This is a genomic window from Stenotrophomonas sp. 22692, assembly GCF_052045015.1.
In the GTDB taxonomy this organism is placed as follows: domain Bacteria; phylum Pseudomonadota; class Gammaproteobacteria; order Xanthomonadales; family Xanthomonadaceae; genus Stenotrophomonas; species Stenotrophomonas geniculata.
On record NZ_JBQEMR010000031.1, the window covers coordinates 1 to 45,987 of the forward strand.

Here is a 45,987-nt window from a genome sequence, read left to right on the forward strand (position 1 = left end):
GGCGCCATGGATGGCGCCATCGAGCCCCCAGGGACGGGTTTACGGCGTGTCCTGCGAACCCACAGCGCCCCGCCAAACCCACAGAAAGCCAGAGCCGACGCTCCAGCAGTTGCAGTTGCAGTTGCTCCGGCCTCTGCGGGCGCCGGGCTGCAAGCCCGGCACCCAACCCTCAACAGCAGCGGCCGCCATTTCGTCCGCCGTAACGCGCTTCCTGGCGTTCGCGGAAGAACGTCTTGTAGTCCATCGGCTCCTGGTCCGGATGCTTTTCCAGCATGTGCCGGACGTAGTTGTCGTAATCAGGAATGCCACAGCACAGCCGTGCGGTCTGCACCAGGCGCCGCCAGATGCGGCGGTGGGCCTGGTACTGGCCGGCGGGAACCAGTTGCGTGCTCATCACAGATCCACCATTTCATGCGGCTTCAGCGCCACGTACGGGGTCTCGCGGTCGCTGCGCTGCGGATTGCGGCGGGCCGCCAGGATGGTCTTGATCGAATACACCAGCACCGCGCCCACCACCAGCAGGAACAGCGCGGTCAGGCCGGTGTTGACGTAGGCGTTGACCACGATCTGCTTCATCTGCGCCACTGACTTGGCCGGTGCGGTGATGGTGTCGCTGGCGAGCGCGGCCTGGAACTTGTGTGCCTGTGCCAGGAAGCCCTGTGCCGGGTTGCTGTCGAAGATCTTGATGAAGCCGGCGTAGGTGGTGCAGATCAGCAGCCACACTGCCGGTACTGCGGTAACCCACGCATAGCGGTCACGCTTCATCTTGAACAGCACCACCGTGCCCAGCATCAGCGCGATACCGGCCAGCATCTGGTTGGAGATGCCGAACAGCGGCCACAGTGTCTGGATGCCACCGAACGGATCGACCACGCCGGTGTAGAGCAGGTAGCCCCACAGCGCCACGCAGCCTGCGGTACCGATGATGTTGGCGGTCCACGACTCGGTCTTCTTCAGGGCCGGCACGAAGTTGCCCAGCAGGTCCTGCAGCATGAAGCGTCCGGCGCGGGTACCGGCGTCCACCGCGGTCAGGATGAACAACGCCTCGAACAGGATCGCGAAGTGGTACCAGAACGCCATCATCGCGTCGCTGCCACTGGGAATTGCTTCGTGCAGGATCTGCGCGATGCCCACCGCCAGTGTCGGCGCACCACCGGCACGATGCAGGATGGTCGGTTCGCCGATCGCCGCCGCGGTCGCAGTCAGCTGTTCGGGCGTGATGGTGAAGCCCCAGGTGTTGGTGATGTAGTGCGCCGCCGAGGCCGCGTCTGCACCGATCACCGCGGCCGGGCTGTTCATCGCGAAGTAGATGCCCGGGTCGATGATCGATGCGGCCACCAGTGCCATCACCGCTACGAACGATTCCATCAGCATGCCGCCGTAGCCGATGTAGCGCATGTGCGCTTCATTGGCCAGCAGCTTCGGCGTGGTGCCCGAGGAAATCAGGGCATGGAAACCGGAGACCGCACCGCAGGCGATGGTGATGAACAGGAACGGGAACATGCCGCCCTTCCACACCGGGCCATCACCGCTGGCGGCGAACTGGGTCAGCGCCGGCATCTTCAGTTCCGGCATCACCACCAGGATGCCGATGGCCAGCGCGATGATGGTGCCGATCTTGAGGAAGGTCGACAGGTAATCACGCGGGGCCAGCAGCAGCCACACCGGCAGCACCGAGGCGACGAAGCCGTAACCGATCAGCATCCAGGTGATCTGGGTACCGGTGAAGGTGAACGCCGGGCCCCAGACCGGATCGGCGGCGACCTTGCCGCCGTACCAGATCGCAGCCAGCAGCAGGATCAGGCCAACCACCGAGATCTCGCCGATCTTGCCGGGGCGGATGTAGCGCATGTACACGCCCATTAGGATCGCGATGGGCATCGTCGCGATCACCGTGAACATGCCCCACGGGCTTTCGGCCAGCGCCTTGACCACCACCATCGCCAGCACCGCCAGGATGATGATCATGATCAGGAACGCGCCGAACAGCGCGATGGTACCGGGCACCTGGCCCATCTCTTCTCTTACCAGGTCGCCCAGCGAACGGCCGTTGCGGCGGCTGGACAGGAACAGGACCATGAAGTCCTGCACCGCGCCGGCCAGCACCACGCCCACCACCAGCCACAACAGGCCGGGCAGGTAGCCCATCTGCGCAGCCAATACCGGGCCGACCAGCGGGCCGGCACCGGCGATGGCGGCAAAGTGATGGCCGAACAGCACGTGCTTGTTGGTCGGCACGTAGTCCAGGCCATCGTTGTTGATCACCGCCGGGGTGGCCCGGGTCGGATCCAGCTGCATCACCTTGTTGGCGATGAACAGGCTGTAGAAGCGGTAGGCGACCAGGTACAGCGAAACCGCTGCCACCACGATCCACAGTGCGTTGATGTGTTCGCCGCGGCGCAGGGCCACGGTGCCCAGACAGAATGCGCCGAGCAGGGCGAGTACCGCCCAGCCCAGTTTGGAAAACCCTTTCATGAGGTGCTCTCTCCCGGAAAGACAGACAAAGAGTCCCGCGTGCCCTCGACAGGGTCAATTGGCACAGGACGAATCGGCGGTAGTACTTTGGTCGTACGTTTGTTGTGCTGACGTGCAGCGAACATCAGGGATGGAACAATCGGTTGCGGCGCCGTCCATTGGCGTGCGGCCGTGTGGCGTCCATCTTCAGTGGCATCCATCCAACAGGAGTCGCCATGAGCTTTCCCGAACCGGTCCGCGTGCTGCGGACCATCCGTGGCATGCCCACCTCCGACGGTGCCGGCGTGCGCCTGACCCGCGTCATCGGTGGCCCCACGCTGCCCGACCTGGATCCGTTCCTGCTGCTCGATGAGTTCGGTACCGATCGTGCCGAGGACTACATCGCCGGGTTTCCGGAGCATCCGCACCGCGGCTTCGAAACCGTCACCTACATGCTCGACGGGCGCATGCGGCATCGCGACAACCACGGCAACGAAGGCCTGCTGACCCCGGGCAGCGTGCAGTGGATGACCGCTGGCCGTGGCCTGGTGCATTCGGAGATGCCCGAGCAGGAGAGCGGGCAGATGCGCGGGTTCCAGCTGTGGGTGAACCTGCCAGCGAAGGAGAAGATGACGGATCCGAAGTACCAGGAATTCGCGCCCGAGCGCATTCCCGTGGTGCACCCGCAGCCGGGCGTGGACGTGAAGGTGATTGCCGGCAGCGTGGATGGCACGCAGGGCCCGATCGTGCAGCCGGCCACCGATCCGCTGTACCTGGACATCACGCTGGCCCCGGATCGCGCCTGGACCTATGCGTTGCCGGAAGGGCACAACGCCTTTGCATACGTGTTCGAAGGTGGCGTGACCGTGGGGGAGCAGGACGCCGCGCGTGGCGTGGCACGCCAGGAGCTGGCGGTGCTGGGCGGCGGTGAGCAGCTGCACCTTTCGGCCGGCAGCGAAGGCGCGCGGCTGATCCTGGTGGCCGGCCGTCCGCTGCGCGAACCGGTGATGCGCCACGGGCCGTTCGTGATGAACACACGGCAGGAACTGATGCAGGCCTTCGTCGATTTCCAGGAAGGCAAGTTCTGAGGGAGTGCCGGCCGCTGGTCGGCAACCTCTTCTGATCGGGAACGAAGCGTTTGCCGGCCAGCGGCCGGCACTACCGTCGGATCGGGTCGCATTGCGGGGATGCTGCCAGGCAGTCATCCCCGTCACCTTCAGCGCCCCGCGGCCACGGCCGACGGGGTCAGGCTCATGCCCTGCGCCAGCTGCTGCAGCGAGCCCAGTTCCTGGGCGCTGTCCGGATACAGCGAAATCTGCGCGTAACGCCCTTTGTCGAGCTTGACCACACTGATGCGGCGCTCGGCATAGCCGGGCGGCTGCTGGCCTCCCAGATCGGGCTGGTACCAGTACAGCGACTCACCGCCGAAGCTGCCCTTTTCCTGGCGCAGCGAGCGGTTCAATGGAAGGTTGGGATCGCGCGCACTGAGCATCAGGCTCAGTACCTCGCGGCCGTCCCCGGTGCTGGCGCGGCAGACCAGGAAATCGGCCTGTGCCTGCTGTTGCCACTGCAGGCCACTGCTGGCCGGCAATGAAGGACATTCGGTGGGAGCCTGCGCAGCGGCCTGGGCCGCAGCGAACAGCAGGCTCGACAACACTACAGGCGCGAACTTCATGCATCCCCCAAGGTGGTGTGTCGTTGGCTCCGCCGGATGGACCGGCAGCCTTGGCATCCCATCCCCGGATGCCACCCCGGCCGGCATGTGCACGGACGGTCAACTCAACCTTAACGGAACGTGAGCAATCGCACAAATTGCGGTTACAAGCGTAACCATTGCGGCCGAAGGTCGGCCGCAATGGTTCGCAGGCCTCAGCGGTCGTTGCCGATCCACTTGTAAATGATGCCGCCGATCGCACCGCCCAGCAGCGGGGCGACCCAGAACAGCCACAGCTGGCTGACCGCGCCGCTGCCGGCGAAGAACGCGACGGCGGTGGAGCGGGCCGGGTTCACCGAGGTGTTGGTGACCGGGATGCTGATCAGGTGGATCAGGGTCAGCGACAGGCCGATCGCCAGCGGCGCGAAGCCGGCCGGCGCCTTGCCATGGGTGGCGCCCATGATCACGACCAGGAACACCGCCGTCAGTACCACCTCGCACAGGAAGGCGGCCGCAACGCTGTAGCCGCCGGGCGACAGCGCGCCATAGCCGTTGCTGGCGAACGCACCGGCCTGGCTGCCATCAATGGCGAAGCCACTGGCGCCGGAGGCGATCTGCAGCAGGATGAAGCCGGCCAGCAGGCCGCCGGCGACCTGGGCGATGATGTACGGCACCAGGTCCTTGGTCGGGAAGCGGCCGCCAGCCCACAGCCCGACGCTGACTGCCGGGTTGAAGTGCGCGCCGGAGATGTGGCCGAACGCATAGGCGCCGGTCACCACGGTCAGGCCGAAGGCGAGCGCCACGCCGAGGAAACCGATACCCAGCGGATTGCCGTCACCACCGAACTTGGCGGCCAGCACCGCGCTGCCACAGCCACCCAGAACCAGCCAGAACGTGCCGAGGAACTCGGCGGACAAGCGTTTACCCATGCTCATGTGTTGCACTCCTTTGACGGTTGAAAGTGTGATTTATGTCACATTTCAGTGATCAGCGGGTGACTGTAGTGTCAACGCCGGGTGCAGGGATACACCTTCGGATGTGTGCAACACGCGATGTTCAGTACTGCGGCAGCGGGATGAACTCCTTGTCGTCGCCCGGGATGGTGCCGAAGCGACCGGCCTCCCAGTCGTGCTTGGCCTGCTCGATGCGCTCCTTCGAGCTGGACACGAAGTTCCACCACAGGTGACGCGGGCCATCCAGCGGCTCGCCACCGAACAGCATCGCCTTCACCGGCGTCTTCGCGCGCAGGCGACCTATCGCACCGGCTTCGGGAATCACCAGGTGCTGGGCGGGGATGTCCACGCCGTCCAATTGCGCGTCGCCTTCGAGGATGTACAACGCGCGCTCGCGGTGGCCATTGTCGATATCGATCTCCGCATCCGGGTCGAGGTCGATCGCTACGTTGAGGGTGTCGGCGAACACCTTCACCGGCGATTCCTCGCCATAGGCGCGCCCGGCGATCACCCGCAGCCAGGCACCATTGCGGCGCTGCTCGGGGAGGGTGGCCGCGGCATGGTGGTAGAAGGCCGGTTCGATTTCCTCATGCGACTTCGGCAACGCCACCCAGGTCTGCATGCCGTGGATCGGGTTGTCATGGTCGCGGTCCGGTTGCGGCGTGCGCTCGGAATGGGCGATGCCGCGACCGGCGGTCATCCAGTTGACGTCACCGGGACGGATCACCTGGTCCGACCCCAGCGTGTCGCGGTGGCCGATCGCGCCCGACCACAGGTAGGTCACGGTGGCCAGGCCGATATGTGGATGCGGGCGCACGTCGATGGCGGTGCCGGGGTGCATGAGTGCCGGGCCCATCTGGTCGACGAACACGAACGAGCCGATGCTGCGCGCCTGCAGGGTGGGGACGGCGCGACGGACTTCGAGGCCGCCGATGTCGTGCACGCGCGGGGCGATGATGGTGGTCATGCGGGCGTTCTCGCTGGCAGGGATCAGGTGGTCAGCATGGCATGCAGCTGTGACGGGCACATGCCCCGTATGGGTAACAGGTTGTTCCAGCCAACGGCGCAGCCCCTCGTGGCTGTGGGGTTGGTCGCTGAAGGCAGAAGCAAAAGCAGAAGCCGCGCTTGGCCGGGTGGGTGGGTGGCGCAGGGGACGCTGCAAGTACGTCCATGTAGCTCGATCGCCGCGTCCATGCGGCTCACGCCCCTGCGCCACCCACCCGCCCGGCCTCTGACAGTTTCCGTGTGCTGTGCAGCCACGGAGAAGAAAAAGAAAATCAAAATCAAACGCCGGTCGCTTCGCTCTTGGTGTCGACCAAGGTCGACACCCACCAGTTCGTAATGATCCGTGCCGACCAACGTCGACACCTACCAGTCATCGCAGTTCACTCACCGTCACCGAAATCTGCCAGGGGTGGGGCGGTGTGGGCAGGCAGGACCGTTGGCGCCATGGATGGCGCCATCGAGCCCCCAGGGATGGGTTTACGGCGTGTCCTGCCTGCACACACCGCCCCGCCCAACAAACAGAAAAGCCAGAGCCGGCTGTTGCTCTGGCTCTGGCTCTGGCTCTGGCTTTTGCTTCGGCGGTTGCCTCGGCGGGTGCCGGGCCGCAGGCCCGGCCGATAAACTCAAACCACTGGTTCGCGCAGGGCGGGGTTGTCCCAGCCGGGGCGCGGGGCGAAACGGTCGCCGTGGCGCTGCTGCAGCGCCTTCAACCGCTCGACGATCGCATCGGCACCCACCGCACGGATGTGCTGGATCGGACCGCCACGGAACGGGGCGAAACCGGTACCGAAGATCACGCCCGCATCCAGCAGGTCCGCATCGGCCACCACGCCCTCGTGCAGGCACGCCACGGCCTCGTTCAACAGCGGCAGGATCAGGCGGTCCTCCAGATCGGCCGGGGCCTGGTAATCGCTGGCCACGTCCGGCTTCTTCGGCTTGCCGTTTTCCCAGGTGTAGATGCCCTGGCCGTCCTTCTTGCCACGCTTGTCCGGTTCCACCGTCTGCAGTGCGGCCGGAATCTGCAGGCCCAGGAACGGCGCCAGTTCGCGGCCGACGCCTGCGGCCACGTCCAGGCCCACGGTGTCGATCAGTTCGATCGGGCCCATCGGCATGCCGAATTTCACTGCGGCCTTGTCGATCACCGGGCCCGGAATGCCCTCGGCATACGCGGTGGCGGCTTCCAGCATGTACGGGAACAGCACGCGGTTGACCAGGAAGCCCGGGCTGCCGGCCACCGGCACGGGGAATTTGCCCAGCGCCTTGCAGAACGCGGCCAGGCGGCGCTCGGTCTCCGGCGCCATGCCGTCGTGATGGATGATCTCCACCAGCGGCATCTGCGCCACCGGGTTGAAGTAGTGCAGGCCGGCGAACTGTGCCGGGCGCTGGATGTGGTCGCGCAGTTCCACCAGCGGAATCGACGAGGTGTTGGTGGTCAGCAGCGCGTCCAGCTTCATCTTCGGTTCGAGCGTCTGGTACAGCGCACGCTTGGCTTCCGGGTTCTCGATGATCGCTTCGATCACCAGGTCGGCCTCGGCCACGCCGTTGCCTTCCAGATCGGCACGCAGGCGCGCGGCCACCGCCGGGCGCTTGCTCTCGTCGCGCACCTTCTTGGCGAACAGCGCCTGCGCCCGTTCCATGGCCGGGTCGATGAAGCGCTGCTCGCGGTCCTGCAGCGTCACCTCGAAGCCCTTGTAGGCCGCCCACGCGGCGATATCGCCGCCCATCACGCCGGCGCCGACCACGTGCACGTGGCGGATGCCGGAGTCACCGCCGCCCAGGCCCTTCAGGCGCTCGGTCAGGAAGAAGATGCGGATCAGGTTGCGCGCGGTCGGCGTGCTGGCCAGCTTCACCACGGCGCGGCGTTCGGCATCCAGACGCGCCTGGATCGGCTTGCCGCCGCTGCGCTGCCAGGTGCTGATCAGCGCGTAGGGCGCCGGGTACTGGTCCTTCTTGGCTTTGCGTGCGACCTGCTTGACCATCTGCGGTGCCAGCAAAGTGCGTGCCAGCCAGGTGTTGGTGGCCCAGGCCGTCGCGCGCTGCTTGAACGGGCGGGTGGTGCCGGACAGCGCCAGCGCCACGGCGGTGTCGAGCACCACCGCCGGCGCCACCACCTTGTCGACCAGGCCGATGCCACGCGCGGCCGAGGCCGACAAGGTGCGGCCGGTCAGCATCATGTCCATCGCTGCCGGCGCACCGACCAACTGCGGCAGGCGCGCGCTGCCGCCCCAGCCGGGGAAGATGCCCAGCTGGGTTTCCGGCAGGCCGATGCGGGTGCTGCTGTCATTGGAGGCCACGCGGTAGCGGCAGGCCAGTGCCAGTTCGGTGCCGCCGCCCAGGCAGTGGCCGTGGATGGCCGCCACGGTCGGGCAGGGCAGCTCGGCCAGCTTCTGGTAAGTGGCCTGGCCGCGGCGGATGGCGTCGTTGACGGTGCCGCGGCGGTCGAACTCCTGGAACTCCTTCAGGTCCGCACCGGCAATGAAGCCGGCCTTCTTCAGCGACTGGATCACCACGCCCTTGGGCGGGTCCAGCGCAATGCGCTCGAGCAGGTCGCCCAGTTCCAGCAGCACGTCCTGCGACATGGCGTTGACGCTGCTGTCCTGACGATCCAGGGAGAGAACCACCACGCCGTCGTCGCGGATCTCGGGGTGCCAGTGGCTGAAGCGGAGACCATCGAAGCCTGAGAGCATGGACGTTCCATCCGGTTGTGTATGGAGAAGCGGCTATGATCCAGAGGTTGTTTCCCCCGCGTCAAATCCCAATAGCAGGGGAGTGGCGACCCCGGATCCATGGCCGTGGACCGGAACGCTAACGGAACGGTGGTTAAAAGCTGGTGCGGCGCCAGGTGATCGGCGACTGAACTTTTCCCGGGATTGGCAGTCTCATTGCCCGACGTCGGTTGGGCTGACAGGAGTGCGGCCCCTCATGGCCGATGTTGATACACCTCAGGAGCTGGATCTGGAACTGGTCCGGCGCGTGCAGCACGGCGAGAGCGCCGCGTTCGATGTCCTGGTGCGCAAGTACCAGCATCGCGTGGTGGCCCTTGTCGGTCGCTACATCGCCGACTGGAGCGAATGTCAGGACGTCGCCCAGGACACTTTCATCCGTGCCTACCGCGCGATCGGAAGTTTCCGTGGCGATGCCCAGTTCTCAACCTGGTTGCATCGAATCGCCGTGAATACCGCCAAAAACTACCTGGCTTCACACAATCGCCGACCGCCGACCGATGACATCGACATCGGTGATGCCGAACAGTTCGACAGCGGGACGCGCCTGCGCGACACCGACACGCCCGAACGCGAGTTGATGCGCCAGGAACTGGAACAGACGGTAATGAAGGCCGTCAACGCGCTGCCGGAAGAGCTCCGGTTGGCGATCACCCTGCGCGAGGTGGAAGGCCTGAGTTACGAGGATATCGCGCAGAAAATGGGGTGCCCGATCGGCACCGTGCGCTCACGGATCTTCCGGGCGCGCGAGGCGATCGACACCGAACTCCGGCCGCTGTTGGACATCGGCAGCGCCACCCGTGAGAAGAGCCGCGTATGACCAGTAATCCGTTCAACGAATCGCAGAACCACCAATCGCCCGCCGGGCAGCGCCTGGACCAGCGCCATCGCGAGCAGCTGTCGGCCCTGGTCGATGGCGAGCTGGGCGCCGATGAAGCGCGCTTCCTGCTGCGCCGGATGGAGCACGACCCCGAGCTGGCCGGCTGCCAGGAACGCTGGCAGCTGCTGGGCGACGTGATGCGCGGACAGGCCTCGGCGCTGGCGCCGGCCGGCTTCAGCGCGGCCGTGGCCGCCGCCATCGCCGCCGAACCGGCGCCGCAGGCCGAGCCGCGTCGTCAGGTACGCCGTAGTGGTTGGCGGGCCTGGGGCGGTGGCGCCGCACTGGCCGCATCGGTGGCGGCGGTGGCCCTGTTCATGGGCGGTGAGAAGCTGAAGGAGGCCACCCCGGGCGAGCCGTCGGCACCGCAGGTGATCGCCAGCCAGGCCGAACTCGCGCCGGCACCGACGACGCCGGGTCCGGTGACCGAAGCTTCGGTGGATAGCGCCGCAATGGCCGTGGCCGGTGTACCGGCAGTGGCCATGGCTGCGTCCAGCCGTCGCCAGGACACCCGTCGCGCCAGCGTTACCCGCAGCCAGCAGGCCGCGCGTGCCGCCCAGCGTGAGGACATGCCGCAACGCGCTGTGGCCGCCGCACAGGCACCGTTGACCCCGACCGTGCCGGCCAATGCCAGCCGCAACATGCCGTTCGGTGAGGTCGGTGGCCTGCAGGCGCGACCGTGGCCGCGCTCCAGCCTGGCGCCCGCTGCCGGCGGCGCGCTCAATGCGAGCTTCCCGGCCCATGCCGGGGGCGCGGCGTTCTACCCGTTCGAGCCGCGCCTGCAGGACGACCTGCCGGTGCCGCCGCGCCCGCGCGACTGAGCCGGGCGCTTTCATGCCCCGCCGTCGGCGGGGCCCGTATTCCTCTTTCCATCCGATCCGGAGGTTGCCGTCCGATGACTCCCCGACTCCGCACGCAGGCCATGGGCCTGCTGGCCCTGACCCTGCCGTTGATGGCCTGCGCGCAGGCCCCGGCTCCGGCCGCCCAGACCCAGGCCGCGCCGGCCGCCGCGCCGCGGGCGCAGGCCCAGCCGCTGGTCACGGGCCTGCCTGACTTCACCAATCTGGTCGAACAGGTCGGGCCTGGCGTGGTCAACGTCGACACCACCATCGTCCGCAACAACCGCCAGGCCTCACGGGGCCCGATGGGCGGCGGCGATGACATGCCGGAGTTCTTCCGCCGCTTCTTCGGTCCGGATTTCCCGATGCCGGGGCAGGGCCCGGGCGGCCCGGACGGTGGCCCCAGCATCAAGGGCCGCGGCATGGGCTCGGGCTTCATCATCTCGCCCGATGGTTATGTGCTGACCAACTACCACGTGGTGGCCGATGCCAGCGAGGTGAAGGTCAAGCTGGGTGACCGCCGTGAGTTCACCGCGAAAGTGGTGGGCAGCGACCAGCAGTACGATGTCGCACTGCTGAAGATCGACGGCAAGAACCTGCCGACCGTGCGCGTTGGCGACTCCAACTCCCTCAAGCCGGGTCAGTGGGTGGTCGCGATCGGCTCGCCGTTCGGCCTCGATCACTCGGTCACTGCCGGCGTGGTCAGCGCCCTCGGCCGCAGCACCGGCGGTCCGGACCAGCGTTACGTGCCCTTCATCCAGACCGACGTGGCGATCAACCAGGGCAACTCCGGTGGCCCGCTGCTGAACACCCGTGGCGAAGTGGTCGGCATCAATTCGCAGATATTCTCCGCGTCGGGCGGCTACATGGGCATCAGCTTCGCGATCCCGATCGACCTGGCGATGAGTGCGGTCGAGCAGATCAAGAAGACCGGCAAGGTCACCCGCGGCCAGCTCGGCGCGGTGGTGCAGGAAATCGACGGCCTGAAGGCGCAGGCGATGGGCCTGCCGGACAGCCGCGGCGCCCTGGTCAACCAGATCGTGCCGGATTCGGCTGCAGCCCGGGCCGGGGTGAAGATCGGCGATGTGATCCGCTCGGTGAACGGCGCGCCGGTCAACAGCTGGTCCGACCTGCCGCCGCTGATCGGCGCGATGGCACCGGGCAGCCGGGTCACCCTGGGCGTGATCCGCGATGGCAAGCCGCGTGACCTCAGCGCCACCCTGACCGCCCTGACCGAAGACGGGCAGGCCAGTTCGCGTGGCCCGGCCACCGGCGACAGCGATGCGGCGCCGCAGGCCGGCGCCAATGCCCTGCTGGGGCTGGACGTCAGTGACCTGACCGCGCCGCAGCGCAAGCAGCTGGGCCTGGAATCGGGCGAAGGCGTGCGCATCACCGGGGTCAAGGGCCAGGGCGCGCGTGATGCGGGCCTGTCTCCGGGCATGGTGATCCTGCAGGTGGCCAGCACCCAGGTCGGCAGCGTGGACGCGCTGAACCGTGCGCTGTCCAGCTACAAGAAGGGCGACGTGGTGATGCTGCTGGTACGCACCGGCAGCGGCAACAGCGCGTTCGTAGCGGTCAAGGCCGGCCAGTAAGGCCTGCCGGGGCCGCTTCGGCGGCCCCTGCTTCTCCTCCGAAGCCCCGCCCCGGCGGGGCTTCGGCCGTTCCGGACCCGGTCCGATGAGGCCGTTTTCGCGGGCGGGCGCCGGGCATGCGATAATCGACCGTTACCCTGACGACGCCGCGCGCCGCCGCCACCTATGTCTTCTGATTCGATGCGGAACATCCGCAACTTCTCCATCATCGCCCATGTCGACCACGGCAAGTCCACGCTGGCCGACCGCATCATCCAGCTCTGTGGTGGCCTGCAGGCCCGCGAGATGGAAGCGCAGGTGCTCGACTCCAACCCGATCGAGCGCGAGCGTGGCATCACGATCAAGGCGCAGTCGGTGTCGCTGCCGTACCTGGCCAAGGACGGGCAGACCTACCATCTGAACTTCATCGACACCCCCGGCCACGTCGACTTCTCCTATGAAGTCAGCCGCTCGCTGGCCGCCTGCGAAGGCGCGCTGCTGGTGGTCGATGCGGCCCAGGGCGTGGAAGCGCAGTCGGTGGCCAACTGCTACACCGCCGTGGAGCAGGGCCTGGAAGTGGTGCCGGTGATCAACAAGATCGACCTGCCCACCGCCGACATCGAGCGCGCCAAGGCCGAGATCGAGGCCGTGATCGGCATTGACGCCTCCGACGCCGTGCCGGTCAGTGCCAAGACCGGCCTGAACGTGCAGGACGTGCTGGAAGCGATCGTGCACCGCATTCCGCCGCCGAAGCCGCGCGACACCGAGAAGCTGCAGGCGCTGATCATCGACTCCTGGTTCGACAACTACCTGGGCGTGGTCTCGCTTGTGCGCGTGATGCAGGGCGAGATCAAGGCCGGTGACAAGCTGCAGGTGATGTCCACCGGCCGCAACCACCAGGTCGACAACGTCGGCGTGTTCACCCCGAAGCGCAAGGTGCTGCCGGCGCTGCGTGCAGGTGAAGTGGGCTGGGTCACCGCCAGCATCAAGGACGTGCACGGTGCGCCGGTCGGCGACACCCTGACCCTGGCCGGCGACCCGGCACCGAAGCCGCTGCCGGGCTTCCAGGAAATGCAGCCGCGCGTGTTCGCCGGCCTGTTCCCGGTCGATGCCGAGGACTATCCGGACCTGCGCGAAGCGCTGGACAAGCTGCGCCTGAACGATGCCGCGCTGCGCTTCGAGCCGGAAAGCTCCGAGGCGATGGGCTTCGGCTTCCGCTGCGGTTTCCTCGGCATGCTGCACATGGAAATCGTGCAGGAGCGCCTGGAGCGCGAATACAACCTGGACCTGATCAGCACCGCGCCGACGGTGGTGTATGAAGTCCTGAAGACCGATGGCTCGATCATCAACATGGATAACCCGGCCAAGCTGCCGCCGGTGAACCAGGTCGAGGAGATCCGCGAGCCGATCATCCGTGCCAACGTGCTCACCCCCGAGGAGTACATCGGCAACATCATCAAGCTGTGCGAAGAAAAGCGCGGCAGCCAGATCGGCATCAACTACCTGGGCAGCCAGGTGCAGATCAGCTACGAGCTGCCGATGGCCGAAGTGGTGCTGGACTTCTTCGACAAGCTGAAGTCGGTCAGCCGTGGCTATGCCTCGCTGGACTACCACTTCGTGCGCTTCGACGCCGGCCCGTTCGTGCGCGTGGATGTGCTGATCAACGGTGACAAGGTCGATGCGCTGTCGCTGATCGTGCACCGCAGCCATGCCGACCGCCGCGGCCGCGAGCTGTGCGAGAAGATGAAGGACCTGATCCCGCGCCAGATGTTCGACGTGGCCATCCAGGCCGCCGTCGGCTCGCAGATCATCGCCCGTACCACGGTCAAGGCCATGCGCAAGAACGTGCTGGCCAAGTGCTATGGTGGCGACGTTTCGCGCAAGAAGAAGCTTCTGGAAAAGCAGAAGGAAGGCAAGAAGCGCATGAAGCAGGTCGGCCGCGTGGAGATCCCGCAGGAAGCGTTCCTGGCCGTGCTGCAGATGGACAACAAGTAAGCCCGCACCGGCCCTGCGGGGCCGGTCGTCCGGTGACGTTGCAAAGGACCCTGAATGAAACTGTTTGAGATCCTCCTGGTCGTGCTGACCCTGGCCTCGGGCCTGATCCTGCTCGCGGACAAGCTGTACCTTGCCAAGCGGCGTGCCCAGCGCGCCGGCCTGCTCGATTCCGAGCCGGTGCTGGTGGACTACTCGCGTGCGTTCTTCCCGGTGCTGGCGATCGTGCTGATCGTGCGCAGTTTCATCGCCGAGCCGTACAAGATCCCGTCCAGCTCGATGATGCCGAACCTGTTGATCGGTGATTTCATCCTGGTCAACAAGTTCTCCTACGGCCTGCGCCTGCCGATCAGCAACACCAAGATCGTGCCATTTGGCGAGCCGTCGCGTGGCGATGTGGTGGTGTTCCACTTCCCCGGCCACAGCGACAACGACCCGGCAAAGGGCGAGAACTTCATCAAGCGCGTGATCGGCGTGCCGGGTGACACCGTGGTCTTCGAAGGCGACGGCATGATCCTCAATGGCGAACCGCTGAAGTACGACAACAAGGGCATCTACGCCGGCCACAAGGGTCAGGGCGAGGGCGCCAACCTGCTGGTCGAGCACCTGCCGGGCCGCACCCACACCGTGCTGGAGACCGACTACCCGCGTGGCCAGGGCCAGTGGACCGTGCCGGCCGGCAAGTACCTGGTGATGGGCGACAACCGTGACAACAGTGACGATGGCCGTTTCTGGGGCCTGCTGCCGGAAGAGAACCTGCGCGGCAAGGCCTTCCTGATCTGGCTGAACTGCCAGGGCTGGTTCTGCAAGGATGGCTTCGAGCCGTCGCGGATCGGCTCGAGCATCAACTGACCGGGCATCAACCGGGTATTTTCACATCCAACGCGTATCTGGGGAGAACGCAATGAAGACGATGAACACGCAGCGTGGCATGACCCTGACCTCGTTCGTGACGGTCCTGATCGTGGTTGGCTTCTTCCTCTACATCGGCATGAAGCTGTTCCCGATGTACCAGGAGTACTACGCGGTGCGCTCGGCGATGAAAAGCCTGGCCAACGAGCCGGGCGTGGGCAGCATGGAGCCGGCGCGCATCCAGGACCTGTTCTTCAAGCGCCTGTACATCAACTACTCGGACAATGTGAAGCCGGCCAACGTGAAGTTCGACCGTCGCGACAATGGCTGGACCCTCAAGGTCAACTACGAAGTGCGCCGTCAGCTGATCGGCAACCTCGATGTGGTTGGCAAATTCGATTCTTCCCAGGACCTGACACGAAGCGGTGCCCAGTAAATTCATCCAACGTGGCGACCTGATTGGTCATGCCTTCAGCGACCTGGCCCTGCTCAAGCAGGCGCTGACGCATCGCAGTGCCGGTGCGCCGCACAACGAGCGCCTGGAGTTCCTCGGCGACAGCATCGTCAACATGATGGCGGCCGAGGCGTTGTACCGACGCTGGCCCAAGGCTGACGAAGGGGCGATGACCCGTGCCCGTGCCGAGCTGGTGCGTGAAGGCGCGCTGGCGGTGATCGGGCGCACCCTGGAACTGGGCGAGCGGCTGACCCTGGGTCCGGGCGAAATGAAGTCCGGCGGTCATCGCCGCGACTCGATCCTGGCCGACGCGGTGGAAGCCGTGGTGGCCGCGATCTACCTGGATGCCGGCTTCGAGGCCTGCCGGGCGGTGGTACTGCCCTGGTTCAGTGCTTCGATCGAGGCACTGCCGGCCTCCGGCCGGCCCGAGAAGGATCCCAAGACCCGCCTGCAGGAATGGCTGCAGGCCCGACAGAAGGCGTTGCCGCAGTATGAACTGGTGTCAGAATCCGGTGACGACCACGCCAAGCACTTCCGGGTACGCTGCAACGTAGCCGACCCGGCCGCCAGCATCGAGGGCGAAGGCGCCTCGCGGCGGCTTGCCGAACAACAGGCGGCTGCAGCCGTCCTAGAACAACTGGATTCCAAGTGAGCGAACAAACTTCCCATCATTGCGGCAGCGTGGCCGTCATCGGCCGCCCGAACGTGGGCAAATCGACCCTGACCAATGCCCTGGTCGGCGCCAAGGTCAGCATCGTTTCCAACCGCCCGCAGACCACGCGCCATCGCCTGCTGGGCATCGCCACCTATCCGGAAGGCCAGTTGGTGCTGGTCGACACCCCCGGCCTGCACAAGGTGCAGAAGCGGGCGATGAACCGGGTGATGAACCGCGCCGCGCGCGGCTCGCTGGAAGGCGTCGATGCCGGCCTGCTGGTGATCGAAGCCGGTCGCTGGGACGAAGAAGACAGCCTGGCCTTCAATGTTCTGCGCGACGCCGGTATCCCGGTGGTGCTGGTGGTCAACAAGATCGACCGTCTGAAGGACAAGGGCGCGCTGCTGCCGTTCCTGCAGGAAGTCACGGCCGGCCGCGACTTCTCGTCCGTGCACCCGATCTCGGCGCAGAAGCGCAACGGTCTGGAAGCACTGGTACGTGACGTACTGGCGCTGTTGCCGGAAGCGCCGCCGATGTTCGGCGAAGACGAGATCACCGACCGCAGCCAGCGTTTCCTGGCCGGCGAGCTGGTGCGTGAGCAGCTGATGCGCCAGCTCGGCGAGGAACTGCCGTACGCGACCACCGTGGAAATCGAGCGCTTCACCGAAGATGGCAACCTGCTGCGCATCGGCGCGGTGATCTGGGTCGAGCGCGAGGGCCAGAAGGCGATCGTGATCGGCAAGGGTGGCACCCGGCTGAAGGAGATTGGTGCCAAGTCCCGCCTGCAGATGGAACGTCTGTTCGGAGCCAAGGTGTTCCTGGAGACCTGGGTGCGCGTGCGTGAAGGCTGGTCCGACGACGAGGCCGCACTGAAGGCCTTCGGTTACGAGTAAGCCGTTGCGGTCGCTTCGATGATGATCGAGGACGACACTGGCTTCGTGCTGCACGCACGGGCCTACCGCGAGACCAGTCTGCTGGTGGAAGTGTTGAGTGCGCAGCATGGCCGGATCGGCCTGCTCGCGCGTGGCGTATCCACCGCCAAGGGACAGGTGCTGCGCGCTGCTCTGCAGCCGCTGCAGTGGATCCGCTTCAGTGCCCAGCAGCGGGGCGAACTGGCCCAGTTGCGGGGTGCCGAGGCGCTTGATGCCGCGCCACGCCTGGTCGGCCAGGCGATGCTGGCCGGCTTCTACCTGAGTGAACTGACCCTGCGCCTGGCCCCGCGCCAGGACCCGCTGCCTGAGTTGTACCTGGCCTACGGCGAGGCGCGTGCGCGGCTGGCCGTGGGCGCCGGCCTGGCCTGGACCCTGCGTCGCTTCGAACGCGAGCTGCTGTCCGCGCTGGGCCTGGGTTTCGATCTGGACAGCGCGAGCGACGGCCAGCCGATCGACCCGGCCGCGCGCTACGAACTGGACCCGCAGGAAGGCGCGCAGCGCCTGCTGAGCGAGCGCGGTGGGGAACGCCGGGCGGCGGCGACTGGCTCGGCGCTGCTGGCGTTGGCGGCCGACGAAGAGCCCCATGCCGCCGACCTGGCCAGCCTGCGTCTGCCGATGCGGCGGGTGCTGGCCCATCACCTGGGCGCCCGCGGCCTGAAGTCCTGGGAAATGCTCGAGCAGCTCGTGCCCCGCAGGTAGGGGATGTTCGGCAGGGCTTGCAGCCCTGCACCTGCCGAATCAACGGCAACGGCAACGTCAAAAGCAAAAGCTGGTTATCCGTGGGTAGGCGCGGTGGGTCCGGTTGCGGGAGACGCCGTAAACCCGTCCTTGGGGGCTTGGCCGCGGCATCCATGCCGCGGACACTCCCTCAACCGGACCCACCCCGCCTTCGACAGATTCTTGCGAGCTGTTGGACATGCCGACGGGGTCAGATCCGTTTTCCGAAGGAAAACGGATCTGACCCCAGTTTGAATTTCGATATCTGACAGAGATTCATCCACGCATGGCGTGGATCTACTGGCCACCGGTCAACTGTCGAAGGCGGGGCACTGTGGGTTTGCGGGGTGTGAGCGCCATGGATGGCGCGACCAAGGCTACATGGACGTACTTGCGCCGTCCCCGCATACCCACAGTGCCCCGCCATTCCACGGGATGCCCGCTGTTGCCGTTGCTTCGGCTGTTGCTCTGGCTTGAAGCAGGTGCAGGGCTGCAAGCCCTGCCGAACACCCTCAATGCAGCAGGGCCGCCACCGCCGCGCGGAACCCGTCCTGGGCCTGCCCGGACTCCGGCGCATGATGCAGCTGCCGCACCGCGCGTCCCAGCCGTGCCGCCCCGACAAAACCACAACTGGCCTGCAACCGGTGCAGCTGGCTGCGCAGCTGGCGCTCGTCGTGCTGGTCCACGGCCTGCTCGACCGCGTCGCGTACCCCCGGCAACTCGGCCAGGAACAGCTCGCGCAGGGCGATCAGGTGGTTGCGCTGGCCATTGAGCGCGGCCAGTGCCGCGGTCTCGTCCCAGTCCTGCACCTGCAGCTCGACCGCTGCCGGGGCCGGGGCAACGAAGATCCCCGCTGGGCTGTTCACCAGCGCGCGGCGCACGGCTTTCAGCAACTGGTCGCGGCCCAGCGGCTTGACCAGCGTGTCGCTGAAGCCAGCTTCACGCAGGCGGGCATGGATGGAGGTGTCGCCATCGGCGGTATGCGCCAACGCGGGGGTATCGGGGTGTGAACGGCGCAGTTCGCGCAGCAGCTGCGCGCCGTTGCCGTCCGGCAGGTTGACGTCGATCAGCCACAGGTCATGCGCGCCGGGTTCGGCGCTCGCCAGCGCACTGGCCAGTGAATCTGCGGTGTCCACGTCCGCCGGTAACGTTTCCAACGCCGCCTTGAAAAAACCGCGGCTGATGATGTCGTCCTCGACAAGCAGGAAGCGGGGCCGGCTGGCCCGCGGGGTCATCTGCATCAGGGCTGCCTCCATGTCAGCTGTTGCAATCATCAAGCACGGCGGCGGCGGGCGCAAGCGGGTCCGGGCCCTGCCGGTCAGGATCTGCGACAATACGCCCCCATTTTTGCCCGCAGCCTGTTGCCACGTGGCCCGATCCCGCTCCCGCATCGACCGTACCCCGTTCCAGACCGAGATCCTCGACCTCAGCCATGATGGTCGCGGCGTCGCCCGCCGTGAGGGTGAGGGCGGCAAGGTCACCTTCGTCAGCGGCGCACTGCCGGGTGAGGTGGTCATGGCCGAACAGACCGCCCGCAGCCGCCATTTCGACGAAGCGCGCACGGTGGAAGTGCTGAAGGCCTCGCCGCAGCGCGTCACCCCGAAGTGCCCGCACTTCGGCACCTGTGCCGGCTGCGTGCTGCAGCACCTGGACGAAGACCAGCAGATCGTGGCCAAGCAGCGCGTGCTGATGGACAACCTGGAGCGCATCGGCCACGTGAAGCCGGGAACCGTGCTGGCGCCACTGGTCGGCGAGAGCTGGGGCTACCGGCGCAAGGGCCGCTTCTCGGTGCGCCGGGTCGAGAAGAAGGACAAGACCCTGGTCGGCTTCCGTGAACAGGACCCGCGTTTCGTCGCCGACCTCAGCCAGTGCCTGACCGTGATCCCGGAAATCGGCACCAAGGTCGAGGCGCTGTCCACTTTCATCGAATCGCTCGACGGCAAGCGCGATATTCCGCAGATCGAGTTCATCGCCGGTGACCAGGCCGTGGTCCTGACCGTGCGCCACCTGCAGCCGCTCAGCGATGCCGATCGTGCGGCCTGGGCCGCCTTCGGCCAGCAGCATGGCTTCGTGATCTACCTGCAGTCCGGCGGCGTGGACACGGTGCAGCCGCTGGACGGGCAGGGCGTGCCGCTGTCGTTCCGGCTGGCGCCGTGGGACGTGGAACTGGCGTTCCGCCCGCTGGACTTCATCCAGGTCAATGCCAAGCTCAACGAGAAGATGATCGCCCACGCCCTGGACCTGCTGGAACCGGGTGAGGACGAGCGCGTGCTGGACCTGTTCTGCGGCCTGGGCAATTTCACCCTGCCGCTGGCGCGCCGCGTGCGCGAAGTGGTCGGCGTGGAAGGCGATGCCGGCCTGGTCGCGCGTGCGCGTGAGAACGCCGAGCGCAATGGCCTGGCCAACGCCCAGTTCTTCAGTGCCGACCTGACCCAGGACCAGCGCAGCACCCCGTGGATGCGCCAGGGCTTCGACAAGCTGCTGCTGGACCCGCCGCGCTCGGGCGCGATCGAAGTGCTGCAGCAGCTGCCGCTGAAGCAGTTCAAGCGCATCGTCTACGTCAGCTGCCACCCGGGCTCGCTGGCCCGCGATGCCGGCTATCTGGTCAACGAACAGGGCTTCACCCTGGTCAGCGCCGGTGCCATGGACATGTTCCCGCACACCGCGCACGTGGAAAGCATCGCGGTGTTCGAGAAGCGCTGATCGGCTGTCATGCCCATCGCGCATAATGGTGCGATGGGCATCGAAATCGAACGCAAATTCCTCGTCAGCAGCGATGGCTGGCGCGCCGCCGCGCACCGGGTGATCCCGATGGCGCAGGGCTACATCAACGACATGGGGGCGCTTGACCGCGGCACCCAGAACGCCTCGGTGCGGGTGCGCATCGAAGGCGACCACGCCGCGTTGAACCTGAAGTCGCGCACCATCGGCCATACCCGCCAGGAGTTCGATTACCCGATCCCGGTGGACGATGCACGCGCACTGCTGGCGCTGTGCGTGGGTGGCCTGATCGACAAGCACCGTCATCTGGTCGAGCACGCCGGCCTGACCTGGGAGGTGGACGAGTTCCTCGGCGACAACGCCGGCCTGGTGGTGGCCGAGGTCGAGCTGGACAGCGCCGACCAGGCGATCGACCTGCCGGATTGGGTGGGTGCCGAAGTCACCGACGATGCGCGCTACTACAACGTCGCGCTGGCCAGTCACCCCTATTCACAGTGGTGAACCCCAAAAAGGGGACGGAGGGGATTAAGTCATCTTTACCCCACCTGTGCGGGAACCGACTTAGTCCCCTCCGTCCCCTTTTAACGAGGGAGGCGGGCCCCATGTCGTGGGGATGAGAATCGATATCTACTCCGACGTGGTCTGCCCCTGGTGCTGGATCGGCAAGCATCGTTTCCAGCAGGGCGTGCAGTTGCTGGGCGCGAACGCGCCTGAACTCGATATCCACTGGCAGCCGTTCCAGCTGGATCCGGATGCGGACGCCACCCCGGTGCCGCTGCGCGAGGCCTACGTGCGCAAGTTCGGGGGCGTCGAGCGTACCGAGCAGATCCTCGGCCAGACCCAGACCACCGCGCGTGCCGAGGGCCTGCCGATGGACTTCAGCCAGGGCCAGGTGCGGGTGACCACGCTGCCGGCGCACCGGGTGCTGTGGCTGGCCGGCGAGCACGGCGTGCAGGATGCGGTCGGCGAGGCTCTGTTCCGCGCCCACTTCGAGCATGGCCAGAACCTGGCCGACCCCTCGGTGCTGATCAAGGCCGGCGTGGCGGGCGGCCTCGACGCCGGCGAAATCGCGCAGATGCTGGCCTCCGACCGCGGCTTGGCCGAGGTCGAAGCCAAGCTGGCGCAGGCCCACGCATTGGGCGTTTCTTCGGTGCCGACCTTCGTCATCGATGGGAAGTGGGCCATTTCCGGGGCACAGCCGCCGGAGGCCTTCGCCAACGCCCTGCGCCAGATCGCGGCCGAACAGGGCGCTCCGGCAGCGTCGGCTGACGGCGACGAGGCCTGCGGCCCGGACGGCTGCAAGGTCTGACCTGCCCCCCAAAAGGGGACGGAGGGGATCAAGAGGTATCCAGTCCACCTGGGTCGATTGCGCCTTGATCCCCTCCGTCCCCTTTTTCTGACCACTGCGCCTGTCGGCCGGTTCTGCGACAATGCGGCACTGCGCCATGCGGGCGCGCGTTGTGGAGATCGACCATGCTGCTGATCGGCGTTGCCGGTACCGAACTGACCGCCCAGGAACGTGACTGGCTGCAGCACGATGCCGTGGCCGGGGTGGTGCTGTTCAAGCGCAACTTCGCCTCGCGCCAGCAGGTGACCGATCTGAGCGCGGCCATCCGCGCCGCTGCCCCACGCCCGCAGCTGATCTGCGTGGACCAGGAAGGCGGCCGCGTGCAGCGTTTCCGCGAGGGTTACAGCGATCTGCCGCCACTGCAGGACATTGGTGCGCTGTATGCCACCGACCCGCAGCAGGCCTTGGCATTGGCCGAACGGCACGCCTGGCTGATGGCCAGCGAGGTACGGGCCAGCGGTGTGGACCTGAGCTTCGCGCCGGTGGTCGACCTTGGCCGTGGCAACCGTGCCATCGGCAACCGCGCCTTCAGTGAAGACCCGCAGGTGGTGGCCGCGTTCACCGCCGCCTACGTGCGCGGCATGCATTCGGTCGGCATGGCCGCCACGCTCAAGCATTTCCCCGGCCACGGCACCGTGCTGGAAGACACCCACGTGGATACCGCGATCGACCCGCGCGCGCTGGACGAGCTGCGCGCGCAGGACCTGGTGCCGTTCCAGGCCGGCATCGCCGCCGGTGCCGACGCGGTGATGATGGCGCACGTGATCTACCCGCAGATTGCGCCGGAACCGGCCGGCTACTCGCCGCGCTGGATCCAGGACATCCTGCGCGGCGAGCTCGGCTTCCGCGGCGTGGTGTTCTCCGATGACATCGGCATGGCCGCCTCGCACAGCGCCGGGGGTGTGCCCGCGCGCGTGCACGCGCATCTGGATGCCGGCTGCGACGTGGTGCTGGTCTGCCACCCGGAACTGGTCGATGAAGCCCTGCACGCGGTGCAGGGACGCTCCCTCAACACTGCTGCGCTGCTGGGCCTGATCGGCCGTGGCGCGCTTGGCTGGGATGGCCTGCTGGCCGATGCCCGCCATGGCGACACCCAATCCCGTCTGCTTGAAACCCTTGGAAGAACCGTCTGATGCCCAACCTCACCATTTCCCAGGCCCTGGCCCAGGCTGACCTGCTGGTCGACCGCCCCACCATCGACAAGGCCATCGCTGGTATCGCCGACGCCATCGCGCGCGATTACAAGGGCGAGGTGCCGCTGTTCCTGTCCATCATGCACGGTGCGCTGCCGTTCGCCGGCCAGCTGGCACTGGAACTGGGCGCGCGCGGCCAGGACGTGCAGTTCGATTACCTGCACGCTACCCGTTACCGCGGTGAAACCACCGGCGGCGACCTGGTCTGGAAGCACAAGCCGGCCACTTCGCTGTTCGGCCGCCGCGTGCTGCTGGTTGACGATATCCTGGACGAGGGCTACACCCTGCAGGGCGTGCGCACCTGGTGCCTGGAACAGGGCGCGACCGACGTGCGCATCGCCGCGATGACGGTGAAGAAGCACGACCGCGCGCTGCCGGACGTGACCGCCGACTACGCCGGCATCGAACTGCCGGACCGCTACGTGTTCGGCTTCGGCATGGACGTCAATGAAACCCTGCGCTGCGTGCCGGCCATCTACGCGATGAAGGAATAACGGCGCAGCCGCCCGCGGCGCGTCTTCTTCTGCCGCCGGCATCCTCGGGTGCCGGCGTTCGTCTTTTCATGGAGTGCTTCGAATGCAACAGATCGCCCTGGCCGTGATCGGCGGTACCGGTGTCTACAATCTGGCCAAGCTTGACGATGTGCAGACCCACGAGGTCGACACCCGCTTCGGCCGCCCATCGGGCCCGGTGCGCGTCGGTACGCTGCTCGGCCATCGCGTGGCGTTCCTGGCGCGGCATGGCGAAGGCCATTCGCTGCCGCCGCACAAGATCAACTATCGCGCCAACCTGGCCGCGCTGCAGCAACTGGGCGCGCAGCGCGTGCTGGCGTTGAACACGGTGGGGGGCATCACCGAACACTTTGGTCCGCGCGTGCTGGCTTGCCCGGACCAGATCATCGACTACACCTGGGGCCGCATCAGCACGATCTGTGAAGAAGAAGGCACCGACGTGGTCCACGTCGATTTCGGCCACCCGTACACGCCGATGCTGCGCAGCAAGATCCTGGCCGCGGCCAAAGTGACCGGTGTCACGGTCCATGACGGTGGCTGCTACGGCGCAACGCAGGGCCCGCGCCTGGAAACCATCGCTGAAATCGCCCGTATGCGCCGCGACGGCTGCGACCTGGTGGGCATGACCGGCATGCCGGAAGCCGCGCTGGCACGCGAGCTGGGGCTGGATTACGCCTGCCTGGCGATCATCGCCAACTGGGCTGCCGGGTGTGGTGATGGCGAGGAGATTACGATGGCCGAAGTGCTGGCCAACGTGCAGGCGGCCGGCAACGGACTTCCGGAACTGGTGGGCGAATTGGCACGGGGGTGATTGTCTTCCCCGAGCAAGCTTTGCATACTCAGCTTGTGCGCGGGTTCAGCGTACACCACCCATTCATTGCATAAGGTCTCGCATCACCATGCCGAACGGTACCGTCAAGTGGTTCAACGACGCCAAGGGATTTGGCTTCATCTCGCCGGAGGATGGCAGCGCCGACGTGTTCGCGCACTTCTCCGCCATCAACTCCAAGGGCTTCCGCAGCCTGCAGGAAGGCCAGCGTGTCACCTATGACGTGACCCAGGGCCCGAAGGGTGCCCAGGCTTCGAACATCACGCCGGCCGAGTGATCCACTCGACAGTGCGTTGAAAACCCCGCTCCGGCGGGGTTTTTTTTTGCGCGGCATGCCTGCGGCCCGTTCGCGATCCACCCACCTCGGGCACAATGCGCCCATGAAGGAACGACTGCGCATCGCCGTGATCGGCTACGGCACCGCTGGACAGGCAGTGTCCATCCTGCTCACCCGTGACGGCCACGAGGTGGAGATCTTCGAACGCGTGCCCACGCCGGGACCGGTTGGCGCCGGCTTCCTGCTGCAGCCCAGCGGCCTGCAGGTACTGTGGCAGATGGGCCTGCTTGATTCCGTGCGCGCACATGCCGCGCCGGTGCACCGCCTGTATGGCGACACGCCGTGCGAGCGCGCGGTGATGGACATGCGTTACGACGGACTGGATGCGCGCCTGCACGGCCTGGGCATGCAGCGCGGGGCCTTGTTCTCGCTGCTGGATGAAGCGCGCGCGGGTGCAGGCCAGTTGCATGCGGGCGTCAGCATCGCGGCGGTGGATGCCGAGCAGGGCCGCCTGCGCGACAGAGACGGTCGCATGCACGGTCCGTTCGATCTGGTGGTGGCCGCCGATGGCGCCGCCTCGACGCTGCGCGGCACGATCGCCGGCGGTGCCGGGCTGGACCGCGTGTATCCGTGGGGGGCGCTGTGGTGCCTGCTGCCGGCCGAAGACTGGCCGCACGTGCGGGAGCTGCGCCAGCGCTACGTGGCCGCGCGCAAGATGATCGGGCTGCTGCCGGTCGGTACGCGCCCCGGTGATGACACGCCGCGCCTGAGCTTCTTCTGGAGCCTGCCACGCGCCGACTTCGAGCGCTGGCAGGCCGACGGCATGGCCCCCTGGCTGGATGAACTGCATGCACTGTGGCCGCAGGCCAGTGCGCGCTTCGCCCATCTGCGCGATGCCGGCCAGATGGCGCGCGCGGTCTACCGTGATGCGGTGATGACGCGCTGGCACCAGGGCCGCATGGTGCTGGCCGGTGATGCCGCGCACGCGATGAGCCCGCAGCTGGGGCAGGGGGTGAACATGGCGCTGCTCGATGCGTTGGCATTGCGCGATGCCGTTCGCACGCATGGCGGTGGTGCCGAAGCGTTGCAGGCGTACCAGGCGCAACGCAGGGCGCACGTTGCGGTGTACCAGCGCTGGAGTCGTTGGCTGACGCCGCTGTTCCAGTCCGACCGCGACGCCTGGGCCAAGGCGCGTGATGTGCTGCTGGGCCCGATGGGTCGCCTGCCCGGTGGCCGTGGCCACATGCTGCGCGTGCTCAGTGGCACCCAGCACGGCTGGTTCGGTGCGCTCGCACTGGATCGGGCTTTCGTCGACGCATTGGCCACCGCAGCGGAGACACCTCGCATCAACGCGATCACGGCCAATGCGTGAAGCGCGTCGTCACGTGAATTAACGGTTGCCTCACCGCGGATATGCGAGAAGTAGGTTGCACGCGATTGCGCGTCGCCCGTTTTCCTTTCCGTGATCAACATCGCGCGTGGCCCGGGGCGGCGCTGCCGTTGCGGCCTGTTGCGGCCCGGACGTGCCGCCTGTTGTTGAAGAGGAGGACGCCATGTTGTTCGCGGTCGAGGAGCTGGAATCGGAAATCTGCAAGCTGCGCGGATTGCTGCAGATGCTGCACGAGGACCAGCCCGACGTACTGGAGGACGTGTTCGAGTTCCATGTCGGCAGCCTGATCAGTCATGCATCAGCGGAGCACCACGCACGCATCCGCACCTGCGCGCAGGAGATGCTGGCGGCGATCCAGGCGTTGCCGCGACGACGTGAAGATGACACGCCTGATTTCCGGTTGATGCCGCAGCTGGGCATTCGTCCGGCCTGATTCAAGCTTCCGGCAGTTCCACCAGGCCGCCCTGCACGCAGACGATCATCTGCTCGCCAGGGACGGGGGCAGGGACGATTCCGGCGGTAAACGCGGAGAAGGCGGGCAGGATTGTCGTCCGGTCGCGCAGCCAGAACGCGGCGAAGCGCCGCCGCAGGGGCGGCAAGGCAACCTGCGGATGCAGATGCCCGGCGATCACATGCAGCTCTGCATCGGGCATCGGCTCATGCCGAAGCAGGAACGGCCCCAGCCGTACTTCATCGTGGATCTGGACCTGCAACTGCGCATGCGGCAGCTGGCGGTCGTGATTGCCGCGCAGAACATGCACGTCCAGTGCGGCATTGCGTTCACGCCATCCCAGCCATTGCTGGTACCAGGCAGCGCGATGCGCCGGCCCATGCAGGATGTCGCCCAGGATCCACAGCTCGCGGCAGGCATGCCTGTCCAGCAGCCCCTGCAGGCGTTGCAGGTCTTCGCCGGTGCCGCCGCTGGGCAACGCGATGCCGGCACGACGGAATACATCGGCTTTGCCCAGGTGCAGGTCGGCGATCAACAGCGCCTGCCGCGCAGGCCAGTACAGTGCACGCGCGCCAAGCAGAATCAGCGATTCGCCGGCGCGCAGCAGCGGCAGTTCATCGGCCATGGCGGCGCTCCAGCTGCTGGGCCGCGCGTTGCACACGGGTGCGCCAGTCTTCGTTGCTGAACTGCCCGCGCAGGCGTTCGGCCCACAGTGGAAAGCCCAGCGGTGTGAGTGATGCCGGGTGCTGCACCGAGAAGACCTGCATGCCGATCCTTGCCAGTACCTGCTGCAGCCCTGGGAGGTCCAGGCTGTCGTGCAGCACTTCGCGTTCGGCCAATGCCAACAGCAGGTGGCCGGGGTCATGCTCGCGCAGTACGTCGTAGAGCAGGCCCGCCGAGGCCTGCAGCTGGCGCAGCGACCGCGGCATGCCGCCGGGCAGGCTGGGCACCAGCAGGCCGGCTACGCGTGCGATGCCACGGAACTGGCGCCGCGCCAGCTCGCCCAGGTTCACTGCCGCGCGCAGATCGTCCAGCAGCTGATCGGGGGTGAACAATGCGCGCCATTGCGCCGCATCCAGATCGATCGCCTGCGCCGGTGCCAGCACCAGGCCATGATCGTTCACCGCATAGCCGATGCTGTTGCGCTGCCAGCGGGTACAGCGCAGTGCCAGCAGGGCGGCCAGCGCCTCGTGCACGTGGCGGCCGGCAAAGGGGTAGACGAACAGGAACTGGCCTTCGCGGCGCCGCACCTCTTCCACCAGCAGATGTTCCGGGCCGGGAAGCGCCGACAACTGCTGCTGCAGTGCCAGCAACGGTGACAACCAGCGTGATTCGGCACTGTCGTCGGCGCCGGACAGTACCCACTCCAGCTCACGGCCGAGCGGCATCGACAGCGGCAACTGGCCTCCCTGCCAGCGTGGCACCACACCATCACCGCGCCCTCGTGCCAGCCGCACGAAGGCGGTCATGTCGCGCAGCTGCACCAGTTCCAGCAGGCGCCCGGCGAACTGGAAGCGATCACCACGGCGCAGGCGGCTGGCGAACTGTTCCTCCACCGCGCCCAGGCCACCCCCACGCAGAAACTGCACGCGCACGCTGCCATCGCTGCTGATGGTGCCGATCGACAGCCGATGACGCAGTGCTTGGCGGCGATCGTGCATGCGGTAGCAGCCGTCGTCATCGCGCACGACCTTGTGGAAATCAGGGTACTGGGCCAGCGCCTGGCCGCCCTGCACGATGAAGGTCAGTACCGCCTGCCATTGGCCGTCGCCGAGCGATGCGAAGGCGTGGGTGCGCCGCACCTGCGCCAGTAGCGCATCGCTGTCGAAGCCACCGGCCAGCGCGCGGCTGACCGCATGCTGGGCCAGCACATCCAGCGACAGCGTCGGCGGCCTGCGTGCTTCGACCACGCCGGCGGCCAATGCACGGCGCACGGCGGCGTACTCGGCCAGTTCCAGCGCATGGCTGGGCACGCACAGGATGGAGCCGCTGGCACCCGGGCGGTGGCGCGCACGTCCGGCGCGTTGGCGCAGGCGGGCCACACCCTTCGGGCTGCCCAGCTGCAGTACCTGCTCAACCTCGGGGAAGTCCACGCCGAGGTCGAGGCTGGAGGTGGCCACCACGCAGCGCAGCACGCCCGCGCGCAGGCCGTCCTCCACCTGCTGGCGCAGCGCCGGATCCAGTGAGCCGTGGTGCAGCGCAAGCGTGCCCTGGTCTTCGGGCCAGACCGCGGCCAGCGCCTGATGCCATAGTTCCGCCTGCGCACGCGTATTGGTGAACAGCAGGCTGCTGCGTGCCTGCATCAACGCGTCCAGCACGCGTGGCAGTTGCGCCAAGCCAAGATGCCCGGCCCAGGGGAAACGTTCGCCGGGGTCGGGCAGCAGGCTGCGCACGCCGACTGCGCGCGGGCGCACGCCCTGCACGATGGGCGCGTCGGGCTGCCCGGGCAGCAGCACGTCGCGTGCCTCCTGCAGATTGCCCAGCGTGGCCGAGAGTCCCCACAGCTGCAACGCGGGGGCGATGTCGCGCAGCAGCGCCAGGTTCAGTTGCAGCAGCACTCCCCGCTTGTTGCCCAGCAGTTCATGCCACTCGTCCACCACCACGCAGCGCAGCTGGCGCATGCGTGCCACGGTATCGGGATAGCTCAGCAGCAGCGCTAGCGATTCGGGCGTGGTCACCAGCACGTCGATGCGGCCTTCGCGGGCCTGGCGCCGCTCGCGGTTGCTGGCGTCACCGCTGCGCAGGCCGACACGCCATCCCAGTCCCAGGCCGTCGACGACGGCCTGAAGGGCGCGGGCGGTATCACTGGCCAACGCGCGCAAAGGCGTCACCCACAGCACCTGCAGTGGGCGCACCGCGCTGGCCCTGCGGGGCGGTGGCGGTGGATCGATCAGCGCCTGCAGCAACGGCCCACCGAACATCGCCAGCGTCTTGCCGCTGCCCGTGGGCGTATGCAGCAACCCGGATTCGCCGGCCAGGTAGTGGCGCCACATTGCGCGCTGGAATGGCAGTGAGCGCCAGCCGCGTGCCGCGAACCAGTCTTCCAGCCTGCGCAGCGCCTGGCTGCGGTTCATCGCGCCAGCGCCTGCAGCGTAGCCAGCTGATCGGCCTCGCTGGCAGGCTTGTCGTGGCGCCAGCGCAGGATGCGCGGAAAGCGCACGGCGATACCGGATTTGTGCCGGCTGCTGCGGTTGACCGTTTCGAAACCCAGTTCGAACACCTGTTCGGCGCGCACGCTGCGCACTGGACCGAAGCGCTCGCGGGTGTTGGCGCGGATCCAGCGGTCGAGCGCGAGGATCTCCTTGTCGTCCAGGCCCGAATACGCCTTGGCCACCGGCACCAGCGTGTCTCCGTCCCAGACGCCGAAGGTGTAGTCGGTGTACAGCGTGCTGCGCCGCCCATGGCCGGCCTGGGCGTACAGCAGCACCGCGTCGATCGTGAGTGGATCGACCTTCCATTTCCACCAGTCGCCGCGTCGTCGCCCGGTCTGGTAGGGCGAGACACGCCGTTTCAGCATCAGACCTTCCACGCCGCGTTCGCGTGCCACGTCGCGCATCGCTGCTGCCCGTTGCCAATCGTCGGCGTCAACGTCGGGCGACAGCTGGATCCGCACATCGTCCAGCGCACCGATGACCTCAGTGAGCCGCGTACGCCGTTCCTGCAACGGCAGCTCACGCAGGTCCGCGCCATCGACTTCCAGCAGGTCATAGGCGAGCACGCGCACTGGCGTGTTGCGCAGGGTGGCCGCACCGGGTTTGCGGCGCTGGATGCGGGTCTGCAGCGCGGTGAAGGCACGCGGCAGGTTGGCGTTTTCGTCCCAGGCCAGCAGCTCGCCGTCCAGCACGCAGCCATCGGGAAGCGCCATCGCGGCCTGCTCGATTTCGGGGAAGCGGCCATCCAGCCGCTCTTCGCCACGCGACCACAATGCGACCTCGCCACGCCGGCGAAGCAGCTGCAGGCGAATGCCATCCCATTTCCATTCCAGCAGCCAGTCATCGATCGGGCCGAGCCGTTCGGCAGGTTCACCTTCCAGTGGCGATGCGAGGAAGAACGGGTAGGGCTGCTGACGGTCCAGCGGAAGCTCATCCGGCGACAGCAGCTGAGCCAGCAGCCCGGGCGAGGGCACCCACTCACCAAGCATGCGCTGGGCGATGCGTGCGATGTCCAGGCCGGACCATTCGGCCAGCGCCTGCTGTACCAGCCGCTGCGAAACACCTACGCGCAGGGCACCGGTCAGCAGCTTGTTGAACACCAGGCGTTCGCTGCTGCACAGCTGCTGCCAGCCTGCGACGACCGCCGCACGGCGCACTGCTTCGGCTTGATTGGCCACCGCCAGCAGATGTTGTTCGATCCATTCGGCCAAGGGGCGGTCGACAGCTGGCCGGGATGGATCATCCAGCAGCAGGGTCAGCGTTTCGGCCAGGTCCCCCACCTGCGCATAGCTGTCCTCCACCAACCAGGGCGGCAGGCCCGATTCCTCGCTCACCCACGCGCGCAGTTCGCTGCTGGCGGCGATCTTCCGGCGTGCGCCGCCCACCTTGCCGCCGCTGAGCAGGTACAGTGCCCATGCCGCGTCATGCGCACGCGCCTGGCGGAAGTAGTCGACCAGCGCCGCACGCTTGTCCAGCGTGGCGGTGCTGCGATCCAGGCGCTGGTAGAGCGCAGCGAATGCCTTCATTCTTCGCTCCCGAAATCGGTACGGAAGGCTTCGGCAGCCACGCCGCGCTCGCGCAGGAACGGAATCAACGCATCGGTATTGCCATGGGTGGCGATCACCCGCTGGGCGCCCGTCTGTTCGATGGTCTGCAGCAGTGCTGGCCAGTCGGCGTGATCGGAAATGACAAAACCGCGATCGACATTGCGACGCCGCCGATTGCCGCGCAGCTGCATCCAGCCGGATGCGAAGCCCAGCTGGTGGCGGCCGAAGCGACGCATCCAGGGCGTGCCCGCAGCTGACGGCGGCGCGAGGATCAGCTGGCCGGCGGCATCCGGCTGGCGGCCCTGTTCGGCCACGGTGAGCGTCTCCAGCATCGGTACGCCGGCCTGCCGGTAGACCGCCACACCATTGGCGATGGCGCCATGCAGCCAGGCCGGGCGATCGTCCAGTGGCCGCAGTTCGGCCAGCACCCGTTGCGCCTTGCCCAATGCATAGCACAGCAGGATCGCCGCTTCGCCACGTTGTTCGCATTCGCGGCGCCACGCCACGATTTCCGCCGCCACCGCCGGCGTGTCCGGCCAGCGGTAGATGGGCAGGGCGAACGTGGCTTCGGTGATGAAGGTATCGCAGGGCACCACTTCGAACGGCGCGCAGGTCGGGTCGGGCTGGCGCTTGTAGTCGCCCGAGGCCACCCAGACCTGCCGGCCGTCGTCGATGCGTACCTGCGAAGAGCCGAGGACATGGCCGGCAGGGTGCAGCGATACCTGCACCTTCCCCAGGCGGAACGGCACGCCCTCGACGTGCGCCTGCACCGGCACGTCACCTAGGCGCCAGCGCAGGATCGGCAGGCTGCCTTCGCTGCAGTGGTACTCGCCCATGCCCGGACGGGCATGGTCGCCGTGGCCATGGGTGATGACCGCGCGCGCTACCGGTCGCCACGGGTCGATATGAAAATCGCCGGCGGCGCAGTACAGCCCCTCCGGGCGCAGCACCACCAGATCGTCGTTGCCTGCCATGCGGTCACTGTGGCCTGCGTCTCGTGCAGAGGGTGAGAACCGGCCTGAACACGGGCTTGGCAGGCGATGCGGCACAATCGGGCCGCAGACCTCTTGCCGCCAGGATGGACCGGATGAGTGGACCCAGCTTCAGCAGCAACGCGCCGTATGAAACCCATGTGGTGCTGAACCAGCCGCCGCCGTTAGCAGGGCGACAGTTGTGGACCGACGACGTGGCGCTGATGGAAGCCGTGCAGCGCGAAGGCGCCGCCAGCTTCGCGCCGCGGCTGGGTGTCTATGGTGCACTTGCCGGTGATGAACTGTACCGGCTCGGCTTCGATGCCAACCGTGATCGTCCGCGGCTACGCACGCATGATGCACAGGGCCATCGCATCGACACGGTGGAGTTCCATCCGGCCTATCACCGGTTGATGGACGCGGCCAAATCGCACGGCGTCGCAGGATTGTCCTGGCATGAGCCGCAGCCTGGCGCACACGTGGCACGTGCGGTGTTGAGCTACCTGCATCACCAGGCCGAGGCGGGCACCAGCTGCCCGTTGACCATGACCCATGCGGCGGTGGCGGTGCTGCATTCGCAGCCGCATCTGGCCGAGTGGGCGCGCAAGGCCGCTGCACCGGTCTATGACCCGCGCGACGTGCCGGTGGCGGACAAGGCCGGCATCACCCTGGGCATGGGCATGACCGAGAAGCAGGGCGGCTCGGATGTCCGTGCCAACAGCACGCGCGCCGAACCGATCGATGGCGAGCGTTATCGCCTGGTCGGCCACAAGTGGTTCTTTTCCGCGCCGATGTGCGATGGCTTCCTGGTGCTGGCGCAGGCGCCGGGAGGACTGACCTGCCTGCTGATGCCGCGCCGGCTGGCCGATGGTGACCGCAATGCGTTCCGGTTGATGCGGCTGAAGGACAAGCTTGGCGACTGGGCCAACGCCTCCAGCGAGGTCGAGTTCTGCGGCGCACAGGCATGGCGCGTGGGCGAAGAGGGGCGCGGCGTGGCCACCATCATCGGCATGGTGATGATGACCCGCCTGGACTGCATGCTGGGTGCGGCGGCAGAGATGCGCATGGCGCTGGCGCAGGCGCTGCACCACGCACGCCATCGACGCACCTTCGGCAAGCTGCTGGTCGAGCACCCGTTGATGACCAACGTGCTGGCTGATCTGGCGCTGGAGTCGGAAGCGGCCACGGTGTTGGCGATGCGCATCGCACGCGCGGTGGATCGTGCCGGTGTGGATGCCAATGAAGCGGCGATGGCGCGGTTGGGGACGGCACTGGGCAAGTACTGGCTGTGCAAGCGCGCACCGGCTTTCGTCAATGAGGCGCAGGAATGCCTGGGCGGTGCCGGCTACGTAGAGGAGTCGATGCTGCCGCGCCTGTACCGGCAGGCACCGTTGAATTCGATCTGGGAGGGCAGCGGCAACATCCAGTGCCTGGATGTGCTGCGCGCGCTGGCGCGTGAGCCGGAGGCGATGGCGGCGTTGCGCGGTGAGCTGGCGTCGGTGGCTGATCGTGATGCGCGCTATGCAGCGGCATTGCAGCGTTGGGCAGCGGCGCCGCCACCGGAGGAAGCGCAGGCGCGGCTGTTCTGCGAGCGTACCGCGCTGCTGCTGCAGGCGGCGCTGCTGCTGCGTGCGCGCAGCCCGATGGCGGAGGCGTTCGTGCGCAGCCGGCTGGAAAGGGAGCATGGGCTGGCGTTTGGGACGCTGCCGGCGGGGCTGGAGCTGACGGCGATGCTGGCGCGCGCGCTGCCGTAGGGAATGGCCAACGGCGGTGCCCCTCGTGGTGGGCGCTGATACTGATGGATGGGCCGCGCGGCTAGGTCGCGCAGGGGGCGCCGTGAATACGTCCTTGTAGGCCCGGGCGCGCCATCCATGGCGCTTACGCCCCTGCGCAACCTACCCGCGCGGCCTTGGACGGTTTCCGTGCGGTCCACCAAGGAATCAACAGAAAGAGCGGAGAGCGAAAAGCAGAAAAGCCGCGGCAGTGCCGCGGCTTTTCCAGTAGCGCCGAGCCGATGCTCGGCTGCCGATACACCTCAGTGCTTGGCTTCTTCCTTGGCGGCGTTGGCCTTGGCGTCATTGGCGACATCACGTGCCTTGTCGGCAACCTTCTGCGCGGCGTTGGCGGTCGCGTCGCTGGCGTGTGCGGCGGCGTCGGTTGCGGCGTCCTTGGCCTTGTCGGCCGCGTTCGCGGTGGCGTCTGCAGCCTTGTCCAGCGCCTGCTGGGTATCGGCGGCGGCCTGCTCGGACGCGGCAGCGGTCTTGTCGGCGGCGTTGCGGGTGGCTTCGGCGGCCTTGTCCACGGCGTCACGGGCGGCAGCGCCTGCGCTGTCGGCCGCCTGCTGTGCGTCCTGCTTGGCCTGTTCGGCTTCCGGGCCCTTGCAGGCGGCCAGGGCCAGCAGCAGGGAGGCGGCCAGCAGGCTGGTAGTGATCGGACGAATCTTCATGGCGGTCTCCGGTACTGCAATGGATGGGGACGCCAGCCTATTCATGCCGTTGTGAAGACGGGGTCGCGATGCAGCGGCTCAGTCGCGCGCATTTCGACAAAAGAAAAAGCCGCTGGCGAACCAGCGGCTTTTCCAGAACAGCGTGAAGAAAGAAGTTATTACTTCTTGGCTTCTTCAGCAGCGTCCTTGGCCTTCTCAGCGGTGCCTTCAGCAGCCTTGGCAGCGTCAGCAGCGGCGCCGGCAGCGGCGTCGGTGGCAGCAGCGCCAGCCTGGGCAGCAGCGTCAACCGAAGCGTCAGCAGCGGTGGCGGCGGTGTCAGCGGCCTGCTGGGCAGCGTCGGCGGTCTGGGCGCCAGCAGCGGCGGCCTGGTCGGCAGCAGCCTGGGCTTCGGTGGCGGCTTCGTTGGCCGAAGCAGCGGCGTCCTGGGCAGCTTCCTGCTTCGAGCAGGCGGCCAGGGCCAGAGCCAGGGACATCGCGACCAGCAGCTTGTTGATGCTCATTGTGTGAATCCTCGTCGTTAGAATTAGGCAACGCGCATGCTGCGCGCCGACAACATGATGACAAGCCAAGATTGGGTGTCAAGCGATCCCGCATTCATTTTTGCGAAATCATCGTTAAATCCATTTAAATCAATTCGATGGCGATAGCCGTTGCTTCGCCACCGCCGATGCACAGGGTGGCAATGCCGCGCTTGCCACCGCGCGTGCGCAGGGCGTTGACCAAGGTCACCACCAGGCGTGCACCGGAGGCGCCGATCGGATGGCCCAGTGCGCAGGCACCGCCATTCACGTTGAGCTTGTCATGCGGGATGCCCAGTTCGCGCATCGGCGCCATCGCCACCACGGCAAAGGCTTCGTTGATTTCAAACAGATCGACCTGGTCCAGCGACCAGCCGGTCTTGTCCAGCAGCTTGTGCAGCGCGCCGATCGGGGCGGTGGTGAACCACTCCGGTTCCTGCGAGTGGGTGGCGTGGCCGACGATGCGGGCCAGCGGGGTGATGCCACGCGCGGCTGCGTCTTCCTCGGTCAGCAGGACCACAGCGGCGGCGCCGTCGGAGATGCTGGAGGAACTGGCGGCGGTGACGCTGCCGTCCTTCTTGAAAGCCGGACGCAGGGTCGGGATCTTGGCGATGTCCGAGCGGCCGGGCTGCTCGTCGGTGGTGACCTCGACCTCGCCCTTGCGGGTGGCGACCTTCACCGCGACGATTTCATCGGCGAACGCACCGTTGGCCTGGGCCGCCTGCGCGCGCTTGACCGATTCGATGGCGTAGGCGTCCTGCTCTTCGCGGCTGAACTGGTACTTGTCCACGGCGCATTCGGCGAATTCACCCATCGCCTTGCCGTCGTATGCGTTGACCAGGCCATCGTGGGCCATGTGATCGACCGCCTGGAAGTTGCCGAAGCGGTTGCCGGTGCGCGAGTTGGGCAGCATGTGCGGCGCGTTGGACATCGATTCCATGCCGCCGGCGACCACGATGCTGGCCGAACCGGCCTTGATCAGGTCATGGCCGAGCATGATGGTCTTCATGCCCGAGCCGCACACCTTGTTCAGCGTGGTGGCACCGGTTGACAGCGGGATGCCGGCAGCGATCGCCGCCTGGCGGGCCGGCGCCTGGCCCAGATTGGCCGGCAGCACGCAGCCCATGAGGACTTCGGAAACGTCGCTGGCCGGGATGCCCGACTGTTCCAGGGCGGCGGCGATGGCGGCCGCGCCGAGGGTCGGGGTCGGCACGCCGTTGAACTGGCCGAGGAAGGAGCCGATGGCGGTGCGCTTGGCGGCGGCGATGACGATGTTGGACATGGCAATCTCGTTGATGCGTAAGCAATGTTCGGAAAGGAGACCGTGGGCCGTTGGAAGCGCCCCGGTTTCCCGGCAGACTGCGTGGGGGTCGGCCCAAGTATAGAGGGTCGGGGAGGGCCGCCGTTGGACGGCGCCGCATGCCTGCCGGCACAAGGGCGGGCCAACGTTCATGGGAAGGAATCGATGAAACGCACGACGACGGTGAGATCTGCCCTGGCAACCGCGCTGGCACTGGCGCTGACGGCCTGTGGTGGAGGTGGCGGGGGCGGCAACGTGCGCATCGATACACCGCCACCACCGCCGCCACCGACTACCCCGCCACCGACGACGCCGCCCCCGGTCAAACCACAGGAGCCGGCTTTCGACGCGCATCTGTCAGTCACCAATGCGCGCGCCGCACAGGCTGCTGGCCTGACCGGTCAGAACGTGCGCATCGGCATCGTCGACTCCGGCGTGCAGCGCAATGCGGTGGCATTGAATGGCCGGGTGCTGGCCAACCTCAACTACATCGATCCGGCCAGAAACAATCTGGGTGTCGATGATGTGGTCGGCCACGGCACCGCCGTGGCCAGCCTCGCCGCCGGCGCGGCAACGGGCTCCTGGCCGGGCGGCATCGCGCCAAAGGCGCAGATCGTGTCGGCACGGATCATTGCCGACAAACCGCCGACCGACGACGGCAGCGGACGCGGCAATGCATTCAGCGGACCGCTGGGTGTGGCCCAGGTCCACCAGGACCTGATCAGCTACAACGTGAAGGTGATGAACAATTCGTGGGGCGGCCTGTACTGGACCGACCTGCCGACCACCGCGCAGGTGGCCGCCGAATATCGTCCCTTCGTGATCAACCACGGCGGGCTGGTGGTGTTTGCCGCGGGCAATGATGGCCGCAGCGAACCGAGCAGCCTGGCCGCGCTGCCCAGCCAGCAGGGCGTGGCCGGCACGCTGCCGGCCGCCGATCTGGAGCGCGGCTGGCTGGTGGCCACCGCCGTGGATCCGTATGCGCCCGGTACGCTGGCCAGCTATGCCAATGCCTGTGGCCAGGCAGCCCGCTACTGCCTGGCGGCGCCAGGCAGCGCGGTCTATCCCGATGCCAATGGTGGCAGCTACTACTGGAACTACGGCACGTCATTTGCGGCGCCCTTGATTTCCGGCGCGGCGGCGCTGGTCTGGGAGCGCTTCCCGTACTTCAGCAACGATCTGGTGCGGCAGACCCTGCTGGGCACCGCCAAGGACATCGGCGCGCCGGGCGTGGATCCGGTGTTCGGCTACGGCCTGCTCGACATCGGCCGTGCGATCAACGGTCCGGGCCGTTTCGACTGGGGGGATGTGGTCGCCAACGTGGATCTTGCTTCGACCGGCTCGGCGTGGCGCAACGATATCGTCGGCAGCGGCGGCCTGGTCAAGCAGGGCGGGGGCACCCTGGTGCTGGCCGGAAACAACAGTTACACCGGCGCCACCCGCATCGAACGCGGCATCCTGTCGCTGCAGAACGGTGGTGTGGTCCGTTCCAATGTGACCATTCTCGGCCAGTCCGATCCGGATTCGACCGGCCTGCAGTTCAATGGCGGCACGCCCCGCGTGATCGGCAATGTGGTCAACGGCAGCAGCGTGTTCCTCACCACCGGCAACACCACCGGCACGATCGAGGGCAACTACACCCAGCAGGCCGGTGCACAGCTGATGATCGCACTGGGCGCCAATGCGCTGCAGGTCACCGGCAATGCCGCGATCGACGGTGGCGTGCGCGTGCATGGCTTCGTTTCCGGCTACGTGCCACAGAACGGCAGCCGGCAGGACCTGATCCACGCGGCAGGCGGACTCAGTGGCACCTTCAGTACGCCGGCTACCTCCAGTGGCCTGCAGGGGCTGTCGTTGCTGCAGAGCAGTTACGGCTACGACAGCAACAACGCCTGGTTGAACCTGACCCAGGTCAGCGTCACCGCAGCGGCCAGCGGCCTGGGGGCGTCCGCCCAGGCGGCAGCACAGCGCCTGGAAGGTGCATTCGCAGCACTCGACAAAAACGCAGGGCTGCAGGGATCGGCCGTTGGTGCAGCGGCCGGCGCCCTGCAGTGGACCGGCGGTGGCCCGCAGGGCCTGGCCGCCAGCCTGCAGAGCCTGTCCGGTCAAGCGCACGCCCGTGCCGAAGCGGCGACTTTCGACAGCATCGACATGTCGCGGCGTGCGATCGCCGAGCGCTTCGATCGTGTACAGGCCGCACCGCGCCTGCGCGGTAGCTGGCAGAGCGCGCTGGGTGAGGCGGGGCAGGGCAGCTTCGCCGGCAACGCCGCCGACAGCCGGGGCTGGATGGCCGGCCAGGATCTGCCACTGGGCAGCAACGGCCTGATGGGCGTGGCGTTTGGCGAGACCCGAAGTAATGGTGGCAGCAGTTTCGGCGGCGATCGTGGGCGTGATCGCCAGGCGCAGGCGCAGCTGTACGCGGGCTGGAATCTGGGGCGTGGCTACGCGCTGGCCCAGGTCGGAAGCGGCCAGTTCACCCGCGCGCTGGATCGTCAGCTGCTGCTCGGTGCGGGCGCCTATGGTGTCTCTGCGCGGTATGGTGGCCGTTTCAGCAGTGCCAGCGTGGAGGGCGGGTACCGGCTGGGGCGTGCAGGCGCATCATTGACGCCCTACGTCGGCGCCAGCACCACGCGCGTGGATACCGACGCCTTCAATGAGCTCGGCGGCTTCGGTTTCGGCCTGCGGGGCGATGCCAATCGCGTGCAGCGCAGCCAGATGCTGGCCGGTATCCGCGGCGAGCGTGGCTGGGGGCGTTGGACGCTGCGTGGGCATGCCGAATGGCAGCAACGGATTGATGGCGCGGATGCGGACTGGCAGGCCAGTTTCGTCGGCGTCGATGCCTGGGCACCGCTGGCGGGCTGGAACGCACCGCGCGGCAGTGCGCTGATCGGCGTGGCGCTGGAATCGTGGTGGGGCCGCAATGGCCGCCTGAGCCTGGGCTTCGACCAGCGCGTCGGTGGCGAAGGTGCGCGGCAGGCAGCCTTGCGCTACAGCACCGGCTTCTGAAGGACAGGTCGCGCCGGGTCATGCCCGGCGCGACGTCGGCTGGCTCAGCCGCCGCGCAGGTTGCCCAGGCGCGGGGTGCTGCGGCCCAGCGGCATCTTCAGCTTGCCGATCGACAGGATGCGGCTCTCGGCGATGCGGTCGGCGGCACGCTGCGGCGCGATGTTCTCGCGCTGCGACAGTTCGAAGATGCGGGTGAGGTTGTGGTAGATGCTGCGGATCAGGCGCATCGCGCGTTCGCGGTTGTAACCGTCGATCTCCAGCGACACGTTCATCACGCCGCCGGCATTGACCGCATAGTCCGGTGCATACAGGATGCCGCGCGCATGCAGCTCGTCGCCGATCTCCAGGCTCGACAGTTGGTTGTTGGCGGTGCCGCAGATGATCTTCGCCTTGATCCGCGGCAGGGTGTCGGCGTTGATCGCGCCTTCCAGCGCGCACGGTGCGAACACGTCGGCGTTCACTTCATGGATCTCATCCGGCTTGACTGCTTCGGCACCGAAATCGCTGACCGCGCGATCAACCAGCGCGCTGTCCAGGTCGGTGACGTAGAGCTTGGCGCCGCGGTCGCGCAGCAGCTTCACCAGTTCCATGCCGATGTGGCCCAGGCCCTGCACAGCGATGCTGGTCTTGCCCACTTCCTCATGGCCGAACTTGAAGCGCATCGACGCCATCAGTGCCTGCAGCGCACCGTAGGCGGTGAACGGAGCGGGATCGCCGGAGCCACCATGGACCTGGTGCACGCCGGTCACGAACTGGCTTTCCAGGTAGATGTTCTCCATGTCGTTGACGTCGGTGCCGACGTCCTCGGCAGTGATGTAGCGCCCGCCCAGGGAATCGACATAACGGCCGAAGGCACGGAACAGCACCTCGGTCTTGTCCACTTTGGGGTCGCCGATGATCACCGCCTTGCCGCCACCTACGTTGAGGCCGGCCAGTGCATTCTTGTAGGTCATCGTCCGGCTCAGCCGTAGCGCATCGGCCAGCGCCTCGTCGGTGCTGGCGTAGGGGCGCATGCGCACGCCGCCCAAGGCCGGGCCGAGGGTGGTGTTGTGGATGGCGATGATCGCCTTCAGGCCGGCGTCGTGGTTGTGGCAGAACACCACCTGTTCGTGGCCGGTGGTGGCGAGGGTTTCGAATAGCATGGCGTCTCCGATGGCGCGATCAGCGGCGAACTGCAGCGAACGGCCAGTGAACGGTAGGGTCCCAAAACAAAAAAAGCGACGTCGTCGGTGCAGGGGGACGGGTCGCGCGGCGCCATTCTAGTCCATTCCCCCGGCCGGTGCCGTCGACATCGGCGACCTTCCGGTTAAAGAAGATGAAAGTGCGGCCGATGCTGCGACGACGGCGGGTGGCCGGATTCGCGTGAAGAGGCAGGGCGGTCAGTGACGGCAAGGGCACCACAACGACAGGGCGGGCGGCGATGACGCCGGCCTGGTGGCGATCGCTGCGCGGCTGGCTGGCGCGCTCGACCGGGGCCGCGCCGTCCCGGTTGGCGGCGGTGTCGCGGCAGGCGGTGGCGGCGGCTGCGGCCAGCCTGCAGGGTGAGGCGCTGCCTTCGGCCGAGATCGCTGCACATCTGCAGCGCGGCCTGCATGCGCTGGCCCTGTACCCGCGCCTGGCCGGTGGATCCACGCCGGTGCAGGCCGCGGGACTGGGCGAGGCGGTGGCGCGCGCGCTGCAGGACCGGGACTGGGCGGCCCGTCAGTTGCCGCGCCGCCCGCAGCTGCTGCCGCAGCTGATCCAGACGGTCAACGACGATGCGGCATCGGCGCGGGTGATGGCGGCGATCATCGGCCAGGACCCGGTGCTGACCGGCAACCTGCTGCGCATCGCCAACAGCCCGGCCTACAAGGTGCACGAGCGCCCAGTGGAAAGCCTGCAGCGGGCGGTGACACTGGTCGGAACCGAAGGCGTGCGGCAGATCATCAGCGCGGTGCTGGTACAGCCGGTGATGCAGGTGCAGTGCGAGGTGTTTCCGCAGTTCAGCACGATCATCTGGGAGCACGCGCTGCTGGCTTCGCGCGCAGCCGCTGACCACGCGCGCACGGTCACCTTCGGCGATGCCTTCGCCGCCCAGTGGCTGGGCCTGGTACAGGGGCTGGGGGCCGCACTGGTGATGCGCCAGCTGCTGCAGGAAGCGCAGGCACGCGATGAGACGGTGGAGCCGGCGCTGGCGCTGCAGCTGCTCCAGCAGTGGTCGCTGCCGTTGGCGCAACGCGTGGCTGCGGCCTGGGAGCTGCCCGAGCCGGTGCACCAGGCACTGGCGCCCGAGGCGGATGGCCCGCTGGCTGACAGCCTGCGCCTGGCCAGTGCGGCCGCAGCGGCCAGCCTGCTGTGCCGGCATGGACATGCCAGCCAGAGCCGCATGCTGGCCCTGCTCGAACAGTTGCCTTCGGCGCCGCCGCATGCCCTGCGCTGGATCTGGCGGCGCCTGCACGGGCGCAGCGTGGAAACACGCGATGACGCTGGACAGGAAGAGGCGGGTCCGGCGCCCTGAGCGTTACAGCTGCGATTCCACCGGCAGCCAGCTGATCACCCGCGACAACCAGCGCTTGCGCGCCGTTGCCCCTGGCTCGGCCTCCACCCAGTGTGGTGGTGGTTCACGCTCCAGCCAGCGCAACCGGTGACGGTCGTCCAGCGCCAGCCACCAGCTGTGCCTGGGATCGGCCAGGCGCAGGTACTCGTCCCGCAGCTGTGCGCCCAGTACCGGATCGTCGAACAGCACGCCCATTTCAGTGTTCAGATAGGCCGAGCGCGGGTCGAGGTTGAACGAACCGACGAAACCGCGGCGGTCGTCGACCAGGAACGCCTTGGTATGCAGGCTCGCGCCGCTGCTGCCGAACACGCCGGCATCGGCGGACTGCCCCTGCGCTTTCAGTTCGTACACGTGGACGCCAGCTTCGAGCAATGGCACGCGGTAGCCCATGTAGCCACCGTGCACGGCGGCAACGTCATTGGCGGCCAGTGAGTTGGTGACCACGCCGACCTGCACGCCCCGCCCGGCCATGGCCGAAAAGCCATCCAGGCCTTCGTTGCCGGGTACGAAGTAGGGCGAGATCAACAGGACCTTGTGCCGGGCGGCCTGCAGCTCACTGATCAGGGTCGACACCAGCCAGGCAGCGCGATCGTCCTTGCGGTGCTTCATCGGCGGGTCCGACACGATGCGCACTGCACCGCTCCAATGTAGCGGCTCAGGGCTTGGGCGCTGCCGTTTGCGCGATTCGGCCACGCGCGCAAGGTAGGGCCGGGCCACGTCGCGCTGCGCTTCGTGATCCGATTCGCGGACCAGCAGGCGTAGCTGTGCATCGGTATGGAAGGCAAGCGCCGATACCGGTATGGCCGCTTCACTGTTCCAGTAGTCGTCGAAGATGCGGTTGGCCTGCTCCACGGCGGGGCCGGCAACCAGCAGATCCAGGTCCTGGAAATTCACATCGGTGCGTGCGCTGAAGTACTCCTCGCCGATGTTGCGGCCACCGACGATCGCGACTCGGCCGTCGGCAATCCAACTCTTGTTGTGCATGCGGTGGTTCACGCTGAAAGCGCGCTGCACCAGTTCCAGCGTGCGCGCGATGCCGCTGCGGTTTCGGAACGGGTTGTAGAGGCGGATTTCAATGTTCGGGTGCCGGTCCAGCGCCATCATCAGCGCGTCCTTGTCCTGGGCGTTCATGTCGTCAAGCAGGATGCGCACGCGCACACCGCGCTCGGCGGCGTCGTACAGCGCCTTGGCCATCAGGTGGCCGATCAGGTCGTCGTGCCAGATGTAGTACTGCAGGTCCAGGCTGCGGCCTGCGTGCGTGGTGATCATCGCGCGTGCGGCGAAGGCATCCATGCCATCACTGAGGAACGCCACGCCGGACTGTCCGGGGTGTGCGTCCTGCAGCGGCACGATTTCCTGGTCGATGCGGGTCTGCGCCGGCTGCAGTGGCAGCACATGCGAGGGTGCGCCCTGCGCCCGTGGCGTGAGATGGTCGGCCAGCAGCAGCCCGGACAGGACCAGCAGCAACAGCGCGGCGAGGATGATTGCAGCGACGCGCAGCAGGCGTCGCCACAGGGGCTTGGGCAGGCTCATGCGCCGATGGTAGATCCACGCCACGCGTGGATCAAAGGCAGACGGTGCATCGCAGAAGATCCACGCCATGCGTGGATGACAGGGACTTCCCTGTCAGAACCGCTCGTCGCTGCCCAGGTAACGCCACTGCCCCGCAGGCAGCGGTCCCAGTGCCACGCGGCCAATACGCAGTCGACGCACGGCCGTCACCTGCAGGCCGGCCGCGGTGACCGCCACGCGCAGGCCCTTGGCCGTCAGGCCCTTGCCCGCGAAGCGCAGGCGCTGCTCGCTCTGCCAGCTGACCTTGGCGCCGCCCGATTCGTGCTGCAGCCGCGCCATCAGCCACGGGCCGCGCTCGGGCCCGCCTTCGGCCACTTCAATCAGGTATTCCTGTTCGGTGCGGCCCAGATTGCGCTGCAGATGGGCCAGCGTGGCCGGATCCTGGCTGACCACCACCAGGCCGCTGTCGCTGGCCGGAAGCGAGGCGGCCAGCTGCAGTCCGTGGAAGTGGCGCTGCAGCGGACGGATGTCGCTGGCGTCGAGTTCGCTGCGGCTGTCACTGCTGACCAGCGCGCACAGGGTTTCGGCGGCAACGCCAGCCGGTTTGTGCAGCAGCATGCTGACCCGCTCGGCCTTTTCATCGCTGGCCTGCTCGGCCACGACGATCACCGCGCTGTCATCGACCGGACGCTGTGGCTGTTCCACCACGTCGCCGTTGACCGTGACCCAGCCGCCTTCGATGTAGCGTCGCGCCTCGCCGCGTGGGATGCCGAGCAGAGCGGACAGGCGTTTGTCGAGACGGATCGGTTCCATGGCGGAAAGGTCAGGCAGGGGGCGCGCAGTGTAGCTGCTGCGGCCGGTCAGCGCTGGCCGCGGTTGGCCAGCTCGGTCAGGTACAGGCGGGTATCGAACTCCAGCTGCAGGTAATCCGGCTCCATGTGCTGGCACAGCTGGTAGAAGGCCTTGTTGTGGTCGGCTTCCTTCAGGTGGGCCAGCTCATGCACCACGATCATGCGCAGGAACGCGGCCGGTGCCTGGCGGAACACGGTGGCGATGCGGATCTCACGGCTGGCCTTGAGGCGGCCGCCATGCACGCGGGAGATGGCGGTATGGGTGCCCAGCGCGTGCTTGATCACTTCCAGCGTGTTGTCGTAGCAGACCTTGTTGAGCGGCACCGACTTGCGCAGGTAGCGGTCCTTCAGGTCCTGGGTGTAGTCGTACAGCTGGCGGTCGCTGCGCACTTCGTGCGGGTCGGGGTAGCGCTGCTGCAGCCAGGGGCCGAGTTTGCCCTGTGCCAGCAGGTCGCTGACCTGGGCGACCAGGGGTTCGGGATAGCCGTTGAGGTACTTCAGGACTGCCATGCAGGGGCGGCGGGGCGTCGGTAGAATGGAGCATCCAAGATTACACGCGGTACGCATCGACCATGGCAAAGCCCAACGCGCTGCAGGAACAATTGCTCAAGGCCGGCCTGGCCAAGAAGTCGCAGGCCAGCGCTGCCGCGAGCGCGCAGGCCAAGGCCCGGCAGGGCAAGGCCGAATCGACCTCGGCCGACGTCCAGCGCGAGGCTGAACGGGCCCGCGCCGAGAAGGTCGAGCGCGACCGCGCACTGGCCGCCGAGCGCAATGCCCAGGCCCGTCAGGCTGAACAGAAGGCGCAGGCGAAGCAGATCATCACGGCCCATGCCGTGCCCCACAAGGGCGACGACGAGTACCGCTTCAGCGATGGCGCGGCGATCCGCACTCTGCTGATCGACCCCAAGCTGCGCAAGGCGCTGTCGGTCGGCGTGCTGGTCATTGTCGCCAATGGCGAGGGCTACGCCCTGCTGCCACGTGCTGCTGCCGAGAAGGTGCGTGAGCGCGCCCCGGAGGCGATCATCGTCGACCATGGCCAGCCGGGCTCGACCGCCGAGATCTCCACCGGCAACGCCGAGGACGACGCCTACTACGCGCAGTTCCAGGTGCCGGACGACCTGGTCTGGTAAACAAGAAGGGGGCGGAGGGGATTAAGTCGCAATCGGCTTGATCGAACCCATCCGCGCTCTGTTCGTCTTCCTGAAGAGCAGCCGAGCGTGGCTCGGCTCTACATTAAGGCGTGCCTTTTTGCCGGGGTGTATCGTCTCCATATCAGGCGACACACCTGCGGAGGATGGCCATGGCTACCGGTTGGGCGGGAGACGGCGCGGTCCAGGACCAGATCGACGCCACTGTCGACGATGCGATCGCCCGCGCGCGGCGCCAGCTGCGCGAGGGCCCGGGTCTGGAGCACTGTGAGGAATGCGACGCGCCGATCCCGTTGGCGCGGCGCCAGGCCGTGCCCGGTGTCCGGCTGTGCGTGGCGTGCCAGCAGGCGCGTGACGACGAAGAACAGGCGCATGCCGGCTATAACCGGCGTGGCAGCAAGGACAGCCAATTGAGGTAAAGGTTGTTCGGCAGGGCTGCGCCCTGCACCCGCCGAAGCCTTCAAGCCAAGGCAGCAGCAACAGCAAAAGCTGGCATTCCGTGGGGTGGCGGGGCGGTGTCGGAGTGCGGGGACGCCGCAAGTACGTCCTTGGAGGCTTGGCAGCCGCATCCATGCGGCTGACACCCCGCACTCCGACACCGCCC

Annotated in this window: 42 protein-coding genes; 24 read left to right on the forward strand and 18 right to left on the reverse strand. The window is 67.3% G+C overall.

Annotated features, from left to right (window positions below; translation table 11 throughout):
• Window positions 1–169: 169 nt before the first annotated feature.
• Entirely contained in the window at window positions 170–394 is a 225-nt protein-coding gene (locus ACTJJM_RS16640; RefSeq protein WP_005410613.1) for a YbdD/YjiX family protein, read from the reverse strand.
• On the reverse strand, window positions 394–2,475 hold the full coding sequence (locus ACTJJM_RS16645; RefSeq protein ID WP_010482809.1) for a carbon starvation CstA family protein: 2,082 nt from the start codon (window positions 2,473–2,475) through the stop codon (window positions 394–396). The genes ACTJJM_RS16640 and ACTJJM_RS16645 overlap by 1 nt, the downstream gene beginning before the upstream one ends.
• 215 nt (window positions 2,476–2,690) lie before the next feature.
• Here ACTJJM_RS16645 and ACTJJM_RS16650 point away from each other — a divergent pair, with 215 nt between their 5' ends.
• Entirely contained in the window at window positions 2,691–3,542 is an 852-nt protein-coding gene (locus tag ACTJJM_RS16650; protein ID WP_010482810.1) for a pirin family protein, read from the forward strand.
• 128 nt (window positions 3,543–3,670) lie between these two features.
• On the opposite strand, the gene ACTJJM_RS16655 is transcribed toward ACTJJM_RS16650, so the two are convergent.
• The 4 genes from ACTJJM_RS16655 to ACTJJM_RS16670 form a co-directional block, all read right to left on the reverse strand.
• On the reverse strand, window positions 3,671–4,129 hold the full coding sequence (locus ACTJJM_RS16655; RefSeq protein ID WP_010482811.1) for a hypothetical protein: 459 nt from the start codon (window positions 4,127–4,129) through the stop codon (window positions 3,671–3,673).
• Window positions 4,130–4,323: 194 nt separating this feature from the next.
• On the reverse strand, window positions 4,324–5,043 hold the full coding sequence (aqpZ, locus tag ACTJJM_RS16660; RefSeq protein ID WP_440865826.1) for an aquaporin Z: 720 nt from the start codon (window positions 5,041–5,043) through the stop codon (window positions 4,324–4,326).
• Window positions 5,044–5,164: 121 nt separating this feature from the next.
• Complete coding sequence (locus ACTJJM_RS16665) at window positions 5,165–6,028, reverse strand: pirin family protein (protein WP_029550874.1); 864 nt, start codon at window positions 6,026–6,028, stop codon at window positions 5,165–5,167.
• A gap of 661 nt (window positions 6,029–6,689) precedes the next feature.
• Window positions 6,690–8,753 (reverse strand): 3-hydroxyacyl-CoA dehydrogenase NAD-binding domain-containing protein, encoded by a 2,064-nt coding sequence (locus tag ACTJJM_RS16670; RefSeq protein ID WP_049455001.1) that lies wholly within the window; start codon window positions 8,751–8,753, stop codon window positions 6,690–6,692.
• A gap of 235 nt (window positions 8,754–8,988) precedes the next feature.
• Here ACTJJM_RS16670 and rpoE point away from each other — a divergent pair, with 235 nt between their 5' ends.
• From rpoE to recO, 9 genes are all read left to right on the forward strand, one after another.
• Window positions 8,989–9,609, forward strand: a complete 621-nt coding sequence (gene rpoE, locus ACTJJM_RS16675; RefSeq protein WP_010482816.1) for an RNA polymerase sigma factor RpoE — start codon at window positions 8,989–8,991, stop codon at window positions 9,607–9,609.
• Window positions 9,606–10,487, forward strand: a complete 882-nt coding sequence (locus ACTJJM_RS16680; protein ID WP_191863921.1) for a sigma-E factor negative regulatory protein — start codon at window positions 9,606–9,608, stop codon at window positions 10,485–10,487. Before rpoE ends, ACTJJM_RS16680 begins: the two co-directional genes overlap by 4 nt.
• 74 nt (window positions 10,488–10,561) lie before the next feature.
• Entirely contained in the window at window positions 10,562–12,097 is a 1,536-nt protein-coding gene (locus tag ACTJJM_RS16685; RefSeq protein ID WP_191863920.1) for a DegQ family serine endoprotease, read from the forward strand.
• A gap of 180 nt (window positions 12,098–12,277) precedes the next feature.
• Window positions 12,278–14,071, forward strand: a complete 1,794-nt coding sequence (lepA, locus tag ACTJJM_RS16690; RefSeq protein WP_010482819.1) for a translation elongation factor 4 — start codon at window positions 12,278–12,280, stop codon at window positions 14,069–14,071.
• A 54-nt stretch (window positions 14,072–14,125) separates the two neighbouring features.
• On the forward strand, window positions 14,126–14,920 hold the full coding sequence (lepB, locus tag ACTJJM_RS16695) for a signal peptidase I (RefSeq protein ID WP_010482820.1): 795 nt from the start codon (window positions 14,126–14,128) through the stop codon (window positions 14,918–14,920).
• Window positions 14,921–14,972: 52 nt separating this feature from the next.
• Window positions 14,973–15,356, forward strand: a complete 384-nt coding sequence (locus tag ACTJJM_RS16700) for a DUF4845 domain-containing protein (RefSeq protein WP_049411159.1) — start codon at window positions 14,973–14,975, stop codon at window positions 15,354–15,356.
• Window positions 15,346–16,026 carry a ribonuclease III gene (gene rnc / locus ACTJJM_RS16705; RefSeq protein ID WP_440865827.1) on the forward strand — a complete coding sequence of 227 codons (681 nt, stop codon included), beginning with the start codon at window positions 15,346–15,348 and terminating at the stop codon, window positions 16,024–16,026. Before ACTJJM_RS16700 ends, rnc begins: the two co-directional genes overlap by 11 nt.
• Window positions 16,023–16,919, forward strand: coding sequence for a GTPase Era (gene era / locus ACTJJM_RS16710; RefSeq protein WP_010482823.1), 897 nt, complete (start codon window positions 16,023–16,025; stop codon window positions 16,917–16,919). Before rnc ends, era begins: the two co-directional genes overlap by 4 nt.
• A gap of 18 nt (window positions 16,920–16,937) precedes the next feature.
• On the forward strand, window positions 16,938–17,657 hold the full coding sequence (gene recO / locus ACTJJM_RS16715; RefSeq protein ID WP_049411152.1) for a DNA repair protein RecO: 720 nt from the start codon (window positions 16,938–16,940) through the stop codon (window positions 17,655–17,657).
• Window positions 17,658–18,187: 530 nt separating this feature from the next.
• Here the strand turns inward: recO and ACTJJM_RS16720 are convergent.
• On the reverse strand, window positions 18,188–18,916 hold the full coding sequence (locus tag ACTJJM_RS16720; RefSeq protein WP_010482825.1) for a response regulator: 729 nt from the start codon (window positions 18,914–18,916) through the stop codon (window positions 18,188–18,190).
• Between the two features lie 127 nt (window positions 18,917–19,043).
• Between ACTJJM_RS16720 and rlmD the strand changes: the two genes are divergently transcribed.
• The 9 genes from rlmD to ACTJJM_RS16765 all read left to right on the forward strand — a co-directional run bounded on the left by rlmD (window position 19,044) and on the right by ACTJJM_RS16765 (window position 26,378).
• Entirely contained in the window at window positions 19,044–20,378 is a 1,335-nt protein-coding gene (gene rlmD / locus ACTJJM_RS16725) for a 23S rRNA (uracil(1939)-C(5))-methyltransferase RlmD (RefSeq protein WP_010482826.1), read from the forward strand.
• A gap of 33 nt (window positions 20,379–20,411) precedes the next feature.
• The gene (locus tag ACTJJM_RS16730; RefSeq protein WP_010482827.1) at window positions 20,412–20,897 is read left to right on the forward strand and encodes a CYTH domain-containing protein; all 486 of its coding nucleotides are present in this window, start codon (window positions 20,412–20,414) and stop codon (window positions 20,895–20,897) included.
• A 112-nt stretch (window positions 20,898–21,009) separates the two neighbouring features.
• Complete coding sequence (locus tag ACTJJM_RS16735; protein WP_010482828.1) at window positions 21,010–21,705, forward strand: DsbA family oxidoreductase; 696 nt, start codon at window positions 21,010–21,012, stop codon at window positions 21,703–21,705.
• 164 nt (window positions 21,706–21,869) lie between these two features.
• Window positions 21,870–22,877 (forward strand): beta-N-acetylhexosaminidase, encoded by a 1,008-nt coding sequence (gene nagZ / locus ACTJJM_RS16740; protein WP_010482829.1) that lies wholly within the window; start codon window positions 21,870–21,872, stop codon window positions 22,875–22,877.
• On the forward strand, window positions 22,877–23,431 hold the full coding sequence (locus tag ACTJJM_RS16745; RefSeq protein WP_005410592.1) for a hypoxanthine-guanine phosphoribosyltransferase: 555 nt from the start codon (window positions 22,877–22,879) through the stop codon (window positions 23,429–23,431). Before nagZ ends, ACTJJM_RS16745 begins: the two co-directional genes overlap by 1 nt.
• A gap of 82 nt (window positions 23,432–23,513) precedes the next feature.
• Complete coding sequence (locus ACTJJM_RS16750) at window positions 23,514–24,260, forward strand: S-methyl-5'-thioinosine phosphorylase (RefSeq protein WP_010482830.1); 747 nt, start codon at window positions 23,514–23,516, stop codon at window positions 24,258–24,260.
• 88 nt (window positions 24,261–24,348) lie between these two features.
• Window positions 24,349–24,555 (forward strand): cold-shock protein, encoded by a 207-nt coding sequence (locus ACTJJM_RS16755; RefSeq protein ID WP_005410590.1) that lies wholly within the window; start codon window positions 24,349–24,351, stop codon window positions 24,553–24,555.
• A 103-nt stretch (window positions 24,556–24,658) separates the two neighbouring features.
• Entirely contained in the window at window positions 24,659–25,927 is a 1,269-nt protein-coding gene (locus tag ACTJJM_RS16760) for an FAD-dependent oxidoreductase (RefSeq protein WP_010482834.1), read from the forward strand.
• A 181-nt stretch (window positions 25,928–26,108) separates the two neighbouring features.
• A complete protein-coding gene (locus ACTJJM_RS16765; RefSeq protein WP_019336695.1) occupies window positions 26,109–26,378 on the forward strand; it encodes a hypothetical protein in 270 nt (89 codons plus the stop codon).
• Between the two features lies 1 nt (window position 26,379).
• Here ACTJJM_RS16765 and pdeM read toward each other — a convergent pair whose 3' ends face one another.
• From pdeM to ACTJJM_RS16785, 4 genes are read right to left on the reverse strand one after another with little or no spacing between them, the layout of a single operon-like run.
• Entirely contained in the window at window positions 26,380–27,021 is a 642-nt protein-coding gene (gene pdeM, locus ACTJJM_RS16770) for a ligase-associated DNA damage response endonuclease PdeM (RefSeq protein ID WP_010482837.1), read from the reverse strand.
• The gene (locus ACTJJM_RS16775; protein WP_043402349.1) at window positions 27,011–29,470 is read right to left on the reverse strand and encodes a ligase-associated DNA damage response DEXH box helicase; all 2,460 of its coding nucleotides are present in this window, start codon (window positions 29,468–29,470) and stop codon (window positions 27,011–27,013) included. Before ACTJJM_RS16775 ends, pdeM begins: the two co-directional genes overlap by 11 nt.
• A complete protein-coding gene (locus ACTJJM_RS16780) occupies window positions 29,467–31,074 on the reverse strand; it encodes an ATP-dependent DNA ligase (RefSeq protein WP_440865828.1) in 1,608 nt (535 codons plus the stop codon). Before ACTJJM_RS16780 ends, ACTJJM_RS16775 begins: the two co-directional genes overlap by 4 nt.
• Window positions 31,071–32,069: a ligase-associated DNA damage response exonuclease gene (locus tag ACTJJM_RS16785; protein ID WP_043402344.1), complete on the reverse strand. Its 999-nt coding sequence runs from the start codon at window positions 32,067–32,069 to the stop codon at window positions 31,071–31,073. Before ACTJJM_RS16785 ends, ACTJJM_RS16780 begins: the two co-directional genes overlap by 4 nt.
• A gap of 113 nt (window positions 32,070–32,182) precedes the next feature.
• Here ACTJJM_RS16785 and ACTJJM_RS16790 point away from each other — a divergent pair, with 113 nt between their 5' ends.
• A complete protein-coding gene (locus tag ACTJJM_RS16790; protein WP_414610406.1) occupies window positions 32,183–33,820 on the forward strand; it encodes an acyl-CoA dehydrogenase family protein in 1,638 nt (545 codons plus the stop codon).
• Window positions 33,821–34,101: 281 nt separating this feature from the next.
• On the opposite strand, the gene ACTJJM_RS16795 is transcribed toward ACTJJM_RS16790, so the two are convergent.
• The 3 genes from ACTJJM_RS16795 to ACTJJM_RS16805 all read right to left on the reverse strand — a co-directional run bounded on the left by ACTJJM_RS16795 (window position 34,102) and on the right by ACTJJM_RS16805 (window position 36,312).
• Entirely contained in the window at window positions 34,102–34,512 is a 411-nt protein-coding gene (locus ACTJJM_RS16795) for a hypothetical protein (RefSeq protein WP_241874377.1), read from the reverse strand.
• 158 nt (window positions 34,513–34,670) lie between these two features.
• A complete protein-coding gene (locus ACTJJM_RS16800) occupies window positions 34,671–35,012 on the reverse strand; it encodes a hypothetical protein (RefSeq protein WP_004153024.1) in 342 nt (113 codons plus the stop codon).
• Window positions 35,013–35,136: 124 nt separating this feature from the next.
• The gene (locus tag ACTJJM_RS16805) at window positions 35,137–36,312 is read right to left on the reverse strand and encodes a thiolase family protein (RefSeq protein WP_010482849.1); all 1,176 of its coding nucleotides are present in this window, start codon (window positions 36,310–36,312) and stop codon (window positions 35,137–35,139) included.
• Window positions 36,313–36,495: 183 nt separating this feature from the next.
• Here ACTJJM_RS16805 and ACTJJM_RS16810 point away from each other — a divergent pair, with 183 nt between their 5' ends.
• Window positions 36,496–39,336 carry a S8 family serine peptidase gene (locus ACTJJM_RS16810; RefSeq protein ID WP_440865829.1) on the forward strand — a complete coding sequence of 947 codons (2,841 nt, stop codon included), beginning with the start codon at window positions 36,496–36,498 and terminating at the stop codon, window positions 39,334–39,336.
• Between the two features lie 44 nt (window positions 39,337–39,380).
• On the opposite strand, the gene ACTJJM_RS16815 is transcribed toward ACTJJM_RS16810, so the two are convergent.
• A complete protein-coding gene (locus tag ACTJJM_RS16815; RefSeq protein WP_010482852.1) occupies window positions 39,381–40,478 on the reverse strand; it encodes a Glu/Leu/Phe/Val dehydrogenase dimerization domain-containing protein in 1,098 nt (365 codons plus the stop codon).
• Between the two features lie 278 nt (window positions 40,479–40,756).
• Between ACTJJM_RS16815 and ACTJJM_RS16820 the strand changes: the two genes are divergently transcribed.
• Complete coding sequence (locus tag ACTJJM_RS16820; protein WP_010482855.1) at window positions 40,757–41,833, forward strand: HDOD domain-containing protein; 1,077 nt, start codon at window positions 40,757–40,759, stop codon at window positions 41,831–41,833.
• Between the two features lie 3 nt (window positions 41,834–41,836).
• Here ACTJJM_RS16820 and ACTJJM_RS16825 read toward each other — a convergent pair whose 3' ends face one another.
• From ACTJJM_RS16825 to ACTJJM_RS16835, 3 genes are all read right to left on the reverse strand, one after another.
• Complete coding sequence (locus tag ACTJJM_RS16825; protein WP_440865830.1) at window positions 41,837–43,429, reverse strand: phospholipase D family protein; 1,593 nt, start codon at window positions 43,427–43,429, stop codon at window positions 41,837–41,839.
• Between the two features lie 69 nt (window positions 43,430–43,498).
• On the reverse strand, window positions 43,499–44,197 hold the full coding sequence (locus ACTJJM_RS16830; protein ID WP_049454990.1) for an RNA pseudouridine synthase: 699 nt from the start codon (window positions 44,195–44,197) through the stop codon (window positions 43,499–43,501).
• A 47-nt stretch (window positions 44,198–44,244) separates the two neighbouring features.
• Window positions 44,245–44,745: a M48 metallopeptidase family protein gene (locus ACTJJM_RS16835; RefSeq protein ID WP_019338832.1), complete on the reverse strand. Its 501-nt coding sequence runs from the start codon at window positions 44,743–44,745 to the stop codon at window positions 44,245–44,247.
• Window positions 44,746–44,807: 62 nt separating this feature from the next.
• Between ACTJJM_RS16835 and ACTJJM_RS16840 the strand changes: the two genes are divergently transcribed.
• Both ACTJJM_RS16840 and ACTJJM_RS16845 read left to right on the forward strand, forming a co-directional pair.
• Window positions 44,808–45,365 (forward strand): DUF2058 domain-containing protein, encoded by a 558-nt coding sequence (locus ACTJJM_RS16840; RefSeq protein WP_019338831.1) that lies wholly within the window; start codon window positions 44,808–44,810, stop codon window positions 45,363–45,365.
• 170 nt (window positions 45,366–45,535) lie between these two features.
• Window positions 45,536–45,802 (forward strand): DksA/TraR family C4-type zinc finger protein, encoded by a 267-nt coding sequence (locus ACTJJM_RS16845; RefSeq protein WP_019662141.1) that lies wholly within the window; start codon window positions 45,536–45,538, stop codon window positions 45,800–45,802.
• Window positions 45,803–45,987: the final 185 nt, after the last annotated feature.

Coding starts and splice junctions, on each gene's coding strand:
- ACTJJM_RS16640 (WP_005410613.1), bottom strand. CDS start 394: ATGAGCACGCAACTGGTTCCCGCCGGCCAGTACCAGGCCCACCGCCGC.
- ACTJJM_RS16645 (WP_010482809.1), bottom strand. CDS start 2,475: ATGAAAGGGTTTTCCAAACTGGGCTGGGCGGTACTCGCCCTGCTCGGC.
- ACTJJM_RS16650 (WP_010482810.1), top strand. CDS start 2,691: ATGAGCTTTCCCGAACCGGTCCGCGTGCTGCGGACCATCCGTGGCATG.
- ACTJJM_RS16655 (WP_010482811.1), bottom strand. CDS start 4,129: ATGAAGTTCGCGCCTGTAGTGTTGTCGAGCCTGCTGTTCGCTGCGGCC.
- aqpZ (WP_440865826.1), bottom strand. CDS start 5,043: ATGAGCATGGGTAAACGCTTGTCCGCCGAGTTCCTCGGCACGTTCTGG.
- ACTJJM_RS16665 (WP_029550874.1), bottom strand. CDS start 6,028: ATGACCACCATCATCGCCCCGCGCGTGCACGACATCGGCGGCCTCGAA.
- ACTJJM_RS16670 (WP_049455001.1), bottom strand. CDS start 8,753: ATGCTCTCAGGCTTCGATGGTCTCCGCTTCAGCCACTGGCACCCCGAG.
- rpoE (WP_010482816.1), top strand. CDS start 8,989: ATGGCCGATGTTGATACACCTCAGGAGCTGGATCTGGAACTGGTCCGG.
- ACTJJM_RS16680 (WP_191863921.1), top strand. CDS start 9,606: ATGACCAGTAATCCGTTCAACGAATCGCAGAACCACCAATCGCCCGCC.
- ACTJJM_RS16685 (WP_191863920.1), top strand. CDS start 10,562: ATGACTCCCCGACTCCGCACGCAGGCCATGGGCCTGCTGGCCCTGACC.
- lepA (WP_010482819.1), top strand. CDS start 12,278: ATGCGGAACATCCGCAACTTCTCCATCATCGCCCATGTCGACCACGGC.
- lepB (WP_010482820.1), top strand. CDS start 14,126: ATGAAACTGTTTGAGATCCTCCTGGTCGTGCTGACCCTGGCCTCGGGC.
- ACTJJM_RS16700 (WP_049411159.1), top strand. CDS start 14,973: ATGAAGACGATGAACACGCAGCGTGGCATGACCCTGACCTCGTTCGTG.
- recO (WP_049411152.1), top strand. CDS start 16,938: ATGATGATCGAGGACGACACTGGCTTCGTGCTGCACGCACGGGCCTAC.
- ACTJJM_RS16720 (WP_010482825.1), bottom strand. CDS start 18,916: ATGCAGATGACCCCGCGGGCCAGCCGGCCCCGCTTCCTGCTTGTCGAG.
- ACTJJM_RS16730 (WP_010482827.1), top strand. CDS start 20,412: ATGGGCATCGAAATCGAACGCAAATTCCTCGTCAGCAGCGATGGCTGG.
- ACTJJM_RS16735 (WP_010482828.1), top strand. CDS start 21,010: ATGAGAATCGATATCTACTCCGACGTGGTCTGCCCCTGGTGCTGGATC.
- nagZ (WP_010482829.1), top strand. CDS start 21,870: ATGCTGCTGATCGGCGTTGCCGGTACCGAACTGACCGCCCAGGAACGT.
- ACTJJM_RS16745 (WP_005410592.1), top strand. CDS start 22,877: ATGCCCAACCTCACCATTTCCCAGGCCCTGGCCCAGGCTGACCTGCTG.
- ACTJJM_RS16750 (WP_010482830.1), top strand. CDS start 23,514: ATGCAACAGATCGCCCTGGCCGTGATCGGCGGTACCGGTGTCTACAAT.
- ACTJJM_RS16755 (WP_005410590.1), top strand. CDS start 24,349: ATGCCGAACGGTACCGTCAAGTGGTTCAACGACGCCAAGGGATTTGGC.
- ACTJJM_RS16760 (WP_010482834.1), top strand. CDS start 24,659: ATGAAGGAACGACTGCGCATCGCCGTGATCGGCTACGGCACCGCTGGA.
- ACTJJM_RS16765 (WP_019336695.1), top strand. CDS start 26,109: ATGTTGTTCGCGGTCGAGGAGCTGGAATCGGAAATCTGCAAGCTGCGC.
- pdeM (WP_010482837.1), bottom strand. CDS start 27,021: ATGGCCGATGAACTGCCGCTGCTGCGCGCCGGCGAATCGCTGATTCTG.
- ACTJJM_RS16775 (WP_043402349.1), bottom strand. CDS start 29,470: ATGAACCGCAGCCAGGCGCTGCGCAGGCTGGAAGACTGGTTCGCGGCA.
- ACTJJM_RS16780 (WP_440865828.1), bottom strand. CDS start 31,074: ATGAAGGCATTCGCTGCGCTCTACCAGCGCCTGGATCGCAGCACCGCC.
- ACTJJM_RS16785 (WP_043402344.1), bottom strand. CDS start 32,069: ATGGCAGGCAACGACGATCTGGTGGTGCTGCGCCCGGAGGGGCTGTAC.
- ACTJJM_RS16790 (WP_414610406.1), top strand. CDS start 32,183: ATGAGTGGACCCAGCTTCAGCAGCAACGCGCCGTATGAAACCCATGTG.
- ACTJJM_RS16795 (WP_241874377.1), bottom strand. CDS start 34,512: ATGAAGATTCGTCCGATCACTACCAGCCTGCTGGCCGCCTCCCTGCTG.
- ACTJJM_RS16800 (WP_004153024.1), bottom strand. CDS start 35,012: ATGAGCATCAACAAGCTGCTGGTCGCGATGTCCCTGGCTCTGGCCCTG.
- ACTJJM_RS16805 (WP_010482849.1), bottom strand. CDS start 36,312: ATGTCCAACATCGTCATCGCCGCCGCCAAGCGCACCGCCATCGGCTCC.
- ACTJJM_RS16810 (WP_440865829.1), top strand. CDS start 36,496: ATGAAACGCACGACGACGGTGAGATCTGCCCTGGCAACCGCGCTGGCA.
- ACTJJM_RS16815 (WP_010482852.1), bottom strand. CDS start 40,478: ATGCTATTCGAAACCCTCGCCACCACCGGCCACGAACAGGTGGTGTTC.
- ACTJJM_RS16820 (WP_010482855.1), top strand. CDS start 40,757: ATGACGCCGGCCTGGTGGCGATCGCTGCGCGGCTGGCTGGCGCGCTCG.
- ACTJJM_RS16830 (WP_049454990.1), bottom strand. CDS start 44,197: ATGGAACCGATCCGTCTCGACAAACGCCTGTCCGCTCTGCTCGGCATC.
- ACTJJM_RS16835 (WP_019338832.1), bottom strand. CDS start 44,745: ATGGCAGTCCTGAAGTACCTCAACGGCTATCCCGAACCCCTGGTCGCC.
- ACTJJM_RS16840 (WP_019338831.1), top strand. CDS start 44,808: ATGGCAAAGCCCAACGCGCTGCAGGAACAATTGCTCAAGGCCGGCCTG.
- ACTJJM_RS16845 (WP_019662141.1), top strand. CDS start 45,536: ATGGCTACCGGTTGGGCGGGAGACGGCGCGGTCCAGGACCAGATCGAC.